A 57,671-nucleotide genomic window follows, 5' to 3' on the forward strand; every position below is an offset into this window, starting at 1 on the left:
TCCAATTAGGAAACAAAGCCCAGATAGTTTCTGAATAAAACAATACATCGACATGTTGTAAGGGACTCCCAATGAACTCATTCTTCAGGCTAAGGAATGACGGAAAGGCGCCACAGCCTCAAAGCCATCACTAACACCGCCTGTACACCCACGTCGTCATCCTCGGGTGTGAGGAACGAATGAACCGGGGATCTCTTGCCGCTTGCTGATTAACTTCAGTTTAATCTATTGCATCAGATAGTTTCTTGAATAAAGCAATACAATGACATGTTGTAAGGGGTTCTCTATGAATTCATACCTCGCTCTAGGGAGTGACGCCATGACCTAAAAGCTTCTCTAGCAACGTTTATAACCCCACGTCGTCATCCTCGGGTATGAGGAACGAATGAACCGGGGATCTCTTTTCCAAACGATAGTGTGACGATATTTACAGCAATTGCTTAGCCACCGCTGCTATTTATCAAGCTATTACTAAAAACTATTGATCGTTCATTTCACTTTATGTTACTTTCCCGCGCAATCTCGGAATGAAAATGTTCAAGAAGAGCAACGATTGCTTCTGGGGGATACGCGTAGTGACCATTCTTGCTGATTGGGACATTACGTAGGGTAGGTATTGGCTAGTCCTTTAGCTGATAGACGGGATACTTATGGCGCAGTTCGTCATGTTAATGGGAAACCCAACATTGAACACACTAATTACAACATTGCTAATCAGCTCTGCATTTCCAAAGGGACCAGCTCCTCATAGCTGCCCGATCCTGCAAAAATGTCCAATTCTTCAAAACAGTAGCATTACTGAACCTTGAGCTCACGCTAACAATTTATCGCTGTCTTAAGACGGCTTAATTTCGTATTCGTCATTTGACTTATGCGAGCGTACAGCTATATCTCATTTCTAGACAATACGTGTACTTCACTATGAACTCTCTCCAAATTTAACGAGAGTTGGTGGGTAATTGCGTCTGATGGAGGTGAGTATGAACACATTCAAGGGGACTTTTATGACTACCGCCTTTGAAGTCGATATCAATACTATCGCAAATTCATTTTCAACTATGGTTCCTATCTTAGAGGGAACGTACGACCTAACACCTGACGCTATTTTGCTAGAGCAAGAACAGCATGAGTCGGATGTTCGCTCTTACCCAAGACGCCTGCCTATTGCTATTAAACGAGCATGTGGCGCTTTAGTTGAAGATACTCGTGGCCAACTCTTTCTCGATTGCTTAGCCGGTGCAGGTACACTTTCTCTGGGTTACAACCACCCTGAGATTAACCAAGCACTTAAAGACCAACTCGATTCTGGTTTGCCATACCAAACACTTGATATCACGACTCAAGCAAAAGAGACGTTTATCAAGCGAGTTAAAGCTTTTCTTCCTCAAGACTTTTCAAATAACTCGGTTCTTCAATTCTGTGGCCCATCTGGCGCTGACGCTGTGGAAGCGGCGATCAAGCTCGCCAAGCAAACCACAGGTCGCAACACCATGTTTGCTTTCCGTGGTGCTTACCATGGTATGACGAACGGCACCATGGGTATGATGGGTAACCTCGGCACTAAAGAGCGTCGTAGCGGCTTGATGTCTGATGTGCACTTCATGCCTTTCCCATACAACCTACGCTGCCCGTTTGGTATTGGTGGTGAAGCGGGTGCTAACGCGAGCATTCGTTACATCGAACGTATGTTGAATGATGACGAGTCTGGCATCATGAAACCGGCGGCGATGATCGTTGAGCCTGTGCAAGGTGAGGGCGGTGTGATTCCTGCTCCAGCATCTTGGTTACAAGGCCTACGTCGCATCTGTGATGAGCACGGCATCCTACTGATTTTTGATGAGATTCAGTGTGGTGTGGGCAAAACTGGCCATCGATTTGCGTTTGAAGAGTCTGGTGTTAATCCAGATATCTTATGTTTATCTAAAGCGATTGGTGGCGGACTGCCTATGTCGCTGCTTGTGTTCGATAAGAGCATTGATACATGGAAAGCGGGTGAGCACACCGGTACATTCCGTGGTAACCAATTAGCAATGGTCTCTGGCGCTAAGGCGTTGGAGATCATCGAACGAGATGGCTTAGTTGAGCACGCGAACATCGCAGGCCAATATTTACGTCACGGGCTTGAGAAGATTCAATCACGCGTTAGCTGTATTGCTGAAGTTCGTGGTAAAGGCCTGATGCTCGGTGCTGAGATCAAACAACCAAATGGTGAGCTTAACAAGTTTGGCGAACCACAATCAGACGGCGAACTAACCCTAGCGATTCAACGAGCAGCGTTAGAGCGTGGCTTGATGGTTGAAAAGGGTGGTCGTGATGGCTCGGTAATTCGTTTCCTTCCGCCAATGATTATCTCTTTTGAGCAGATTGACTTTGCACTCCGCGTAATGGAAGAAGCGATCATCGCAGCTGGTGGTGGCTTACAACAAGACCCAGCTTCAAGCGAACAAGCAAACCAAGAATGGAACAAGCATTTCATCCATACAGGTTTAGGCGGTAGCGACGAATTTGCTAACGTGATGAACCAAACCACTCAAGCGATGAAAGCGGTTTTTGAACAGGTTGAAACCCCTTATTCGGGTTTAGATCCAAAAGTGCTAGAAGCAGCTATCAATGCTGTCGACCTTGATAACAATCAACACGCTTTGGTTGATGTTGTAGATAGTACTGCAGACCTTGTCGCTGCAAACTCCATCTTCGTGCAACACCCAGATTGCATTGCACACCTTCACACTCCTCCTCTTATGGCTTCGGTAGCAGCGGAATCGATTATCGCGGCATTGAATCAATCAATGGATTCATGGGACCAAGCATCGGCTGCGACTTATGTTGAGCAGCGCGTCGTGGATTGGATGTGTGACAAATACCAACTTGGCGCACAAGCTGACGGTGTTTTCACTAGCGGTGGCACGCAAAGTAACCTAATGGGTTTATTGCTTGCGAGAGACTGGGTTGCGGATAAGCACAATGGTCACTCAATCCAAAAGCTTGGCTTACCAGAATACGCGAGCAAGCTGCGTATCTTATGTTCAAAGAAATCTCACTTCACGGTTCAAAAGTCAGCCTCTCTACTAGGGCTAGGCGAAGCGGCAGTGTGCTGTGTTGACACCAATGCAAACGGCACTATCAAGCCTGATTTGTTAGATGCAGAAGTGAAAGCGCTTAAAGCACAAGGGTTGATTCCTTTTGCTGTTGTCGGTACGGCGGGTACAACCGATCACGGTGCTATCGACGACCTTGATGCGATTGCAGACCTCGCAAGCCAACAAGGCCTTTGGTTCCATGTCGACAGTGCATACGGTGGCGCGCTTATCTTGAGTAGCCACAAGGCTCGCTTACAAGGCATCGAAAAAGCGGACTCTGTGAGTGTCGATTTCCACAAATTGTTCTATCAAACAATCAGCTGCGGCGCGGTATTGTTGAAAGACAAAGCGAACTTTAAGTACCTTCTACATCACGCAGATTACCTAAACCGCGAACACGATGAACTGCCAAATCTAGTCGATAAGTCTATTGCGACCACCAAGCGTTTCGATGCATTGAAAGTCTTCATGACGATGCAAAGCGTTGGACCAAAGCAGTTGGGTGATATGTACGACCATCTTCTTGAGCAAACGCTAGAAGTGGCAGACCTGATTCAAAACCAAGCTGACTTAGAGCTACTCGCAGAGCCGTCACTATCAACAGTGCTGTTCCGATCTAAGCCGTCAGCAAACGGCGAGCTAGATTTAGACAAATTGAATCAAACGCTAAGACTGGAAGCGCTGACTCGTGGTGTTGCAGTACTCGGTGAAACGGTCGTGGATGGTAAGAGTGCGCTTAAATTCACTATCTTGAATCCGTGCCTAAAGACATCAGATTTCAAATCTCTAATTAACAAAATTCAAACTCTAGCCACTGAGCTAGCAGAACAACAAGGGTAATTAATACTATGGCTATTCTACAAATTGGTGCAGGCGGCGTTGGTTGGGTTGTTGCACACAAAGCAGCACAAAATAACGAAGTACTGGGTGATATCACAATCGCTTCTCGCACAATCGCGAAGTGTGAAAAAATCATCGAATCTATCAAGGGTAAAAACAACCTTAAAGATTCAACTAAGAAACTAGAAGCACGTTCAGTAGACGCTGATGATGTTGATGCGCTTGTTGCTTTGATTAAAGAAGTTCAGCCGGATCTAGTGATCAACGCTGGTCCTCCTTGGGTAAACATGGCAATCATGGAAGCATGTTACCAATCTAAAGTTTCTTATTTAGATACATCGGTAGCGGTTGACCTATGTTCTGAAGGCCAACAAGTACCACAAGCTTACGATTGGCAGTGGGGCTACCGTGAGAAGTTCGCTGAAGCAGGCATCACAGGTATTCTTGGTGCTGGTTTCGATCCAGGTGTGGTATCAATCTTTGCTGCATACGCGGTTAAGCACTTGTTCGATGAGATTGACTCAATTGATGTAATGGATGTGAATGCTGGTGACCACGGCAAGAAGTTTGCGACAAACTTTGACCCAGAAACCAACATGCTTGAGATCCAAGGCGATTCTTTCTACTGGGAAAATGAAGAGTGGAAACAAGTACCTTGTCACTCTCGTATGCTTGAGTTTGAATTCCCGAACTGTGGTTCTCACAAAGTTTACTCAATGGCGCACGATGAAGTTCGTTCAATGAAAGAGTTCATCCCAGCTAAGCGTATCGAATTTTGGATGGGCTTTGGTGATGCATACTTGAACTACTTCAACTGCATGCGTGATATCGGTCTTCTTAGCCCAGATCCGCTAACACTGCACGATGGTACTGTGGTTCAGCCTCTGCATGTTCTTAAAGCACTACTACCGGATCCAACATCTCTAGCTCCGGGTTACACTGGTTTAACGTGTATCGGTACTTGGGTTCAAGGTAAGAAAGATGGTAAAGAGCGTAGCGTATTCATCTACAATAACGCAGACCACGAAGTGGCTTACGAAGACGTAGAGCACCAAGCGATCTCTTACACAACTGGTGTTCCAGCGATTACCGCTGCACTTCAGTTCTTCCGTGGCGAATGGGCTGATAAAGGCGTGTTCAACATGGAACAGCTAAATCCAGATCCGTTCCTAGCAACTATGCCGGAAATTGGTCTAGATTGGCATGTTCAAGAGCTTGAAGCAGGCCAAGGTCTTCCAGTGATTCATGAGCAGAAAAAATAAGAACTGATTTCTTGTTTTGATTGCTAATTAAAGGGGACATGGATTGTTCCCTTTTCGATGATGATAGCCTTGAAGCTTTGGTATCATTTATTTTGATTTTGTAACTCACTGCGCTCGGACAGGACAAAATCAAAATAAATCACACCAAAATTGTTAATTTACCTTTCCATCTATAGATGCTGCTTGAGTGTTTACAAAAATGACGTTTAAGAAAGAAGAACTAAAAACCCCATATTTCATGATCAACGAAGACAAGTTGATTGCGAACTTAGAAAAAGCCAAGCAACTGAAAGAGATTTCAGGTGTGAAATTGGTACTTGCGCTTAAGTGCTTCTCGACTTGGGGCGTGTTTGACATCATCAAACCGTACCTAGACGGTACTACTAGTTCTGGCCCTTATGAAGTGAAATTAGGTCACGAAACTTTTGGCGGTGAAACTCATGCTTACAGTGTGGGCTACAGTGAAGATGACGTGAGAGAGGTTGCTGACATCTGCGACAAGATGATCTTCAACTCTCAAAGCCAACTTGCTGCTTACCGTCATATTGTTGAAGGTAAAGCTTCACTGGGTTTACGTTTAAATCCGGGCGTGAGCTACGCAGGGCAAGACTTGGCGAATCCAGCACGTCAATTCTCGCGTTTGGGCGTGCAAGCTGACCACATCAAACCAGAAATTTTCGATGAGATTAATGGTGTGATGTTCCACATGAACTGTGAGAACAAAGACGTCGATGCGTTTATCGGCCTGCTTGATTCAATCTCAGAACAGTTTGGTGAGCACTTAGATAAGTTGGACTGGGTGAGCATGGGCGGAGGTGTGTTCTTCACATGGCCTGGCTATGACATCGAAAAACTCGGTCTTGCGCTGAAAGCCTTCTCTGAAAAGCACGGTGTGCAGATGTATCTTGAGCCGGGTGAAGCGATCATCACTAAAACAACCGACCTAGTTGTGACAGTGGTCGATATTGTTGAGAACGTGAAGAAAACAGCGATTGTGGATTCAGCGACTGAGGCGCACCGCCTTGACACGCTTATCTACAATGAGCCCGCATCAGTATTGGAAGCATCAGAAACAGGCAGCCATGACTACGTGATTGGTTCGTGTTCATGTCTTGCGGGCGATCAGTTCTGCGAAGCGAGCTTTGATGAGCCACTTAAGATTGGTCAAAAGCTGCATCTGTTAGACAGCGCGGGTTACACAATGGTGAAATTGAACTGGTTCAATGGCCTTAAAATGCCTTCAATCTACTGTGAACGTAGCAGTGGTGAAGTTCAGAAGCTAAATGAATTCGGCTATGAAGACTTCAAACGCTCATTATCACAATGGTCAGTTAAGTAACTGAATCACAAGTTCAGAGCAATACAAAGAGCAGCTAATGAGCTGCTCTTTTTTGTTCTTTAATTTTGTTTATTTAGCTTTCAATCATCACACGAGTATCTTCACTGAGCGTTTCGAGTTCATTAACTACGTCGTCGATCTGTACTTCGATTGGCAGCTTAACGGCGATTTTTGATGTGAATAGACTTGAGCTAACACCGCCGCCACCAGCGATAAAGACGCGGTGACAATCCATATCGAGAATACTGATTCCTTGTCTATCCAATACATGAGTCACTTCGTTGACGATACCTGCTCGGTCGTTAGAGTCGAGTCTCAAGTGATGGACCGTGTCTTGAACATTGTGTGTATGATCGGAATCGACAAACTGCACGATGAGATCTGGATTGGCGCTGAACGCTTCTTTTACAATCGATTCGTTGATGGCTGGAAGTTGAACCTTTAGTACGCCTGCGACTTGGTCTTCAATAAAGTTCACTTTACTGATGAGCCATTTGCCGTCGTTTTCGTGAGTAACCGCAGCAAGCTGTTTGATTGTTGCTGGTGATGCTTTTCCGATAAAGTTTACGATAAATGTACTGTTCATATCAGCCCCCAAGGTTTCAATTATTCTTTGCTAATTAAATGTTTGATATCACGCGATAAAGTTCTTTAATTTCAGTGTAGAAGGTTACATCGAACAATGTTTGACCTAGGTCAATTTTTGAAACTAAGCTTCGATGCAAAAAAAGAGAATGAAGAGTAGGGCACAAAAAAAGCGGCTAGAGAGCCGCTTTTTAGAAGAGTTGTCACTGTGATTGATGATTCAGCAACTTATATTCAATAACTTATATTGAGTAGTACTAGAGACGAATTAGAACGTTACTTTGAAGTTCATACCAACAAACTGAGAGTCGTATGGTGCGCCAGCATCGTAAGCAAAACGTGCAGCGTCTTGGTTATCCCACCAAGGGTTAGTATTCAGGTTAACTTCTGCATCACCGCCCCATGCGTCACTTACCCAGTAGTGAATGTGTCCAACAGGGTTAAGGAAGAATAGCGACACATCACCCATGGTTTGAGAGCCCATCACTTCGCCACCTGAAGCAATGATATCCTGCTCTGCTTCTAGCATCATTTCACCGACAACCGCACCGAAGAAAGGTGTGATGAAGAGATCTTGCCATGAAGGTACTTCTGCAAACGCTTCTACGCCGTATTCCCAGAAGAACGTCGACATAGTCCAAGAGTATAAGAATGACTCAAACTCGTCGTAACCTGCGTGTCGAGCTGCGGTGTAGTAAACACCACCGAAATATGGGTGCATTACGTAGTTTAGGAAGTGTTCGTCACGGTCCCATGTTGGACCAGCAGAAACGTTATCTTTCCACTTTTTACCTAATGAGCTGATATCACGTTGGTCATCATCCCACTTAGTAATACTTTCAGGGAGCAGAGTCATTAGACCCACTGTCGCGACACTCAAGCCAAGAATGGTGTAGGTTTGACCCATTAGGTAATCCCAATCTTTCTCCTGACTCACCAACATGTGTTTTGGTTGTTGGATTGAGAAGTCGTACTCATCACTCGATTCGCTCAGTGCGTAATTGGTACTAGGCTTGTAGGTGTACAAGTTGTCATTAAAACAGTAATCTTGAGCACATTCATCCGAGTAAGAAAGGTTGATTGGCTGGTCGAAGTCGTATTGGCTTGCAACCGAGTTAACTGACATTAGCATTGAAAATGCGGCAGTAACCTTTGCTAGTAACGGTGATTTGGCCACAAGGGTCTCCATGAGAAAGTTTGGAATTGATCAGGATCACAATTATCTATTAAATGCCTGATTTAGGGAACTAATAATTTATAGCTTTTCCTAAGAAAACCTTAGGTTTAACATTATTAATATTAGTGAAAAGGCGAATTGCTCCAAATTCAACCATAGACCAGTTTGTAAATAATGCAGTGTCTTTTTATGACAACAAGGGATAGAAATATGACGAAAATCGCAATGTTAAGCACAGGTGAAGAAGTTCTTCATGGAGACATTGTAGATACAAACGCAGCTTGGATGTCTGCTGAGTTTTATCAGCATGGTTTTGCGCTTGCTAAGCGCTCAACTGTGGGTGATCAAATGAATGCTCTTGTTGAAGAACTGCTGATGCTGAGCTTTAACTATGATGTGGTTATCGTTAATGGTGGTTTAGGCCCGACAACCGATGATATGAGTGCTGCCGCCGCTGCAGCTGCTTCCGAGCAGAAACTCGTCATGTTCCCTGAATGGCTTGCTCGTATGGAAGAGATGTTCTCTGGACGTGGCATGCCAATGCCAGACAGCAACCTTAAACAAGCTTTGTTACCTGCGAGTTCAGAGATTGTCGATAACCCTGTGGGGACGGCTTGTGGCTTCAAACTGAAAATTAACGATGCGACTTTCTATTTCACGCCGGGTGTACCAAGTGAATTCAAGCGCATGGTGACGTTTGAGATTCTTCCTGACTTGTCGTGTACCTACCCTCAAGTGGTTGCCTCTGAATGCAGTCGACTGTTTACGTTTGGTTTGTCTGAGTCCGGTATCTCTGATGTTTTGGATCAACTAAAGCTGCCAGAAGGTTATGAACTTGGTTATCGCTCTTATCTGCCGTTCATTGAGGTCAAACTGTTTGGTCCTAAGGCAGACTTAGAAACTCGCGTTAAGCTTCTGCAGATGGTTTACAAGCTGCTAGAGAGTAATGTCGTTAGTGTTGATGAGCCGATGATTGACCATATTGGACACATCATGGCGGAAAAAAAGAAGACGTTATCTGTGTCTGAAGTGTCGACCAAAGGTTCACTGTCAGCGTGGCTGCAATTGAATGAGCAGATAGAAGATTGCTTCGGACACTCATGGGTGATGGCTGAGCCAAAAGAGAGCGAACTTGAAAAGAGCGATCCATTAGCCGCGACCTTTGCGCTGGCTGGAGCAACAAGAGATAAGTGCGGAACTGAATTGGCTTTGGTGACTGGTAAGCTGGAAGGCAACACATTCAGCGTTGCATTGTCGACTGAAGCAGGCGAGTGGGGGCAGGTACTTGAGTTTTATCGTCAGTACTCGCGTGAAGACCAACGCAACGTGATTAAGACCGTTGCCGCCGATATGCTGAGAAGGCATTTAGATAACAAACCGATGTTTGGTACTTATTCTTCGGTTAAGCGATTAAAAGACATGTTTATTCCAGCGGCTATCATTAAGTAGCTATGTAAGCTAACGATGTAAGCGAACTCGCTAAGTCTGTATTAAAAACGCTAGAAAAAACGAAATAAAAAGGCCCAACATCTAAATAGGTGTTGGGCCTTTTGTTTATCTAGCCTTCTAGATAACCAAACAAGCAGCGATGTTTACACGCAACTCATGTCTGTAAGAACTCGATTACAAACCGCTTGTCATATGTAGGCTGTAGAACAAACCACGGCCGATTAACTCTGAAGCCAAGAACAATACTAGTGCTAAGCCAAGGTTAACTGGGTTCACTTTTGCTTTGTTCAGCATAGGTAGAATCCAAATCAACAAGCTTGCCATTAGCAGTGCCACTTGAAGAATCACATAGCTACCTAAACCATCGACTAACTCAGACGCTTTTGCCGCTGAAGTTTGGATGTCTCCGATTAGGTTCAGTTTTCCTACTGTCACAAGCAAGCTGATAGCAACAGCGATAACAGCCAACATGGTGATGTTACGGTCAACCGTAAAGCGGCTGTCGTTTGCGAATACAATCACGAACTGAGATAACAGCAAGCCACCCACAACCATCGTCATGATGAAGCTCAGTGGTGTGTAGATGTTGTCCCACGTCGGTACTGTGTTGATCATGTATACGTTGATCATCGCGTACATGAAGATAACACCCAGTACCATCGCGCCAACCATCAGTGCTTTCTGGATAGCAACGCCACCTTTCTTGACTACCGACAGTAACCATTGCAGGCCACCGACAGCGAAGAATGCCGCACCGAAGAACACTTCGTTAGACAACCAAGCCGAACCTAGCTGATTAAAAGCGTTAAACGCGCGCAGTGGAGAGCCAAGGTGCGTTGTCGAGAACATGAAGCCAAGACCCATCAGTACCCATAGGATAAACATTGGAACCTTGTAGCTGTTCAGCTTCTCTTCGTCATGACCAAGTACCAGTGCACGTGCGCCAATCAGTAAGTAACCACCAACCGCAGTTTGCGCCAGCACCGTAAAGAAGATTAAAGACCACTCATGAAAAATCATCTTACACCTCCTTCGGGTTTGCTAGGTGACCGCTGGTATCGCCAGTCGGCTTCGCGTTTTTGTTCAGCTTAATCACGATGTTTGGTAGCGTTTCTGTTGAAGATGGCAGTGGAGCCACATCCGCACCAGAGCCGTACTTCTCGCGAAGTGTATTGATTTCACCAAACTCCAATGCACGAAGTGGGCAAGACTCAACACAGATAGGCTGTTTGCCTTCAGAAACACGTTGGTAACAACCATCGCATTTCGTCATATGACCTTTCTTAGCATTGTATTGTGGTGCGCCGTAAGGACACGCATTGCTACAGTGCTGACAACCAATACATACGCTCTCATCAACCACAACCAAACCGTCTTCATCACGTTTGTGCATTGCGCCCGAAGGACACACTTTCACACACGCTGGGTTAGTACAGTGGTTACAAGCGATAGATAGGTAGTAAGAAAAGACATCTTTCTGAACCCAGGTATCACCATCTTGAGTGAAGCCACCACCGGCATATTCGTATACGCGACGGTAGTTCGTTTTGATGTCTAGATCGTTATAATCTTTACAAGCAAGCTGACAGGTTTTACAACCCGTGCATTTACTTGAATCAATGTAAAAGCCGTATTGTTTCATTCCAACCTACCTTATGCTTTCTTTAGCGCTTTGATTTGAACTAGGTTTGTATGCTGAGGGTTACCCTTAGCAAGTGGGCTCGGGCGCTGAGTCGTCAGCACGTTGATAGAGCCTGCATGGTCGATCTTCTGACCATCTGGTGCGTACCATGCACCTTCGCCTAGTGCGACAACTCGAGGAAGAATCCTAGGTGTCACTTTCGCTGGAATATGTACTTCGCCACGGTCGTTGAAAATACTCACCATGTCGCCGCTATCAATACCACGTTCTTTTGCATCGATTGGGTTGATCCACAACTCTTGCGGTGCTGCTGCTTTGATTTCTGCAACGTTGCCGTAAGTCGAGTGAGTACGAGCCTTGTAGTGGAAACCGGTTAGCTGAAGTGGGTACTTCTCTGCTAGTGGGTCGTTATGACCTTCGAAAGAGTCCGCGTAAATCGGAAGTGGGTGAATCACTTCGTCTTCTTTCAGCTTCCAAGTCTTCGCGATATCAGCCAGTTGCTCTGAGTAGATCTCAATCTTGCCACTTGGTGTAGTCAGTGGGTTCGCTTCAGGATCTTTGCGGAAGTCTTCGTAAGCGATGTAGTGGTGGTCGTAGCTACGTTTGTAGATACCCAGCTCTTTCATCTCTTCGAAGGTTGGCAGTGTTGGATCGTTCTTACGAGTTTCTGCGTAAAGGTGCTCAATCCATTGCTCTTGAGTACGGCCTTCGGTGAACTCTTTTTCTACGCCCATGCGTTTTGCAAGCTGAGTACACATCTCGTAGATAGATTTCGCTTCAAACTGAGGCTCAATCGCTTTCTGCGCGTAGATGAAGTAAGGCATGTTCGCCGCTTTACCGTCCATACACCAGTCGTCTTGCTCAGACGTTGTTAAGTCTGGAAGGATGATATCGGCGTATTTCGCTGAAGAAGTCATATGGTTATCAACCACGACAATCATTTCACACGCACTTTCATCTTGAAGAATCGCGTGAGTCTTGTTGATGTCTGAGTGTTGGTTGATGATGCAGTTACCTGCGTAGTTCCAGATCATTTTGATTGGGTTCTTAAGGCGCTCTGCACCGCGAACACCATCAGTGATGTCGGTCATTTCATGGTGACGGTAAATCGCGTCTGTCCACATGAACATTGAAATAGACGTTTCAACTGGGTTTGGCACAGTAGGGAAGCGCACAAACGGAATGTTGATGTCACTTTCACGAGCACCTGTTGAACCGCCTGATACACCCACAGAACCGGTGAGTAGCGACAGCATTGCGATTGCACGACAAGCTAGCTCACCGTTCGCAGTACGTTGTAACCCCCAACCTTGGTGGATAGCACACGGTTTTGCTGTGCCCATCTCACGACCAAGCTTCACGATAGTATCAACTGGAATACCCGTGATCTTAGAAGCCCACTCTGGTGTTTTCTCTACGCCATCTTCACCTAAACCTAGGATGTAAGATTTGTAGTCGCTGTTTTTAGGCGCTGATGCAGGCAGAGTTTTCTCGTCGTAACCTACGCAGTATTTGTCTAGGAACGGTTGGTCGACAAGGTCTTCCGTGATCATCACGTGTGCAAGGCCGGCAACCAACGCAGCATCGGTAGAAGGACGAATTGGGATCCATTGATCTTCACGACCACCGGCAGTATCGGTGTAGCGAGGGTCGATGATGATCGTTCTTGCGTTCGATTTGTTTTTGCTCTCTACGTAGTGGTGGATCAGACCGCCACCAGACATACGTGTCTCAGCAGGGTTGTTACCAAACTGAATGTTAAGTTTAGTGTTCTCTAAATCAGAGAAAGAGTTGTTGTTTGCCCAACCGCCGTAGGTGTAGCTCAAGCCTTTCGTGATTTGCGCTGTTGAGTAGTCACCGTAATGGTTTAGGTAACCACCACTTAAGTTCATTAGACGAGCAATCAGCGTTTGAGCTGGTGGCCAAGACTTAGTTACTGTACCGCCCAGCGTACCAGTACCGTAGTTTAGGTAGATGGTGTCGTTACCGTAGTCTTTGATAAGGCGTTGCATGGTGCCAGCGACTTCATCATAAGCCTCTTCCCAGCTAATACGCTTAAACTTACCTTCACCACGTTTACCCACACGTTTCATTGGGTACTTTAGGCGATCTGGGTTATAAACACGGCGGCGCATCGAGCGACCACGTAGACACGCACGAACTTGGTGATGACCGTATTCGTCAGTGCCTGTGTTGTCTGTTTCTACGTATTTGATTTCACCGTTTTGTACATGCATACGCAGTGGGCAGCGAGAGCCACAGTTTACTGTACATGCACTCCACACGATTTTCTCATCCACATTCTCAGCAACCGCAGCCGCTACTGGTTTGGATTTGAAAGGTAAAGCGATACCGCCCGCAAGTGCAGCTGCACTACCTACTGCAGAGGAAGCTTTCATGAAGCCTCTTCGAGTAAGATTCATTACCCCAGATTCTTTCTTATTCGTCATTCTAAGATGCCTTTTACTATTGATAGCTAGCACTTTATAGGTAGTTTGTTCTTTATGTATTTATTTCGAATTATTGATTGATTGGCATCAAATAAGTGTGGAATTTAAAGTTTATGAATTGAATGTATAAAATAGATCAAAGAATGAAATGAGTTAATTAATATAATTATCTTTAAACCTATAACGGTATAAATAATAATGATTATCGATACGCATAAATTGTTGGGTTCGCTATTTTATCAAGCGACAAGTAAAGAACAGTTAATCACCATTGTCGAAGCTTTGGTTGAGAGCGAAGTACTCTCTGAAGAATGCTTGCAGGCATTAAGAAGCGAAGACGAAGATGCGCTCGCAGCAGAGTTCAGCCGCCTGTTTGAAGGCGTTGGAGATATGCCAGCTCCGCCTTGGGGTTCTGTGTACCTAGATAAAGACCGCGTTGTGTTTGGTGCTTCTACGGTTGAGTATCGCCAGTTTTTAGAATTGAATCAGATTGAATTAGACACTGGGTTAAGAGAGCCGGAAGATCAATTTGGTTTAATGTTATTCGCTCATGCGTATTTGTTAGAAAATAATATTAATTCAGCTGGTGAATTACTTGAGGGTCACTTATTAACTTGGTCTTCTGTTTATTTAGAAAAACTAAATAAAGCATCAGAGTTATCTTTTTATAAAAAGCTATCGGTTGATGTAATAGATTGGTTTAAGTACTTAATATCTGAATATAATTTAAACGTTGCTACTAAAAAGTTATATATCGACTAATGTCTGAACAAATAAATTCAAATAGACGCGGTTTCTTAACTCGACTTTCTAAACCGGTTAAAGCAGCCGCGAATTATGAAGAGATATCACAGCGCTTGCATGCAAGACCGCCAAGAGCGGTCGATGAGGTGCTGTTTGAGCGTCTTTGCGACGGTTGTGGATTGTGTGAACAATCGTGTCCAAATAGCGTTATTGAGGTGCTAGAGGGCAGTGCGCTGCTGAATTTGGATTACAACAGTTGTTCTATGTGTAACAAATGCACTGAAGTGTGTCCGACCGGCGCACTTCATCCAACGGTCACGCCTTATATCGACCTCAAGCCGAGCTTTGCGGATAGCTGCAATAATTACATGCAAATGGACTGTTCAGCATGCCAAACGGCGTGTTCAGCTGGTGCAATACACATCGAAGTAGGAGAGTTGCCTACAGTGGACAAAGATAAGTGTAACGGCTGTGGAGAGTGCCGAAGCGCTTGTTATATTGGCTCTGTGACTCTTAACCTGACTCAGCAATAAACGTTTGGCTTTGTATGACACAAGCCAACAGGAAGATTTGGTTGAGTGATAGACGAGTCGCTTTAGATACCTAAAGACATAAATAGAAAAGGGTCCGCATTCCTAAAGGAAGCGGACCCTTTTTTGATTCTTATTGACGATATTCGAACAAAGTGACCTAAAGCCAGCTGGCTTATGCGCGTTTTTGCTTGTTTCTATGAATAACGTTACTCAGCGATAGCTCAGTCTTTGCTTTACAGATACAAGGCAATATCTCATTACCTTGCGTGTAAGCCATAGCAAAACCAACGTACTCGACCTCACCAGAATCCAACGTGCAGCGGCAAGCGCCACAGTGACCATCTCGGCAGTTGTATTCTGGCTCTAACCCAGCTTGTTCCATTGTTTCCAACAGAGTGTTTGAAGGGTTAGATTCAATTGAAGTCAGTTTGTTGATTGTGATTGTTGGCATTACAGCTCAAATCCTTCAAAGTCGTCAGCTTTTACTTCGTTGTCGATTTGGCCAACTAGGTAAGAACTGATTTCTGCTTCTTGTGGAGCAACTTGAACGTTATCTGAAGACAACCAAGCGTTGATCCATGGAATTGGGTTCGACGTTGCTGCTGGGTAAGCCGTACCTAGGCCAACAGCCTGCATACGGATGTTGGTAATGTACTCAACGTATTGGCAAAGAATGTCTTTGTTCAGACCAATCATAGAGCCATCTTTGAATAGGTATTCTGCCCACTCTTTCTCTTGCTCAGCCGCTTCTTTGAATAGGTCGAAACACTCTTGCTTACACTCTTCAGCGATCTGCATGAATTCAAAATCATCTTGACCATTGCGTAGCAAGTTGATCATGTGCTGTGTACCAGTAAGGTGAAGGGCTTCATCACGAGCGATTAGCTTGATGATCTTCGCGTTACCTTCCATTAGCTCACGCTCAGCGAATGCGAATGAACATGCAAAACTCACGTAGAAACGAATCGCTTCCAGTGCGTTTACAGACATTAGACATACGTAAAGCTTCTTCTTCAGGTCGTGAAGTGAAATCTTAACGTCTTCGCCGTTGATGTTGTGGTTGCCTTCACCGTAGCGGTGGTAGTCAGCCGTCAGCTTGATTAAATCATCGTAGTAAAACGCGATGTCTTTCGCACGCTTCAGGATCTCTTCGTTTTCAACGATGTCGTCGAATACTACACCTGGATCATTGACGATGTTACGGATGATATGTGTGTAAGAACGAGAGTGAATCGTTTCAGAGAAAGACCAAGTCTCAATCCAAGTTTCAACTTCTGGTAGAGATACCAGTGGAAGTAGGGCAACGTTAGGGCTGCGGCCTTGGATAGAATCTAGAAGCGTTTGGTACTTCAAGTTAGAGATGAAAATGTGCTTTTCATGCTCAGGAAGCTTGTTGTAGTCGATACGGTCGCTAGATACGTCTACTTCTTCTGGACGCCAGAAGAAAGAAAGCTGCTTCTCGATCAACTTTTCGAAGATTTCGAATTTTTGTTGGTCGTAACGTGCAACGTTTACCGACTGACCCAAGAACATTGGTTCTTTTAGTTGGTCATTTTTTTGCTGAGAAAAAGTACTGTAAGCCATAAATGCCTCAAATCCTTTAAAGACCCGTAATAAAACGGGCCCTGTTAATGCTTTAAACCCAGAGAAGATAACTCTTCTCTGGGGTCTTAATGTTTATTGCGGTTTAGATCTTACAACCGCCGCCTTCACAATCTTCTTCCGGCACTTGAACTGCATCGCCTTGGTCGTCTTTAGCACCATCACGAGTGTTATGGTAGTAAAGCGTCTTAACACCGTACTTGTACGCTGTTAGTAGGTCTTGAAGCAGCTTCTTCATTGGTACTTTACCGCTGTCGTAAACACTTGGGTCATAGTTAGTGTTTGCAGAGATAGCTTGGTCAACGAATTTTTGCATGATACCCACTAGGTGTAGGTAACCGTCGTTAGAACCAATGTTCCAAAGTAGCTCGTAGTTCTCTTTAAGATTTAGGAAATCTGGAACCACTTGCTTAAGGATGCCGTCTTTCGATGCTTTCACTGATACGTAACCACGTGGTGGCTCGATACCGTTAGTCGCGTTCGAGATTTGAGACGATGTCTCAGAAGGCATAAGCGCTGTTAGCGTAGAGTTACGCAGACCGTGCTCCATGATCTCTTCGCGTAGCGTGTCCCAATCGTAGTGCAGTGGCTCTTCACATACTAAGTCGATATCTTTCTTGTAAGTATCGATTGGCAGTAGGCCTTTCGCGTAGTTGGTCTCGTGGAAAGATGGGCAACGGCCTTGTTCTTTCGCCAGTTCAACAGACGCTTTTAACAAGTGGTATTGAATTGCTTCAAAAGTACGGTGAGTCAGACTGTTTGCGCTGCCATCAGAGTACTTCACGCCGTTTTTCGCTAGGTAGTATGCGTAGTTGATGACACCCACACCTAGAGTACGACGGTTCATTGTCGACTTGCGTGCTGCTGGAAGTGGGTAGTCTTGGTAATCAAGCAATGCATCAAGTGCACGAACAACCAGTTCAGAAAGCTCAGCAAGGTCGTCTAGCTCGTTGATTGCGCCTAGGTTAAACGCTGAAAGCGTACATAGTGCAATTTCACCTTCGTCATCTTCTACGTTAGAAAGTGGCTTAGTTGGTAGCGCGATTTCTAGACATAGGTTCGACTGACGAACAGGAGCCACTTCAGAATCAAACGGGCTGTGTGTATTACAGTGGTCAACGTTCTGAATGTAGATACGACCAGTAGAAGCTCGCTCTTGCATTAGCAGAGAGAACAGCTCAACGGCTTTAACCGTTTCACGCTTCACTGAAGGATCGTTTTCGTACTTAACATATAGTTCTTCAAAACGGTCTTGGTTTTCGAAGAACGCATCGTAAAGGCCAGGTACGTCAGAAGGTGAGAACAGGCTGATGTTGCCACCTTGAACAAGACGAGAATACATGAGTTTGTTCAGCTGTACGCCGTAGTCCATGTGACGAACACGGTTCTCTTCAACGCCGCGGTTGTTTTTCAGTACTAATAGAGACTGAACTTCACCATGCCATAGTGGGTAGAATACCGTTGCCGCACCGCCACGAACACCACCTTGTGAACAACATTTTACTGCTGTTTGGAAGTATTTGTAGAAAGGGATACAGCCAGTGTGGAACGCTTCACCATTACGGATTTCAGAACCCAGCGCACGGATACGACCTGCGTTGATACCAATACCAGCACGTTGAGATACGTAACGAACAATTGAGCTTGCTGTTGCGTTGATTGAATCAAGGCTGTCACCACATTCGATCAGTACACAAGAGCTGAATTGACGAGTAGGCGTACGTACACCAGACATGATCGGTGTAGGTAGAGAAATCTTAAACGTAGACGATGCGTCGTAAAAACGTTTGATGTAGTCAAGACGAGTCGATTTCGGGTATTTAGCGAATAGACACGCAGCAACTAAAATGTAAAGGAACTGAGCACTCTCGTAGATTTCTTTCGTTACACGGTTTTGCACGAAGTATTTACCTTCGAGCTGCTTAACCGCTGCGTAAGAGAAGTCTAAGTCACGTTTGTGGTCGATGTACTCGTCAAGCTCTTCGAATTCAGCTTTCGTGTAGTCTTCCATAAGGTGGCTATCGTATTTACCCATATCAACCAGTTTTGCAACGTGGTCATACAGTGCAGGCGGCTCGTATTCGCCGTACGCTTTTTTACGTAGGTGGAATACAGACAGACGTGCTGCTAGATATTGGTAATCAGGAGTCTCTTCAGAGATTAAATCCGCTGCTGACTTGATGATAGTTTCATGAATGTCAGTAGTGGTGATGCCATCGTAAAACTGAATGTGAGCTTTCAATTCTACTTGTGATACAGAAACATTGTGCAAGCCTTCAGCTGCCCATGTAATCACGCGATGGATCTTCTCTAGATCGATCGTTTCTTTGCGCCCGTTACGCTTGGTAACAGTAAGTTGTTGGTTCATTCTGCTTAATTTCCCTAACAAAACTGAACAAGGCCGTGTTTTTGTGTATTTCTGTGTAATTTTTGTAAATTACGTTTCGGCTTTGTGATCTTGGTCTACCCATACATTGTAGTTCAAACACAACATATAGGGGTCATTTGTTTGTTGGGTTACAAGATAGTGCTACAACTGATATTTTTCAAGGTAAAGAAATGGGGTTGCTTGTGGATAAGTGGTGGATTGAAAAAAAACTGTAAGTGACCACTAACTGATGAGGTTATATGTGACTTGATTGTATAAAAGTCGGCTTTTAATGATGCTTTATTTTTGCACGCCCATAAAAAAAAATTCCTTGATCTTTGGCCAAAATGGGCGATTGATTTTAGGCGATTAAATTTAAATCGAGGTGGTCAAAATGGAAGCTAGCGCACGAAATTTAGACTGAAAAAAGTCGCAAAGTTATGGTAATTGCAACTCTTTTCATTCGTCTTTTTTACAAAAGGTTTTACGGTAGGGCTACCGATATTTTTTAGCCAAAGTTTTGCGTGTGGACGATGTAGTTTACGTCTACATTTGTGCCTAAACGATAAGTGTCCGTAAGAGGATTGTAGTGCAGCCCTGTAATCCCTAGTTCTTGCAGCGGAGTGTTATCGACCATCTTGATAAGTTCAGCAGGGCGAATGAACTTCTCGTGTTCATGAGTGCCTTCTGGAACGATCCTCAATAGCTTCTCTGCACCAACAATCGCAAACAAGTAAGATTTGAAATTACGGTTTAATGTAGAAAAGAACACGTGGCCGCCCGGTTTCACCAATTTCGAACAGGCAGTGATAACAGATTGTGGGTCAGGAACGTGTTCAAGCATTTCCATGCACGTTACCACATCGTACGTCTGTGGGTTCTGTTCTGCGTGGTCTTCGATAGTGCTCTGGATGTAATCGAGCTTGGTGCCCGTTTCTAATGCGTGAAGGCGCGCGACTTCTAGCGGTTCTTTACCCATGTCTAGGCCTGTCACTATCGCACCTTCAACCGCCATGCTTTCTGCAAGAATACCGCCGCCGCAGCCAACATCGAGGACTTTCTTACCAAATAGGCCTTCAGTCTTCTCTAATACGTAATTTAGTCGCAGTGGGTTGATTTGATGTAGTGGCTTAAATTCGCCTTCTAGATCCCACCAGCGTGACGCCATGTCTTCGAATTTCTTGATTTCTGCTGGGTCTACGTTCTGTGATTTAGTCATAATCGGCATTTCCAAGTTAAATAATGCATCCATGAAATTGCAGGCATTATAACTTGCCTTTTCGCGCTGACCAGAAGATCTACAATTTTGCTAGTTTATTGGATGTAAAGTGACCATGTTTCAGCAAGATATGATGCGGAGGTGCAATTTCTCATCAATTGATTGGCTACAAGGGTCACAAGATGGTAAAAGGAGAGGGAAAGTGATGCCTCCGTAGGTAAATTTGTGTTATATTTTTCGGTCTTATACGTATTCAAAAATACGATCTGACTATAGAGGGAAAATGGCTCTATGAGCGATCTAGCGAAAGAGATCACGCCCGTAAATATTGAAGATGAGCTTAGAGGTTCATACCTAGACTACGCGATGTCCGTCATCGTTGGTCGTGCCCTTCCAGATGTGCGTGATGGCCTAAAACCTGTACACCGCCGCGTTTTGTTCGCGATGAATGTACTAGGTAATGATTGGAACAAACCATATAAAAAGTCTGCTCGTGTAGTAGGTGATGTAATCGGTAAATACCACCCACATGGTGATAGTGCTGTATACGATACTATTGTTCGTATGGCGCAACCGTTCTCACTGCGTTACATGCTAGTTGATGGCCAAGGTAACTTTGGTTCTATCGATGGCGACTCCGCGGCTGCAATGCGTTATACCGAAGTTCGTATGGCGAAAATTGCTCACGAGCTCCTGGCTGACCTTGATAAGGAAACTGTGGATTACGTACCGAACTACGATGGTACAGAACAAATTCCAGCAGTACTTCCTACAAAAATTCCTAACCTATTGGTAAACGGTGCTTCTGGTATCGCAGTAGGTATGGCTACCAACATCCCACCACATAACCTTGGTGAAGTTGTTGATGGCTGTTTAGCATTTATCAATAATGAAGATATCACTATTGATGAGCTAATGGACTATATCCCTGGTCCTGACTTCCCAACAGCAGCACTTATCAGTGGTCGTAAAGGCATCGTAGATGCTTACAAGACTGGCCGCGGTAAGGTTTACATGCGTTCAAAAGCGGATATCGAAGTAGAGAAGAATGGTAAAGAAACCATTATCGTTACTGAGATCCCTTACCAAGTAAACAAAGCTCGTTTGATCGAGAAGATTGCTGAACTGGTTAAAGATAAGAAAGTAGAAGGCATCAGTGCACTGCGTGACGAGTCTGATAAAGACGGTATGCGTATTGTTATTGAATGTAAGCGTGATGCAGTAGGCGAAGTGGTTCTTAACAACCTATACGCTCAAACTCAACTGCAAACGACTTTCGGTATCAACATGGTTGCGTTGAATAACGGTCAACCACAGTTGTTCAACATCAAAGACATGCTTAAGTGCTTCGTAGACCACCGTCGCGAAGTTGTGACTCGTCGTACTATCTTCGAATTGAAGAAAGCACGCGACCGTGCACACATCCTTGAAGCATTGTCTCTAGCACTTGCTAACATTGATGAAATCATTGAACTGATCAAGAGCGCGCCAACACCAGCAGAAGCTAAAGTTGGTTTAGTGTCTCGTGGTTGGGATCTTGGTAACGTTGCTTCAATGCTTGAGCGTGCAGGTACTGACGCAGCTCGTCCTGATTGGTTAGAAGACCAATACGGCATCCGCGATGGTCAATACTTCCTAACGGAAACACAAGCACAAGCAATTCTAGAACTTCGTCTTCACCGCCTAACAGGCCTTGAGCACGAGAAGATTCTAGACGAGTACAAAGCCCTTCTAGAAGAAATCGCTGAGCTAATGCACATTCTTGCAAGCACTGAGCGTTTGATGGAAGTTATCCGTGAAGAACTTGAAGCAGTACGTGAAATCTATGGCGACGAGCGTCGTACAGAAATCACAGCGGCAGTTCATGACATCGACATGGAAGAGCTGATTGCTCAAGAAGACGTTGTAGTAACGCTTTCTAACGCAGGTTACGTTAAGTACCAAATCCTAAGCGACTACGAAGCTCAGCGTCGTGGTGGTAAAGGTAAGAGTGCAACTAAGATGAAAGATGAGGATTACATTGAGCGTCTGCTTGTAGCTAATACTCACGATAACATCCTATGTTTCTCTACTCGTGGTAAGACATACCGTCTGAAAGTTTACCAACTGCCATTAGCAAGTCGTACTGCTCGTGGTAAGCCTATCGTGAACATTCTTCCTCTAGAAGAAGGTGAGCGTATCACGGCTATCCTGCCTGTTTCTGAGTTCTCTAACGAGAAATTCATCTTCATGGCAACCGGCGACGGTACTGTTAAGAAGACATCACTGGATCAGTTCGCAAACGTACGTGCTAACGGCCTAATTGCCGTTAACCTACGTGACGATGATTCACTGATTGGCGTTGACATCACTAACGGTGATAGCGACATCATGCTGTTCTCTAAATCGGGCAAAGTTGTTCGCTTTAACGAGGACAAAGTACGTGCAATGGGCCGTACTGCCTCTGGTGTTCGTGGTATGAAGCTTCCAGAAGACGATCAAGTAGTATCGTTGATTGTTCCTTCTAACGAAGGCGATATCCTAACTGTGACTCAAAACGGTTACGGTAAGCGTACTGAACTAGCTGAATACCCAACGAAAGGCCGTGCAACGCAAGGTGTGGTTTCTATCAAAGTCTCTGAACGTAATGGCCCAGTTGTTGGCGCTGTTCAAGTTGAAGAAGGCGACGAAATGATGATGATCACCGACGCAGGTACGCTAGTACGTACTCGCGTTGCGGAAGTGAGCCAAGTTGGTCGTAACACTCAAGGTGTAACACTGATTCGTACTTCTGACGACGAGAACGTTGTAGGTCTACAACGTATCGACGAAGTAGAAGAAGCTGAGGTTGTTGAAGGCGAAGCTGAAGTAGCAAACGCTGAAGCAGCAGTCGTTTCTGAATCAAGTGAAGAGCAAGCATCAGACGCTTCTGATAGCGAGCAAGACACTGAGTAATCTTTCACTTCTATAAATAGAAGTTGAGACAAAAAGCCGAGCCATTGTGCTCGGTTTTTTATTACCTAGAATTTGGCTGTGACTTGTTTAAAAGCCAATAGCTAAACCTCGATCAATATTGTTTTAGTGAGAAAAAGGTACAGTAAAGCGTCAATGAAAGGAGAATGGAATGGATATCTGGTTACTGATTGCTTTGCTGCTAATGAGCCTATTTCTAGTGGCAATCGTGATCGCATCAAACAGAAAAACCAGTCATCTTAAAGGCAACCTCCTTATTTCATGTGTGGCGATATTAGCCAGCATTCTGGTTTGGTCTCAGATGAAACAAGAAGCCCCTCAACTTACTTCAAGTGACGACAGCAGCTATACAGCAACAGATTTCCAAAATGAACTTCAGCAGAGCCTGGAGCAAGACCCTAATCAATCAGACCTTTGGTTTAAGCTTGGTGGTGTTTATATGCAGAAAGGGGAGTTTGATGCTGCATTTACCTGTTACGACTATGCGATTCGTTTAGACCCACAGGCGCCTTCAGGGCTTTATGCAGCTAAAGCGAGCGCCTTGTATTACCTAAGTTCACAGGCGATGAGTGATGATGTGAAAGTGCTCTTAAATCAATCCATGGAGCTTGATCCCAACGATCGTACGGCATTGATGTTGATAGCGACCGATCACTTCATCAGTATGCGCTACCAACAAGCGATCGATGCTTGGACTCAAATTCTCGATTCTAACCAGAAAGGCATTGATCGTGTCTCTATCATCCATTCGATCAACCAAGCTAAGCAAATGATCCGTTAAACGGGCACTATCTGTAATTTCGAGATTATTTGCTTTCTTGCATCTCAATTAAACCGCCAGCGTTGTGGATCTGTGTAAACCCTTGAGCTTTCAAATACTGGTAAGCTTGTCCTGAGCGGTTACCACTGCGGCAATACAAAACGATAGGTTGAGCTTTGTCTATGCTGGCAAAGTGCGTAGCGACTTCAGAAAGAGGGTAGTTAATCGCATTGTCCAGATGACCTTGCTTGAACTCTCCTGGTGTCCTGACATCAACGACCAGCGCACCTTCCTCAATCATTTCCCACCCTGTTTCTGCTCGTTCTGAGGCGTGAAGTCCTGAACTTGTTAATGCGATGCATAATGCCGAAAGCGAAAGTAAGTGCTTCATTCTTTGTTCCTTGAATTAGCTAAAAGGTAATGTGAAATTGGGACGGTTGAGTGCGCCCAAATCTAAAAAACCAGCCACACCTTTACAGTGTGACTGGTTTTATCTTATTGGTCTATTTGAAGGAACTAGTATTCGTAGTTAGCTTCACGCTTTTCAGCTTGCTCTTCCCACTTAGGAACCACGGTGTCTAAGAAGTGTTGCTTCTCAGCGTTCATCTTATCCATGTCCATTCCAAGCGCTTTTTGAGCTGCTTCTTTTGTCGAGATATCTGGAATCTCGATTGGATCGGTGATGCCTTTCTTCGCCAGTAGACGAACAATCTTAGTTCGAGCATCGGCTGCGCGGTCAACGGCAGTACCTAGCACTTCTAGAGCGATTTCAGGTGCATGCATATGAATGCCGTGAGATGCAATAGCGTAGTCCCAACGCCATTGAGCGTGACGGATATCCAGTAGGATAGGCTCCATCTCTTGCTCTGTCGCACCCGCTTCCCATGCCGCGCCTGCTTCAAAGTGAGCAGCTACGATTTGTTTCTCAGCAGTCAGCTTCATGTTCAGAACTTGCGCTTTGCGGCTTGAAACGATGTTACGCATGGTTTCTTTCGATTGAGTGTGACAGTTTGCACACGTATCTTCGAAGCGGTCGAATGGGTTACCCACTTTATGGTCGGTATAAACAGTGCCATCTTCTTTGGTAACTTTCGGCATATGACAGTCAGCACAAACGACTTTGTTCTTACCATGGATGCCTTCACGCCATGTTTCAAAACCTGGGTGCTGTGCTTTCAGCATTGGTGCTTTCGATACTTTATGCGTCCAATCTTTAAAGTTGATTGCATCATAGTAGCGTTCCATGTCGCCAACGGTTGTACCTTGGTCCCAAGGGAATTTCACACCTTTGGTTGGCCCTGTGAAGTAGTATTCCACGTGGCACTGAGCACACACAGAGGCTTGCTGATCAAAGCGACCTTGCTCTTCGAAGTTCTTCCCAATCGCATCGAACGCACGTTCAACATAAGGACGAGTGATCTTTAGTGCAGGTTCGCCATTTTTAAAGCCTTCACTTTGAGTATCGTGACAGTCGGCACAACCAATTGGATTGACTATCTCGCTGCCAAGACGAGCCCATTTACCTTCAAAGTAGCCGTCTTCACCACGCTCTTCAATAACGCGTGCTACGTCTGGGCTTTTACAGCTCCAGCACGCCATTGGCATTGGGCCTGAATTTTCGTCGGTTGGTCCGCCAGTACGCAGGGTTTGTCTTACATCATCAACCGCATAAAAGTGGCCGCGGGCTTTGTTGTAGTCTTTCGCGAAACCGTAGCCCGCCCATAGAATAACCATGTTTGGATCTTCTTTTAGTGCGTCTTCAATGGCTTCGCTCTCTGACGTTTGTCTCCATGAATGGTATTGATCTGGGTGGTTTTGCTCGAACTGGTCGTTACGAGGATCACCAATTTCTTTTTGTTCAGACGCAGCAAAACTGGTCGCGCTTACTAGTGATGCGCTAACCATTAATAATGCTGTGACGGAATTACGTATCCAATGCTTTTTCACAGTGATATCTCCAATATACTGATTTTTATACCAAGCGTTGTGAGTTTGCTATTCAAATTAAGAACTGGAGAATTGCTGTTTATATTAATTCATAAATAAACACATTTTGTTACGTGTCGGATGTTTGCTTGTTTTAGATCAATTAATGACAGTGACTTCAATCACGTTGAAGTTTATATAGCCCTAAAGGGGTATATGGACATCAAGTTAGACTGGTCTTATTGAGAATTATTATCATATATAACAAATAATTACCCGACATGCCCTCACTATAAATAGGGTGATTGTGTTCACATATTACCCTTTGTATATTTCGCTTTACCTAATTAGGGGTATATTCTAAATATAGAAAGCGTTGTGGCTTATCCAAAATAAGAATTGATATCATTTAAGCGGTAATAATATCGTTTAAGGGTACTTTTGTTTAACCGGAATATTATTTAGTTGAGAGTTAAATAATGCCGGTATAAGGAAAGGATAAAATGGGCAATATTAAATTGGCCATAGTCATAATGCTTAAATCCCTTCTAGCATTCTGCCTCTATGGTTATTCCATTCATGCTGTTGCAGAGCCTGCTGTTACGCCAGTAGGAGAGTCAACAAGACATGAAGTCGAATTAATACGTGACAAAGATTACAAGTGTGTCCAATGCCATAAAGATTCTAAAGAAACGGTATTTGGTTCACATGGTGAGAGTGCGCACGCTTTGCTTGGCCGTGAAGTGAATTGCACAGATTGTCATAGTTCTATTGGCCCCGATCACCGTGATGGTGCACCTGAGGTGGTGAAGTATCGCGCGGCTCAATCACAACCCGGAACCGAAAAGGTTTTCCTCGATCCTAGCTTAATCCTAGATGCCAACAGCCAATGTATAGATTGTCATAAGCCTGATGATCTGCGCGAAGCGAGTTGGACTCATGACGTACACGCACAAAACTTAACGTGTTCAAACTGTCACGATGTGCATGCGAGTGAAGCGAAGGTGCTTGGCTTAGATAAAAAGCAAACCATCAAGCTGTGTGTGGATTGCCATTCAGACTTCAACCAGAAGAAAGAAGGGGAGTAATCTATGAGCTGCTCAAGAAGAAACTTTTTAGCTGGCGCGGGTGCCGTTATTTTCACAACTGGTGTTGCAGGTACTGCAGCGGTTACAAGCCGCAAAACGCTGGCTAATGTTCAGGAAGATGGCACCAAGCGTTACGGAATGGTTCATGACGAAACCGCTTGTATTGGCTGTACTGCTTGTACTGAGGCGTGTCGTGAAGTAAACAAAGTGCCTGAAGGCGTATCGCGCTTAGAAATCATAAAGAGCGAACCTCAAGGTGAATATCCAAATGTTGATTACCGTTTCACTCGTAACTCTTGTCAACATTGTGATAATGCACCTTGTGTGATGGTTTGCCCAACAGGCGCCGCCTATAAAGATGAGAAGACAGGAATTGTTGATGTACATAAAGAGAAGTGTGTCGGCTGTGGTTATTGCCTGCTAGCTTGTCCATATCAAGTGCGCTTCTTCCATCCTAAGAATAAGTCGGCCGACAAATGTAACTTCTGCCGCGATACCAATCTTGCGCAAGGTAAATTACCTGCTTGTGTTGAATCTTGCCCTACCAATGCGCTGATATTTGGCGACTTAAATGACCCTAAGAGCGAGATAAACCAGGTACTTAAATCTGAAGTGGTTTACAGAGATAAGGCTTATCTAGGTACTCAGCCAAAACTCTATAAAGTGCCACACCAAAAAGGGGAGATTTGATTATGAGTGCATGGGATACAGCGTTTCAATCAGGTACCGTGGTTTGGGACTGGATCATTGCTATCTATCTGTTTTTGGCGGGTATGTCAGCGGGTGCAGTGATGATCTCGATTTACCTTAAGAGAAAGGTGATTGAGGACGATCCAGCGAATAATGGTGTATTAAAGGCAACGGCTTTTCTAGCACCATTCGGGATCATCTCAGGTTTATTGATCTTGGTTTTCCACCTGACGAAACCACTATCATTTTGGAAGATCATGATCTTTTATAATCCGACGTCAGTGATGTCGATGGGTGTGATCTTATTCCAAGTGTATATGGTGATCCTATTTGTTTGGATCGGCATTATATTCCGAAATCAGATTGCCGTATTCTTGAGTGATCAAGCATGGTTAAAAGGGCGACTCGATTTTGTCGGTAATTGGATTGGCAAATTAGAAGTGTTTGAGAATGCTCTGGAAATATTCTTAGCTGTTCTTGCTCTGATGCTTGCCGCTTATACCGGATTCTTGCTTTCAGCTTTAAATACTTTCCCACTATTGAATAACCCAGTGCTGCCGATTTTGTTCTTATTCTCGAGCTTATCTTCGGGAGCGGCGGCGTGTATTTTATTTGGTGTGCTGGTCTTTAAAGAATCACCTCATAGCCCGACTATTTCATGGATTCACGGATTCGAACGTCCAGTCGTGATGTTTGAGTTGTTTGTTCTAATTACTTTCTTTACTGGGCTGATCTTCGCTGGTGGTCAAAGTGAACAAGCAGTATGGAATGCAATTGGTAGTGGTTTCTGGGCGAGTTGGTTCTGGTATGGTGTCATCGGTGTCGGTATGGTTTTACCCTTGCTGCTGAATGCCGTTACACCAACTTCAATTCGCCATAGCTCGGTGTATATTTTCTCCGTGACTTCGCTAAGCCTAATGGGCGTATTGATGCTACGAACTTTTGTTCTTTATGCTGGGCAGTTAACGATAGCTTAATTTTGCTCAAGTTTATTAGTGAGCAGATGTTGGATACTAAATATCTGCTTATTAATGAACATGCTTTAAACAAATATGAGATGCGTGTTCAGATCGGCTCTGCTCAAGCGGAGCCTTATTGAGGTGATATGGTCGGTTCTTTGGGGCTGTTTAGTTTGGTGTTGGTTGCTGTACTCAGCAGCACTATTGGTGTGCATTCGCTTTACCAAATGCTAAATAAACGGACGCAAAATCTAGGTTTAATCCGCAGTTTCTCTCTTTCAAGCGCGCTGTTTTCTCTCACTTCTGTCGTATTGCTTGGCTATGCCTTTGTCAGTGATGACTTCTCTATTCTCTATGTCGCTGAACATTCAAATACTCAATTACCCTCATTTTTTAAGCTCGCAGCCGTATGGGCAGGTCATGAAGGTTCCTTGTTATTTTGGGTACTGACGATCAGCGTCTGGTCTGGCGTTATCGCCTTACAAAAACACTATTCAAATGAATACCAAAGCCGTGTGTTGTGGGTAATGAATCTACTGCTCGCGATATTTGCTTGGTTCACCTTATTCGCATCAAACCCATTTGAAATGAACGCGACATTACCGCTAGAAGGGCGTGACCTTAACCCAATGTTGCAAGATGTCGGTCTGATTTTTCACCCGCCATTGCTTTACCTTGGCTATGTCGGCTTTTCTGTGGTGCTGGCATTTGCAGTTGCTGCTTTGCTGGTTGATCCAATAGAATTTGATTGGGTTGTCCATTGCCGAAGTTGGTGTCTTGTTGCGTGGATCTTTTTAACTGCAGGGATCATTCTTGGCTCTTGGTGGGCGTATTACGAATTAGGCTGGGGCGGCTGGTGGTTCTGGGATCCGGTTGAGAATGCCAGCTTGCTGCCATGGCTTACTTCGACAGCTTTACTGCATAGTCTAGGCGTTGCCAAGGGTAAGCAACAGCTTCTTAAGTGGTCTCTTAGCCTTGCTTTCATTACATTTTGCTTGAGTATCTTAGGCACGTTTATTGTTCGTTCTGGCGTACTTACATCGGTACACGCTTTTGCAGTTGACCCAACCAAAGGTATCGCGCTGTTGCTGATACTGGTTTTGGTGTTAGTGAGTTCGTTTTCTCTTCTTATTGTTCGTGGTGAATCTTTCGAGTCGAATCCAATCACTAGCTTTGCGAGTAAAAGTTTTTTGAGTTTAGTGGCGGTACTTATATTTGTACTGGGTACGGCGGTGGTGGTGTTTGGTACCTTCTACCCAATGGTTTTTGAATTACTTGGCCTTGGAAATATCTCTGTGGGCGCACCTTACTTTAATCTTCTTATTGCGCCATTGGCTCTGCTTGCGATGGGAGTGATAGGGTTAGCGCCATTGCTCAGTATCAAACCTCAAGCGTCGAAAGGTGTGATTGGAATTATTGCCTTATTGTCTCTCTGTCTTGGCTTTGTAACTTATGTTTTGCAAGTTGAAGCGATCCAAGTGATGGTGCTAATGACATGGTCACTTGCGTTTTGGGTAGCCCTGACTCATGTTTACGGCTTAGCGGTAACGCGCAACTCTAAGTTTCAACGCAAAGTATGGGTGATGACGTTGGCGCATGTGGGTGTCGCAGTATTAGCGATAGGTGCCGCGATGAACAGTTACCATTCATTTGAGCGAAGTTACAAATTGAGCCCAGGTGAAGAGGTTGAGTTTATGGGCTGGACGCTCTCTCATCGTGATACCGAGCTCTATGTCGCCTCCAACTTTACTGCAGAAAAAGCGATACTCGAATTAGATGCTAGCGAGCAAAGCTTTTCCATCGCGCCAGAAAGAAGACACTACCAAGTTCGTGTTATGAACATGAGTGAGCCTGCAATGAAGTGGTTCTGGCATGGCGATGTTTATATCACCATGGGCGAGAAAGTCGATTCCACCGCTTATGCATTTCGAGTGCAATACAAGGCGTATGCACGCTGGATCTGGTTTGGTGGGTTGTTCTCCATTCTTGGCGCTTTACTCTCATTGACTCATCGTAAAAAGAAAACCGTTAAGGCGTCACAGTATGCATACCAGCGTTCGTAACAAGCTCATCACGTTAATTATCTTGGCATTAATGGTGGTGTTGGGTTTTGCCTTTGCGCTCAATAATAAGCAGCAATCGACGATTGTGTCGGAGCAAAAAAGGGCATTCCCAGAATTCATATCTACTGCGTTAGCGAATAGTGAAGGCATCAGTAGTAAACAGGAAATTACGTTGGCTGATGTCACTCAGCACCCTTATCAACTGGTTAATGTATGGGCTTCGTGGTGCGGTATATGTAAAACTGAGCACGCTTTTTTGCTCAAACTTCATGATAAAGGTATTCCAATTGTTGGGCTCAATTATCGAGATAACTCCGGGGCAGCGATCAATGTGTTATCGAGCGATGGCAATCCGTACTCAACGGTGATCAGTGATCCTCAAGGTAAGCTAGCGTTAGAACTCGGCGTAATCGGTACTCCTGAAACGTATCTGGTCGACGCTGATGGCCAAATCATTAAGAAGTTACTGGGCGTGATCAACGAATCAGTGTGGCAAGAAGAACTTGCGATGTATTTTGATGGTGCGAATGGATGATGAAGCCTTTAATACAAGCACTCGTTGTGCTGTCTACGCTTATGGTTATTAGTTTTCCGACTTTGGCAGAAGATCTGTTTACAGCCAGTAATAAGGATACGAGTATTCAAGTTGAACTGTTTGAGTTTGAAAACCCAGAACAACAGCAGCGCGCTATTACATTGGCAAAAACCCTACGTTGCCCGCAATGCCAGAATCAAAACTTGATTGAGTCGAACTCTCCAATTGCAAAAGACTTACGCCTCGTTGTATTCAATATGGTGAAAGCAGGGAAGAGTAATAATGAGATTACTCAATATATGACGGAAAGGTTCGGTGAATTTGTGCTCTATAAACCAGCAATGAGTGTTTCAAACTTATTACTTTGGCTACTTCCGAGCGTATTATTTCTCTTATTTATATATTTATCAGTAAAAAGTGTTAGAAAGAGCTCATAAAAATTATGTATTACTGTTTACCAATTGACCTGTATTTTGTAACATTAAAGGATTATAAAGGCTAAGCACTGTTATATAAGGATGTATCTGTGGATAACGTAATCTCAAATTTAAAGAAAGAGTTCCATACTCATGTCCGATCTGATAAATGGGCAGAAAAATACAGTGCAAAGTCGAGCATTTCTACGCTTACTCAAGAAGAGTTAACCGAATTAGAGAACGCTTGGGTTCAGCTTGTCATCTGGAAGCAAACTCAAGTAAGTTGATCGTTCTGTAAAAAATCGTAGTCTTAGCCGCAACTGATTAATTTATAACCCCATGTTGGTCATCCCAATGTGGGGTTTTTTCTTATGTGAAAAATAATTGTTATATTATAACAATTTGTACGAGGTCGACCTTGAAAAAAATTGTTAACAGCCTCATAGTGTCTATCATTAGATAGTTAGCTACAAAATATTGCCTAGACATATAATGTAGTGTTGTTAAATACATCGAATTTTCAAGTGAGTATAGCTATGGCGGAAGTGCGTGCCAGAATAGATTTCAAAGTAGGGGTAACAAGCAGTATAGATGCTGAACTTCTGTCTTTTCATGGATTGAAAACAGATAAAGAGCATGTTGCTGTGATATTTAAATCAGCAGACAAGACACAAGACATACCTCTTGTTCGTATGCACTCTGAGTGCCTGACTGGTGATGTTTTCCATTCTTCTCGCTGTGACTGTGGCGAGCAGTTAGACGAAACCATTAGAATTATGGGTGAGACGGGTGGGGTGATCCTTTATCTTCGCCAAGAAGGTCGTGGTATTGGCTTGTACAACAAAATCGATGCGTACCGTCTGCAAAGCGAAGGCATGAACACCTATGAAGCCAACAACCACCTAGGTTTTGGCGATGACCTACGCGATTTTACTGAAGCTGCTGAAATGCTACGCGCCTTAGGTACTACAAAAATCCGCTTAGTCACCAACAACCCTAAGAAGATCAATGAGCTAAAATCTTTTGGTATTGAGATTGAAGAAGTGGTGAATACCTCTGCTCATATCAAATCGGGTAATGAAAGCTACCTGAAGGCAAAAGTCTCACACGGTAAGCATAATCTGGATATCTGATTAGCCTCTTTGTTACGCTTAACATAAAAATGTTTAAAGACCTCACATATGTGAGGTTTTTTTGTATTTATCTTGCAATAAAATTGTAAGTTTGTATTATTTCAATCCGTAGTGCAAATGATAATGGTTTGCACTATTACTACGAATAATAATTTAAAGCTCAACAAGGATGCTTCATGACCATTAAATCTTTAGTGACAAAAGCCGTAACTTCGTCACTCATTTTTGCCTCTGCTTCTTCTTTCGCAGCAGTAACTCAAGATCAAGTTGTAGAACATTACGCAGATATTGCGCATGCAGTGTTTGCAGATTCAGTAATTACAGCAAAAGCGTTGAACTCTTCTATTGATACCTTCTTAGCTTCTCCTTCTGCTGGCAACTTCGAACAAGTAAAACAAGCTTGGCTTGAGTCTCGCGTACCATACCAACAGTCAGAAGTTTTCCGCTTCGGCAACGCTGTTGTTGATGATTGGGAAGGCCAACTGAACGCATGGCCACTTGATGAAGGCCTGATTGATTATGTTTCGACTGATTACCAATATGAACTTGGTAACGAAGGCGCTAGCGCAAACATCGTGGCTAACAAGACTTTCCAAATTGGTCAGACTACCGTTGATGCAACCAACATCACCCCTGAGCTAATCGCAGACTTGAACGAGATCGGTGGTTCTGAAGCGAACGTAGCGTCTGGCTACCACGCAATTGAATTCCTACTTTGGGGCCAAGATTTAAACGGTACAAACAGCGGTGCAGGTGAGCGTGCTTACACTGATTTCGTTGTTGGCGCTGAGTGTACTAACGGCAACTGTGACCGTCGTGGCGCATACCTAAAAGCATCTGCTGAGCTACTTATCCAAGACCTAGAATGGATGGAAAAGCAGTGGGCTGAAGGCGAGAAAGGTAACTACCGTCAAGAACTGCTTTCTGAATCTAGCGAAAACGGCCTACGTAAAATGTTATTCGGCATGGGTTCACTGTCTCTTGGTGAGCTTGCTGGTGAGCGTATGAAGGTGGCTTTAGAAGCTAACTCTACTGAAGATGAGCACGACTGTTTCTCTGATAACACGCACAACTCTCACTACTACAACGAGCAAGGTATCTACAACGTTTATACGGGTCTATACAAGCGTGAAGACGGTACTCTGCTTTCAGGTCCTAGCCTGTTTGACCTAGTAGAGCAAAAAGATGAGCAAGCTGCGAAAGAGATTCAAAAGCAGTTTGACCTAGCACGTGCACAAGTAGGCGAATTAGTAACGTCTGCAGAGAAAAACAACCAGCACTTCGATCAGCTAATCGCTGCTGACAACGCTGCGGGTAATGCACTAGTAAACAAAACAATTGTTGCGCTAGTGTCTCAAACAGCGGCTATTGAGCGTGCTGCGGGTGTGATTGGCATTGATAGCCTAAACCCAGACACAGCGGATCACGAGTTCTAAGAACCCGAGCCGACACAAATGTAAGGGCTCTGATTGAGCCCTTAATTGTTTGATCCTCAAGAAAGCCACACCCACATAAAAACTAAAATCAAAAACACAGCAAGGCAATGTATGAAGTCGTATCTCTCAGCCTCACTATTAACCGCACTGTTTTTCGTATCTCCATTACACGCTCATGAAACCTACTCTGGCGGCAAAACGACCGTGAAGAAAGAAGGAGCGAACGCTTTTTCCCTTCCCGCAGCCAATCTACCAATGAGTAAGCGCTTGGATTTCAGCGTAGGTAATAGCTTCTTTAGAAACCCTTGGGTTCCTGCACCGTCATCAACCGATGCTCGTGATGGGTTAGGACCACTATTTAATACTAACGGCTGTCAAAACTGCCACATCAAAGATGGTCGTGGTCACGCGCCAGAAGAAGGAGATGAGAACGCAGTATCCATGTTGGTTCGTTTAAGCATTCCGGCTGAAACGCCTGAGCAGCGACAAGCCTTTATTCGCGATGGTGGCATTCCAGAACCGACTTACGGTGGACAGCTACAAGATTTCGCGCTTCAAGGTGTGAAACCAGAGGGTAAAGTGAACATCAGTTACACCGATGTTCCTGTTGAATTCAAAGACGGCACGGTTGTTACTCTACGTAAACCAACATTAAAAATCACTGAACTCGCGTTTGGTAAAATGCACCCTAAAACAGAATTTTCGGCTCGTGTTGCGCCACCAATGATCGGCCTAGGTCTGCTTGAAAGTATCCCACAAGAAACGATTCTAGGATTTGCAGAGCAACAATTGGCAGACAAACAGGGTGTGTCGGGTAAAGCTAACTATGTTCTTGATGTTCAAACCAATGAAATGGCGCTAGGTCGTTTTGGTTGGAAAGCTGGGCAGCCAAACTTAATGCAGCAAAATGCGGCGGCATTTAACGGTGACTTAGGCCTGACAAGCAGCTTATTTCCGAATGAAAACTGCACATCAGCGCAATCAACCTGTGATGATTTTCCAAATGGTGGCGAGCCAGAAGTCAGTGACAACATCTTAGATTTTGTTGAGTTCTATTCGCAGCATCTCGCGGTACCTGTTCGTCGTAATGTCGATAACCCAGCGGTTGTTCAAGGTAAAAATCTGTTCAAAGAGATTGGTTGTCAAAGCTGTCACCAAGCTGAAATTCGCACGGCAGAGCGAGAAGGTCTGTCTGCATTATCTAATCAGTTAATTAGCCCATATACCGACATGTTGCTACACGACATGGGTGAAGGCTTAGCGGACAATCGCCCTGAGTATCTTGCCAATGGTCAAGAGTGGCGTACCACACCACTTTGGGGATTAGGTTATACCAAAGAAGTGAACGGTCATACGTTCTTACTTCATGACGGTCGCGCAAGAAACGTTATGGAAGCGGTACTTTGGCATGGTGGTGAAGCAGAAATGGCAAAACAAAACGTACTGTCTTTGAATGCGACTGAGCGTGAAGCACTGCTGGCGTTTTTGAACTCGCTGTAGTCGGACTGAGATTTAGCGGTTTAACTACTCAGCTAACCTAAAGAACACAACCGCTGAACTTGTAGGAATACGAGTTCAGCGGTCGTTTCATATTTAGTGAACTCATATAATTAAAAGAAAAATTAGGAAGTAAGGTAACAGCATGACACATAAATTTTTGTTAATGCCTTTGTCGGTATTAATCATGGCAGGCTGCCAATCATCGGGTGAGCAAACGGCTTCATCTGAGGTTAACGGTGTCTCTTATCAAGCAGACACGACTGCTCATATCAGCCGTAGCGTGTATCAACAAGAGTTTGATTCAGCCGTGCTATTCGCTAAGCAAGCCGGTGAGCTGGAAGTCTTGATGCAGGGTTACTGTGAAACCAACAATATTGAGCTGGATGCGTTGGAAAATCAGTGGCAGCTCACCATGAACAGCTGGATGGCACTGCAAGGACAAGAAAGAGGCCCAACAGCGGCATTGGAACAGAGCTGGAATGTTCAGTTTTGGCCAGACAAAAAGAACACCACAGGTCTAAAAATGCGTCAACTGACTCAGCAAGATAAAGCTTGGTCACAAGATGAAATCGCACAGCAGAGTGTGACTGTTCAAGGGCTTGGCGCCTTGGAGTGGTCTCTGTACGACGAGCAATCTCCATTGCTTCAAGACAAAGCTTCAGGTTGTCTATCTTCACAAGCTATCGCACAAAACCTGGCGATGAAATCGGCCTCTATTGCTGAAGCTTGGCAGGTTAACCCGTGGTTAGCACTGGACGAGATGCGTTGGGAATCGGAGTACATCGCTTTGTTGACCAATCAACTTGATTACAGCATGAAAAAACTGAGTCGTCCGATGGCTAAAATTGGTCATCCACGCCCTTACTTCTCGGAATCATGGCGCGCTCAAACCTCAATGACTCAGCTGAAATCGAACGTAGCGGCGCTAGAGAAATTGTACTTAGCAGATGGTAATGGTCTTGATGGTTTATTGAGAGAAAAGGGCTTAAATGACCTTGCCGATCGTGTAGCTGCCCAGTTCACGCTAACCTTAGATACTTGGCCTACAGACTCTAGCTTGTTTACTCTATTACAGAGCAAAGAGGGCTACCGAGAGGTGCTGACTCAATACAACAAACTAGAACGTTTGAAGTACCTGATTCATGAAGAAGTAGCGATAGAGCTTGGCGTGGTAATAGGATTTAATGCTACCGATGGTGACTGATAATACGCGAAGATCGTTACTCAAGGCTGCACTGGGTTGTGCAGCTGTTCCATTGCTTCCGTTTGGGTGTGCGACTCGAAAGGATGGGGTGAGTGCGTCGAACGATCCCCAACTGATTGGCTGTGCGCTTAATGGTCGTGGTCAATATTCTGCAGTTGTGGCTGACGAATTTGGCATGCCACTGAGCCAGCTACCTATCCCTGAGCGTGGCCATGGCGTCGCAATCTGCCCAACCTCATCACATGCGGTGGTTTTTGCCCGTCGTCCTGGTGACTATTTTATGGTGTTTGACTACAAAAACGGTCAGCAGATCAAAATGGTGGTGAAAGGTAACAACCGCCACTTCTATGGTCATGGCGTTTACTCATTAGACGGCACACTATTGTATGCCACTGAAGGGAAAACCGACACCAGCCAAGGCGTGATTGGCGTTTACGATGTCGCGCAAGGCTATCGTAAGGTCGAAGAGTTCACTGGTTTCGGTATCGGCCCACATGAAGTGATCATCATGCCGGATGGTAATCTCGCGATCGGCGTTGGTGGCGTTCATACTGATGGTAGAACACCGAAAAACCTCGATTCGATGCTGCCGAGCTTGAGTTATGTTTCTCCTGAAGGTGTGTTACTTGATCAGGTTGAATTGTTGGATAAGAAGCTGAGCATTCGACATTTAGCCCATGATGGTGCTGAAACGGTACTTTGTGGCCAGCAATATCGTGGTGAACCAGATGAGTATCCTTCGCTATTGGCGATGCATACTAAAGGCGGCCAGTTTGAATCACTGAACGCAGAGCCTGAGCAATGGGCAAGGTTCAATCACTATATCGCCAGTATTGCGGCGTCAGACGATTGGATTATTGCGACTTCGCCAAGAGGCAATTGCTACGGTATTTGGTCGAAAGAGACCAAAGAATTAGTAGAACTGTCTGCATTATCTGACGCTTCTGGTGCTGTGCTGTTTGATGGTGAGTTTCGATTAAGCTCTGGGGCGGGCAGTGTGGTTAGCCAGCGCAAGCCTTATGAGAAATCAACTCAGCAATCATCGGTCCAGTGGGATAACCATTGGAGTTCAATCTGATTTATAAAGCCTCTTAAAAATAACATGCTTACTCCGATTTCTTTGCCATACTTATGAGATGGTTGGTGATGGAGTTAAGCATGTTCGCAAAATACTTCTGTGGATTATTAGTTCTAGTTTCTGTGCACGCATGGAGCTATACGAGTTCTGACGAGAGCCGATTTGTTCCGGCTGATTCGGAGCTCTCTTTTATGCTGATTTATCCAGAGCTTACCCAGAGTATTTATCAAGACTCGTCTCTGCCTATTCTTTGGGATTCACCTGAACTTGTTAAGGCGTTTGAATTTCAATTGTCGCTTCTCGAACAAGCTCAAATGGCACCACTCTTCGATCGACAACTCAAGCAAATTCGTCACTATCAATCCCATGCTCAATGGCAAGAGTTGGACATATTACTCACCGATACCTTTATCTATTACCTGAGCTACGTTGAAAATGCGCCGCTTGCCGGTAAAGAGTGGTACTTCTCGGGCAAGTTGCATTCCAAATTACCTGCGCCTTCTCCGCATATTCTGATGAGATTAAAAAGCAGCGTTGCCAATGATTACTTATTGGAGATGGTGTTGTCTTACGCGCCGCCTGTTGGGGATTTTGACCAATTCAAAGCGACCTATTCGGTGTTAGAAACCGCCTCTGAACTCAATATTGAACGATATAGACAGAAAGGTTTGAAGCGCTTGGGTGACGAGCTTTCAGACAAGACGGTTCTTGTTGAGCGCATTGCTTTGGTTGGTGTTGATACCTCGATGATCGCGGTCGATTTTCCCGAGTTCGATCGAGATCTGCAAACGGCGATTAAATCTTTTCAGCGCATGCACGGCCTTACAGACGATGGGATCGTCGGGCCAGATACGATCAAATGGATCAACATGAGCTTTGATGATCGATTGACTTCATTGGCTCTGAATGCCGAACGTGTTCGTTTGTGGCCTAGAGACAGAGACTCTCTCATCGTCGTCAATGTCCCTAGTTTTGATATGAAGTATTGGGAAGGTGGCGAAGAGGTCTTTGAGTCCAAAGTCGTCGTGGGCAGAAAGTCGCGAAAAACACCACTTTTAGAGATAAACCTCGATTCGGTCATCCTAAACCCGACTTGGAATGTGCCATGGAAAATCATGGTCAAAGACATCTTGCCTAAGGTGAAAGCGGACGAAAGCTATCTAGATACACACAACTTCCAAGTGATTGACGGTTGGCGCACTATGGAGACGGTCGACACCACTGAGATCGATTGGCAGACCATCAATTTCAATTCTTTCCCATATCGAATGCGTCAGCAGGCCGGCTCGCGCAATGCATTAGGTTTGTATAAGTTCAACACACCTAACAAGCGAGCGATCTATCTCCATGACACCCCAAGTAAAAGCTTGTTTAACGATGACTTCCGCGCCTATAGCTCTGGTTGTATTCGTGTTGAGCATGCCGAGGAACTCGCGGAGTTGTTATTTGCGACTAAGGTAAAGAAAGTGCCGAATCAGGATGATGAACTTGCGCCCAATACTAAGGTTCGTCTCAAGAAGCGAATTCCAGTGCATATCATTTATCAAACCGTGTTGTTTGAAGAAGGAGGCATACAATACCGCGGTGATATCTACCAATATGATAAAGAGGGCGGTTGATTGAAATATGGTCAAGAAAGGTGATCTTGACTGAAAAATGACAACCAAGCTTCTATTGATAAAATTATAATGAGTATCAATAACTAACCGTGCAAAGGTTACAAATACTAACGTTTTGCACGGTTTTTGTACGTTGACGCAGCAAATTCCATTATGTATCGTGCATTTTTCGTTCGATCTAATTGGTTTTTTTGCTGTATGTCTCAAAGTTTATTTTCACGCCGTCAGTTTCTGACTTACGCTGGTGGTACTGCTGTAGTCGCCTCTCTTACTCCTTCTATCGCTTTCGCTTCATACCCGGATCAACCAAGAACGATTAGCATGAACAATCTTCACACTGGTGAACGATTAGAGACTTGTTATTTCGATGGCACTAACTATGTTGGTGACGAGATGGCACGCCTTAGCAAACTGTGCCGTGACTTCCGCCGCAATGAGATTCATCCAATGGATAAGAACCTGTTTGATCAGATCACTCAGATTCAAAATGTACTGGGTATTCAAAAAGAAGTTCAAATCATCTCTGGCTACCGCTCTCCAGCAACCAACGAAGCGTTGCGCTCTAAGTCGAGTGGTGTCGCTAAAAAGAGCTATCACATGCTTGGTAAAGCGATCGATTTTCGTATCGATGGTGTTGATTTAAAGGAACTGAGAGACGTAGCTAAAAGTCTGCAAGCAGGTGGTGTTGGTTATTACGCTCGTAGTAACTTCATCCACATTGATACTGGTCCAGTTCGCAGCTGGTAGAGCTAAGCTGAGTTATTGAGTGATACGGTAGGCACTTGTCAAAGTAGACATCCAATGTCATAGTTTGCCCAAATTTCAGTTTGTTCTAATAATTCGGTTTATTGCTGCTCAGTTTGTTGCTGTTTAGTTTGTTATTGTTGGGTTTGTTGCCAATAACATAGCGATATTCGAGTTGTTCACCAGATTCGCTCTTTAAGGTTTGTATATGTCTCTTAAGTATCAAGTTGTACCTGTTACCTCTTTTTCTCAGAACTGCTCGATTGTGTGGTGTGATGAAACCATGGAAGGCATCGTTGTCGATCCGGGCGGTGATGTTCAACAACTCGCGGCTATCATTGAAGAACTCGGTGTTAAGGTTGTGAACTTGGTACTGACGCACGGTCACTTAGATCATGTTGGCGGTACGGTACCACTTGCTGAGATCTTGAAGGTTGAAATTGTGGGCCCGCATAAGGCAGACAACTTCTGGCTACAAGGTCTAGAGAATCAAAGTCAGATGTTTGGTTTCCCACTGTGTAAAGCTTTTGAACCAAACACTTGGTTAGAAGAGGGCGACAAAGTCACTTTTGGTAATCAAGTGATTGATGTGATTCACACGCCGGGCCACACGCCAGGTCACGTTGTACTGTTCAGTGAGCAAGCTCGTTTAGCGTTTGTGGGTGATGTGTTGTTTAACGGCGCAATTGGCCGTACTGACTTCCCACAAGGTGACTTCAATACGCTTATCGCTTCAATCAAGACTAAGCTTTGGCCACTAGGCAGTGACGTAACATTCGTTCCGGGCCATGGTCCTGAATCGACATTCGGTCGCGAGCGTGCATCAAACCCGTTCGTCGCAGATGAAATGCCTCTGTACTAATTAAATCTTTGATTTTCAAACCGATTATTTGTGTCGATTGATTGAAAATGAAGCTTAGCTTTTGTCCTGAAAGCTAAGCTTTTTTATTGTGTGTGAACTTACTGGTAAACCTTAATCAGAAAGACGTTCAGCGGCAGCCAAGTAGCGTCGAGCCAGCCCCACAAACTCTTCTCCACTCATATTCAAATCATGGGTTGATATGAAAATGTCATAACCGTGGAAGCCCCTTTGATATTTCATTCTGTTGGCAAGCATCGCCTGCAATCCAGAATAGTTTTTAATCACCGCGTTTGGACTGTTTGTCTCATTCGGTGAATCAAGGTTGTCCTGTGATTGGTTATCGTTGAAATTTACGTTGTCGGTATTCTGCGACTCTTTGTATTGGCTTAGTTCGACACAGCCACTTTCAGTACAACGCGCATGGTAATGCGATGAGTCGAGAACCATATCCTCAAAGTTGGACTCTTTGCCTGCTTGTTTGGCTCCTAAGTACAAAAGTGCTCGTTGGCTGAGCAATAATTCACAAGTTATTTTAGGGCAAATCGAATCGAGGTAGGGCGAGTAATCTTTTACTTTAATTCCGACCCAGGGCAGAGGTTGATGCCAACCATCTTGTTCATAAGTGCAAAGACCAATTTTTTGGATGTTACTCCATTTTAAAACCCAACCCCCTTTGTAAAAGTGCTGCTGAAAATGAGTCGGGGTAAGTGTGAACATCACTCGGCTGCGCAGCATCAAATAGTAGCCAGTTCCCAGAAGCGCAATACTGCAAAAAGCACCCACGATCAGTAACTTTGGATTGTCACTGTAGAGCGAAACGATCAAGCAAATGAAGCCTAAAATAATGGCGAGGATACGGTACGAGCGAGTGAATGAAGGCAAAGAGAAATTACTAAGGTGACGAGTGTCCATAGGTAACACCAAGTTTTCATATTTTTGTCTGGATGGATAACCAGTGTATATGACCCTGAATTGATAAGTCGATGTTTAAATAATAGACGCTAGTAGACAATATCGGTATTTTTCGTCGACTTTCGACGCTTCACTCTACAAATAGCTCCTGTTTTTTGGTATAAATCGCGCTTCAAATTTTCACCACTGCGAAAAGAGCAGTGAACTGGAGAAATATTCAATGAGACTTGCTCATAAGCGTAAGGTGCAGGCTAAACTGCAGAAACGCACTAAAGCGGCTGTAGTTAAAGCAGTGGCAACGCCGAAAAAAGCGAAGCCTGTCGCAGAGAAAGTTGTAGCAGAAAAAACTGTAGCAGCAAAACCAGCGGTAGAGAAAGCAGTAGCAGCAACTAAAGAAGTTGCAGTAGCACTGACTCCTAAGCAACAACAAGTTCTAGACATCGTTGTTAGCAATGCTGAAGGCATTAACCCTAAAGGTATCGGCCTAGAAGCTGGTCAAGAAGACGCGAAAGCAGCTTCATGGGCAACAGGCGCATTGAAAAAACTTCTTGAAGAAAACCTAGTAGCGAAAGAGCAGCTAGCAGGTAACAAGGTTATCTACAAAGCTATCTAATCCTGTGGGATTACATTCGCTTCGTTAAGTTTTTAAGCCTCGATTTTCGAGGCTTTTTTGTATCTGGCACATTATGCCAAGTCCGAGCCCAAATCCAAGCCTAAACCTAGGCTCTATAATCTCAATTCCAATTCGATATACGGCTTAACTGATTAGTGTTGTCTCGTGTCAGAGCTTCGAATCAGCAAGCACTAAATTAGGGCGTTAGCTAGGTAGATCAAGAGAGCAAAGCCTTGATTTTTTCCCTAAAATACAGCAATGAATAGAGCTTCATCACGAAATGGCAATCAATTGTTAAGAGTATTTAATTATTAATACTTAGGTATTTATCAATACGCATTGCCTTGGTGAATATCCAAACTCCTTTGAAATCGACACTATTCAATCATCTCCTACGTAGTTCTACTTAATCCTTTGGTCTAATACGTAACTTTGTTAACGCCATGCGTGCGTGCTCTCCCTGATATCTTGTTGCCTCATCACGGTGCACTCTTATGTTGAATCATAAAAAATGCTCATAGAAAGAGTGTTAACCCAACAAAGGACGTGAACATGAGTCTCATTTCTAACTCCCTCACACGAGTTTTTAAAAACGTTGCAGTAACTGCTGCGGCTTGTTTAGCTTTGGTCGCTACTGGTGCTACAGCCGCTGATAAGGTTTACCGTTTAAAACTTGCGGAAACTTGGGGACCAAACTTCCCAGTTTTCGGTGATGCAACCAAAAACATGGCGGCGATGGCTGAGAAGATGTCGAATGGTCGACTGCAAATCAGAATCGATTCAGCAAACAAACACAAAGCACCTCTTGGCGTTTTTGACATGGTTAAGTCTGGTCAATACGACATGGGTCACTCAGGCTCTTACTACTGGAAAGGTAAAGTTCCAAACACTCTTTACTTCACTTCTATGCCTTTCGGTATGACGCCAGCAGAACAATACGCGTGGTTCTATCACGGTGGTGGTATGGAGTTAATGGAGCAGGTTTACTCTCCACATAACTTGATGTCTTTCCCTGGTGGTAACACGGATATCCAGATGGGGGGTTGGTTTCAAAAAGAGATCAACAGCGTTGAAGATCTACAAGGTCTGAAAATGCGAATCCCGGGCTTTGCAGGCGAGATTCTTGCTGAGCTAGGTGCTAAACCGACGAACATTGCCCCAGGTGAACTTTACACGTCTCTAGAGCGTCGCACGATTGATGCACTAGAGTGGGTAGGTCCATCGCTGGATTTACGAATGGGCTTCCACAAAATCGCGCCTTACTACTACACAGGTTGGCACGAGCCGGGTTCAGAGCTTCAATTCCTAGTGAACAAGCGTACATGGAACAAGCTGCCTGAAGACCTACAAGAAATCTTACGTGTTGCAATGCGTACTGCGGCTTACGACATGTACACACAAGCAACGCACGAAAGTGGTAAGAACTGGGTTTCAATGAAGACAGAATACCCAGATGTACAAGTGAAAGATTTCCCACCAGAGGTTATGGCTGCATTGAAAGAAGCAAATGATCGCCTATTAGCTAAGCATGCTGAGAAAGATGAATTAGCAAAAGAGATCCAAGCTTCACAAGCAAGCTACCTAGAACAAGTTCGTTCATGGACGGATATTTCACACAGAGCTTATTTAAATAGCCAAGCGAAATAGTCGACATTTGTTGAACTAAAGATAAATGAACCCAAAGCTTTTCTTACTAGGTAACTGAGAGTGAGTAAGCGGCGGGTTCATTCAAATCATAATAATTAAGCAGGATAAATCCTGTATACGATCCCAAGAACCCTTTCTATGTCGTGAATCTGGTTAGCGCTACTCGTTTTAGCTGCACTAACTCAATACGCGATGTCTTTTCAAATTCCATGGAGTCGGGAATGCGAAGTCTAATTTATATTGAACGCCTGTTTAATCGTATCGGTGATGCACTGGGATGGCTTTCCAGTATGTTGTTTATTTTACTTATCGCTAACGTCGTGTATGACGTTGTCATGAGATATGCCTTCAACGATGTCTCAATCGCCTTTCAAGAGATGGAATGGCACCTTTTCTCAGCCGTATTTCTGTTAGGTGTTCCTTATGCCATCAAAGCGGGTGGGCATGTTCGAGTTGATGTGTTTTACGAGCAGCTGAGTTTTAAAGCTCAAGCCATTATTGATTTGCTTGGCACGGTTGTCTTCCTGCTTCCGTTTTGTTTGTTGGTGGCTTGGTTTGGTATCGATGTTGCTAAAGAGAGTTATGAGTTGGGTGAGACCTCAGGCGATCCCGGTGGTTTGCCTTATCGTTGGATCATCAAAGCTATGATCCCGCTGTCATTCTTCTTAATGGCGCTCAGTGGCGTGGGTTTGATCCTGCATTCACTGAACAAGATTTTTAATCCGCACCTTATCCACGCAAATAATATTCACACAAAGAATTAGTAGAGGCTGACATGATTGGAATAGTAATGTTTTTTGTCGCCTTGTTTGCACTTTTACTTGGCTTCCCAGTAGCGTTTACCTTTGGCGGTATCGCATTAATCTTTGGTGTTTGGGCTGAGGGCATTGAGATGTTTGCCTTCATGCCATATCGAATTCAATCGATCATGGAAAATACGGTGCTGATGGCCGTTCCATTGTTTGTTTTCATGGGGCTTGTTCTACAGAAGACCAAGCTTGCTGAGCAGTTGCTTGAGTCTATGGGCAGATTGTTTGGTGGGGTTCGTGGTGGTATCGCAATTTCGACGGTATTAGTAGGATCATTGCTTGCCGCTTCTACTGGCGTGGTTGGTGCTTCTGTTGTTGCTATGGGACTTATCTCCCTACCTGTAATGCTCAAGTACAATTACGACAAAGGCTTAGCCTGCGGCACTATTTGTGCGTCTGGTACGCTAGGGCAGATCATTCCACCCTCCATCGTATTGATTCTATTGGGTGATGTTCTAGGTGTTCCAGTAGGCGACTTGTTCCAAGCGGCGATTTGGCCGGGCGTGATGCTGGTCGGCGCGTACATCGTTTATATCTTGATATACGCAAAGCTACACCCTGAAGCGGCTCAACCTATTGAACGTGATGACTCCATCAGCCGTAAGCAGGAAGTGTTTAATGCACTGAAAGCGATTCTTCCGCCTCTAGCGTTAATCATTGTTGTACTGGGCTCTATCTTCGCAGGTGTTGCTACGCCAACAGAGTCAGCCGCATTAGGTGGCGCGGGTGCGATGATACTTGCACTGCTTTACGGTCAATTTAGTTGGTCGATGGTGTACGAGGCGTCGAAAGAGACGGTGAAAGTAACGGCGATGGTATTTGCTATCTTGTTGGGTGCAACGGCATTCTCAATGGCGTTTACCTACACTGGTGGCGACTATCTGGTTGAAGAGTGGATGCTACAACTGCCAGGTGAAAAATGGGGCTTCCTGATCATTACCATGCTGGTGATTCTGATTCTGGGTTTCTTCATCGACTTCGTAGAGATCTGTTTCATCATCGTGCCGATCATTGCGCCAGTTGCTGAACTGATGGGCATCAACATGACATGGTTCGCTATCCTTATTGCGATGAACCTACAAACTTCCTTCTTAACGCCGCCATTTGGTTTTAGTTTGTTCTATTTAAAAGGCGTAGCACCGAAAGGCGTGACGACTAAGGACATCTACCGAGGTGTGATGCCGTTCATTCTGATTCAAATCCTCGTACTTGGATCACTTCTCGCTTTCCCATCTTTCTATGGAATGTGAGTGAAGCCAAGAATGTGAATGATATGTTTCGACGGCTATCTATAAATTGCTAAAGTAAAACGGCTTATTGATGTTCAGTAAGCCGTTTTTTGTGAGGGAAAGGAATGCCTCTAAAAGCCAAGCTGATTTTGCTGACGTTGCTCCCGTTGCTGCTGGTAACGGCGAGTATTAGTTGGATCTCGCTGCACCAGACTAAGACGTTAGGCGCTAAAGAAGTCGAGATCTTTAGAGACAGCCTAATCAAGTCGCGTGAAAACGCCCTCAAAGACACGGTTGATCTCGCGTTCGACGCCATAGAACACGTCTATAACGATCCAAATATCCAAGAAGCCCAAGCCAAAAAAAAAGTTCGAACCATATTGTCTAAACTTAGATATGGCTCTGATGGGTACTTCTTCGCATACGATCGCCTCGGGACCAACTTGGTTCATCCAATTCAGCCAGAATTGATAGGCCAAAACCTACTCCAACTGCAAGATGAAGATGGCGATTTTCTGATAGAGGCTCTGTTAAGAGAAGCGCAAACCGGAGGCGGGTTTCACCAGTATTTGTGGCAAAAACCGTCGACGGGTGAGGTGGTGTCTAAGCTGAGCTACGCCGCTTGGTTAGAGCGTTGGGACTGGATGATTGGCACCGGCTTGTATATTGAAGACGTACACCAAGAAGTGGCTTCGATGCAGGCTGCGATAAATAAGAATATTGAAACCACGTTCTTTTCGATTGTGGTGATTTTGAGCGTAACGGTCGCGGTCATCATCGTGCTGACCTTGGCTATTAACATGCATGAACATCGGATTGCTGATAACAACTTAAAGGAGCTGGCGCATAAGACGGTGATGTTCCAAGAAGACGAGAAGAAGCATCTAGCGCGTGAGTTGCATGATGGTATTAACCAATTATTAGTGTCGAGTCGTTGCCATTTGGAACTGCTCGGTAATAAGCTACAAAATGAAGACCTTAAAGCACATTTGAATAAGTCGCAGCATTCACTGATGCGAGCGATCGAAGAAGTGAGGCACATCTCGCATCAACTTCGTCCAAGTTCATTGGATGACATAGGCTTAGAAGCGGCATTGTCTTCATTACTGTTAGATTTTCAGGCGCACTCGGGCATAGAAGTCGAGACCATGTTTGCTACTCAACCTGGTAAGTTAAAATCAGAGGCGGCGACGACCCTATATCGAGTCGTGCAAGAGTCGCTGAATAATATAGAAAAACATGCACAAGCGACCAAAGTAACGGTTATCGCTCAGCAAATTGGTAATGTGTTGCAACTACTGATTCAAGATAACGGTGTCGGTTTCAACACCTATAAAGCGATGGAAAAACGAGGGATCGGGCTGCGTAACATGAGAGAGCGAGTGGAGTTCATCGGTGGTGACTTTGAATTGATGAGTGAGATTGGCCTCGGAACGGAAATTACAGTGTTACTGACACTAGAGGGATTAATGAATGAGTGAAGTTATTCGAGTTGTGATTGCTGATGATCACCAAGTGGTACTGGATGGCTTTATGGCGAGATTGGAACTCGAGCCAGATATTAGCGTGATAGGTACGGCCAGCAATGGACTAGAAGCGGTAGAGGTCGTTAAGTCTCTGCGCCCTGATGTGGTGTTGATGGATATCAGCATGCCTATCATGAATGGCATTGATGCCACCCATCTGATTAAAGAAGAAGACCCAGAAGCCAAGGTCCTGATGCTGACCATGCATAACAACCGTGAATACATCATGAAGGTGATGCAGTCGGGTGCTGTCGGTTACATGTTGAAAGAGATTTCGGCTGAAAAAATGGTACAGGCAATCAAAACGGTCAATCAAGGATCGACCTATTTCTGTGAAAAAGTCACGCAGAATTTGTTTACTCAGCCGATTACTCCCACGCCATCTGTCAAGAATCCATTGAGCAGACGTGAAGAGGCTGTGCTGAAATTAGTCGCAAAAGGGGAGAGCAGTAAAGAGGTCGCAAAGGCGCTGAATATCAGCTATCGAACGGTAGAAACCCATAGGCAAAATATTAAGCATAAGCTCGATATTCACTCTACGGCAGAGCTTGCTAAATATGCGGTCAGCTCCGGGCTTGTGGACTGATCTTACGCTAAATAACGTTAAATGTGTAATTTAATTACTAAATGTGTAATTTACGCCTCCTTTATGGAGGTTTTTTTAGTATTTTTGCGACAGGTTGATATTCTTCTTTTCGAAATTTAAGCGCCGAATGCAATGTTGCAAACTGTGCGCTGCAAATTAGAGGGGAAGCATGGAGCCTGTAAAAGATAGGTATAGTATTGAAAATACCGATTATACAGTAGGACAAGATAACGTTCAGAAATGGGGTTTTGATGTTCATAACCCAGTATTTGGAATCAGTGCAGGGGCGATCATTATCTTCCTGTTGGCACTTCTAGTCGCAGACCCTGAAACCGCAAAAGCGGCGCTTGATGGAATCAAATGGAAAGTCATTGGTAACTTCGATGGTTTCTTCATGTGGGCAGCAAACATCTTCGTAATTTTCTGTTTTGCCCTCATTGTCTCCCCGTATGGCAAGATACGTATTGGTGGCAATGATGCCAAAGCAGAGCACTCAAACCTATCTTGGATGTCGATGTTATTCGCCGCAGGAATGGGTATTGGCTTAATGTTCTGGGGTGTTGCTGAGCCAGTAGCTTATTTCACTGGCTGGTATGAAACACCACTAGGTGTTGAAGCTTACTCTCCTGAAGCGGCGAAGTTGGCTCTTGGTGCAACCATCTACAACTGGGGTCTGCACGGTTGGGCGATTTACGCGGTTGTTGCTCTAGCCCTCGCTTTCTTCACATTCAATAAAGGCTTACCGCTTTCTATTCGCTCAATTTTCTACCCACTATTAGGTGATAGAACTTGGGGCTGGTTTGGTCATATTGTTGATATCGTTGCGGTATTGGCAACACTATTTGGCCTTGCAACATCATTGGGCCTAGGCGCACAACAAGCGACCAGTGGTATTAACCATGTGTTTGGTACCGATGGTGGTATTGGCATGCAGCTAGTTGTTATCGCAGTGGTTACTTTCTTAGCAACAATGTCAGTCATTCGCGGCATTAACGGTGGTGTAAAGGTTCTGAGTAACATCAATATGTTGGTTGCTTTGGGTTTACTTATCTTTGTGACGATCGCTGGTGGTATGGCGGGTCTTAAAGCAATCCCAACCGCGCTAATGGGCTACATTGAAAACTTCATTCCCTTAAGCAATCCTCACGGTCGTGATGACGAAACGTGGATGCAAGGTTGGACGGTATTCTACTGGGCGTGGTGGATGTCTTGGTCACCATTCGTAGGCATGTTCATCGCTCGTATCTCTAAAGGTCGAACGATTCGTGAATTCATCGTTGCTGTATTGTTCATCCCAACGACAGTAATCATCATCTGGATGGCTATTTTCGGTGGCATCGCGATTGATCAAGTGGCGAACAAGGTGGGCGAGATTGGTGTGAATGGTCTGCAAGATATTACACTTTCTCTTTTCCATACTTACGATGCTCTGCCAATGAGCTCTGTGCTTTCAGTGGTATCGATTGGTTTGATTATGGTGTTCTTTATCACCTCTTCTGATTCAGGCTCATTGGTTATCGATAGCATTACCTCTGGCGGTAAAGTGGATGCACCGGTTCCACAACGTGTATTTTGGGCGTTGATGGGCGGCGCGATTGCAGCGGTTCTACTATGGGTTGGTGGTACGGAATCTATTCAAGCACTGCAAGCTGGAACGGTATCGATGGCGCTACCATTTGCCTTCATATTATTGCTTATGTGCCTAAGCTTATTGCTAGGTTTACGAACTGAAAATCAATTGGTTAAGCACCAAAATGCTTTGAGTTAAAAGTATTTTTGATAAAAAGGTCGACAGGGTCGACCTTTTTTTCGTCATAAACTTGAGTAATTACGTGAATATTGTTTGAAATTCCATCGAACCGATTCTAGTTTACTGAAAACAACAAGTTAACCTGCTAAACTTCAGACATCCAAGTATTTGAATTATTGTGACAACAGCTTGTACTACTTGGATCGTAGGTTCGAGTTTGTAATTAAGTCGCAGGTAAGTAAGGAATACGAGGTCAATAGACCCTAATAGAATTCCGTAGAGAGGGATGATGACTAAAGGTATAGATAAATACAGTATCGACAGTACGGATTACACTGTCGGTCAAGATAACGTCCAAAAATGGGGTTTTGATGTTCATAACCCAGTATTTGGTATTAGTGCGGGACTTATCGCTTTGTTCCTGATCGGTGTTCTTATTACAGATACCGCTTCAGCAAAGGCTGCGCTAGATGGCGTTAAAGGCCAGATTATCAATTCGTTTGATTGGCTTTTCATCTGGTCGGGTAATATTTTCGTAATTTTCTGCTTAGGTTTGATTGTTTCTCCGTACGGCAAAATCCGCCTTGGTGGTGTTGATGCGACGGCAGATTACTCATTCTTCTCTTGGCTATCGATGCTGTTTGCCGCAGGTATGGGTATCGGCTTGATGTTCTGGAGTGTGGCAGAGCCAGCGGCTTACTTCACGGGTTGGTTTGAAACTCCGTTAGGTGTTGAACCAAACACACCAGAAGCTGCAAAACTGGCATTGGGCGCAACCATGTATCACTGGGGTCTACACCCTTGGGCGATTTATGGCGTAGTAGCACTGTCACTTGCGTTTTTCTCTTACAACAAGGGATTGCCTCTTTCTATCCGTTCTATCTTTTACCCAATTTTAGGTGATAGAGCTTGGGGCTGGGCAGGTCACATTGTTGATATTCTTGCTGTACTTGCAACGCTATTTGGTCTGGCGACATCGTTAGGTCTTGGTGCACAACAAGCGGCAAGTGGTATTCAGCATGTATTCGGCATTGAAGCGGGCTTAGGTCTGCAAGTTATTGTGATTACAGCGGTGACTTTATTGGCGGTAGTATCAGTACTTCGTGGTATTGATGGTGGCGTTAAAGTTATCAGTAACATCAACATGTTGGTGGCTTTCCTACTGCTTATCTTAGTGGCTCTAATCGGCTACGCGGTGACTTTAGGTTCTATCCCAACGACATTGATGGCATACATTGAAAACATCATTCCGTTGAGTAACCCTCACGGTCGTGAAGATGAAACGTGGATGCACGGTTGGACTGTATTCTACTGGGCTTGGTGGATCTCATGGTCTCCATTCGTAGGTATGTTTATCGCACGTGTTTCTAAAGGTCGTACCGTTCGTGAGTTCATCACAGCAGTACTGATTGTACCGACTACAGTGACTATCATTTGGATGTCAGTATTCGGTGGCATGGCGATTGACCAAATCGTGAATAACGTTGGTATTCTTGGTCAAGACGGCCTAACAGATGTATCACTAGCAATGTTCCAAATGTTTGATGCACTGCCGTTCGGGACTCTGCTTTCAATCATTGCGGTTGTATTGGTTCTAGTCTTCTTCATTACATCGTCTGACTCAGGCTCTCTAGTAATCGACAGCATCACCGCGGGTGGTAAAGTTGATACGCCTGTGCCTCAACGTGTGTTCTGGGCGTTCCTAGAAGGTGCTATTGCTGTTGCTCTATTGTGGGTTGGTGGTACTGAAGCAGTACAAGCTCTACAAGCGGGTGCAATCTCTACAGCATTGCCATTCACCATCATTCTATTACTGATGTGTGTGAGCTTGCTAATGGGTATGCGTACAGAAAAGCGCTAGGCTTTTAAGCTGAAATCTACTGCAATTTATACGCAGTAGAGTGGTAAATAATATGAAGGCAGAAGAGGAAACTCTTCTGCCTTTTTTGTTTCTTCTTTACCGTGTTTTCTTGTCTCTTTTTAACATGTGAAGTGCGATAAAAATACTAATAACCGTAGAGATAATGCCGCCTTAAATTTGGCGACAAGCCAAGGAATTGACATTAGGTAAGCTTATGGTTTGCTTAAAATTATATTCCGATATTAAATTATAAAATTGCTCGAATTTAATACTGATATTGGGTAGTATGCGCGGGATTTCCCACCACTCGTGAAACTTTGACATGAAACTAACACTAAAGCAGAAGTTGATAGGTGCTAGCCTATCTGCTGTTGTCGTTATGGCTACAGCGTTGACTTGGTTATCAGCAAACCAATTATTTGAACAGACTCGTAATGGCGTATACCTACGAGCTGAAAGCGTATCTGAAGCAGCATCTGAAGGTATTAAAAACTGGATTGATATCCGTACTGATATCGCATCAGCATTTAATGACTTTTCACGAGAGGATGATGTTGTTCCTTTCCTTAGACAAGCTCGTGTAGCGGGTGGCTTTGACGATATCTTTTTAGGTACTCCAGAAGGTGGAATGTACCGTTCACATCCTGAACGTAATCGTGCAGATTACGATCCTCGTCAACGTCCTTGGTACCAAGAAGCAAACGCTGCAGGTAAGCAAATCATTACTACGGCTTACCAAGATGCAATCACCAAAGCACTTCTAGTAACGATCGCAGAACCTGTTCGCCACAACGGCCAACTTGTTGGTGTTGTTGGTGCAGACGTACTGATCGACCAGTTGGTTAACGATGTAATCAGCCTTGATGTTGGTGACAACGCTTACGCAATGCTAATTGATGCCTCTGACGGCACATTCCTAGCACACCCAGATTCAGCACTAAGCTTGAAGCCGGTAAGCCAGCTTTCAAACGATATCTCTATGCCTATCATCGAAAACGCAGTGCGTACGGGTAGCATCGAGATCATCAAAGAGCGCGGCGCAGACAAGCTGCTTTACTTCACGAAGGTGCCTAACACTAACTGGATCTTCGCGGTTCAGATGGACAAAGCAACAGAAGAAGCGAACCACTCAACGCTACTTACTCAGCTGATCATCACTGCTGTCATTATTACGCTCATCGTAATCGTACTTGTGTCTTGGTTAGTAAGCTTCCTATTCCGCGACCTAAACCGCGTTTCAGCAGCACTTGAAGAAATTGCTTCAGGTGAGGGCGATCTTACTCAACGCCTTGAGCCTAAGAGCGACGACGAAATTGGTCAGCTTGCAGCAAACTTCAACCGTTTTGTGGGCAACATGCACACCATGGTGATCAAGCTAAGCGAAGTATCTGCTGCGCTGGGCAACCAAGCGCGTCAAACGGCTTCTCAAGCTGAAGAACGTAGTGCTCGTATCCAAATGCAACAAGACGAGATCAACATGGTAGCAACAGCCGTTAACGAAATGGCTGCAGCAACACAAGAGATCGCAGGTAACGCAGACCACACTGCACAGAACTCATCTGAAGCGGTTGGCGCGTGTGAGCACGGTACTGGTCAAGTGACACAGACTCAAAGCTCTATCCAAAACCTGGCTCAAGAAGTTCAAATCGCAACCAACGTGATTCTAGAACTTGAAGAGCACGGCAACAGCATCAACGCTATCTTGTCTAACATTCAAGGTATTGCAGAACAAACAAACCTACTTGCACTTAACGCCGCTATTGAAGCAGCACGTGCCGGTGAGCAAGGTCGTGGTTTCGCAGTAGTAGCGGATGAAGTTCGAGTTCTGAGCCAACGTACACACGGTTCAACGCAAGAAATTCAACAAACGATTGAGTTGCTGCAAGGTACAACAGGCAAAGCGGTTAACATCATGAACGATAGCCGTACTCTTGCTGAAACCAGTGTTGATGACGCGAACTCAGCGGCTGCAAGCCTAACGCAAATCCATGCTGCTGTTGAACGCATCAGCGACATGGCAACACAGATTGCTTCTGCTGCAGAAGAGCAAGCGTCAGTAACGTCTGAGATTACTCGTAACACTGAAGGAATCCGTGACGTATCTAACGAGCTAGCAGACGAAGCGCACCAAGCTGCAGAGCAAGCTGCTCAGTTATCTGAACTGTCTCACGAGCTAGAAAGCGAAATCAGCCGCTTCAAGCTGTAAGCGAAGCCAATATAACAAAGCCCCGACCTAGGTTGGGGCTTTGATGTATCTGTACAATCTAGACTAACGAGTTATTTAAACTCAAATTTGCCCTTCATGATTGCCCAGTGGCCCGGGAATGAACATAGGAAAGAGTAGTCGCCACCGGCTGTCATTTTCTCTGTGCTGAAAGTGATTGAGGTTGACTCGCCACCACCGATAACACGAGTGAAGGCGTAAACGCGGCTGTCGTCAGGTTTTACGTAGTTATTGTCGATACCTGCCGACATACCATCGATGCCCACTGCTTGTAGCGACGCAGTGTCTGTTATAACGACGTTGTGACCCATTGATTGGGCTGGCATAGAACCAGTATGGTTTAGCGTCAGCTTCACTTCTTTACAGCTCGCTGGAACGCTTAATGTGTCAGTTGAAAATTTCATTTGATCACTAGCATCAATCGATACTTCACATTCCGAGCTCGCTTGAGCGGTAAAGCTAGCACCTACAAGCGCTATCGTTGTTGCGATTAATCGTAAAGACATACACTGTTCTCCATTATTTTAGGGGGAGGTTATTCCATGAGATTGATCAATACGTATTATCCTAGAAAGATGATCATAGTAATGTGCTACGACTTGAATTATGCGCAACTCGTTACTTATAAATGGTAAGTTTTTGTAGGAAAGGGCAAAACTAATCAGCGCATGAACAACCGTTTAGGGGGGAATGGTTGCTCGAGACTAGAATCACAGACACAAAAAAGCCCGAGTATAAACTCGGGCTTTGAATGGTTTTCTTTATAACTTATGAGGAGCTAGATTGCCTGACGAAGTTGGAAGTAACGTCCTTCTTCGTTTAATAGCGCTTCATGAGAACCGTGTTCAACAATCTCGCCTTGTTCAATCAGAACGATAGAATCCATCGACTCTAGACCAATCAAACGGTGAGTGATGAAGATAACCGTCTTGCCTTCAAAGTGCTTCTCGAACAGCGTCATGATGCTGTGTTCTGTTTGCTTATCTAAGCCTTCTGTTGGCTCATCGAGAAGCAGGATAGGGGCATCATGAAGAATCGCACGTGCGATGCCAATACGGCGCTTCTCACCACCAGATAGTTGACGACCACCGTCACCTAACCAGCTATCAAGTGCGTTATTCTCAAGCAGCTTTTCTAGACCAACGTCTTTTAGGATATTCGCTAAGTGATCATCGGTCGCTTCTGGTCTTGCAATCAACAAGTTGTCACGCAAAGTACCATTTAGAATGTCGACACGTTGGCTTACTACACTGATTGATTCACGAAGCTGCGATTCGTTCCACTGCGTCAGTTCAATACCCGCGATTGATATGTAGCCCTTTTTAGGATCCCAGTAGCGAGTCAGAAGCTGGATCAGAGTCGATTTACCAGAACCCGTTTGACCAACAATCGCAACCTTGTGCGTGGCAGGGATCGTTAGGTCAACAGCGTTCAGAACACTGCGCTCAGAGTCAGGGTAGTTGAACGTCACGTTTGAGAACGTAATATCAAGCGGCTTGTTGATGTCGAGTTTCTCTTCAGCAAACTGAACTTCAGGCTCTGACAGAATAACTTCATTCAAGCGACGAGCAGAAGACAGAGTTTGACCTAAATGCTGGAACGCGCCTGCGATAGGCATCAGCAGTTCAAAACTTGCCATGGTTGCGAATGCCATTAGCGCGATGAACGGGTCTGGTGCATTACCACCCACACCGTCAGCCGCAAGCCAAAGCATAAGAACCAACGTTAAACCGTTGAACAGCATTAGCGCAGCTGAAGCCATACCGGTTAGGTTAGCATTCACAAACTGATTCGCCATCAGCTTTCGTTGCGTTTCTAGAATCGCATTACGGTAACGCTCTTCAGCACCGAACAGAGTTAGCTCGCTGTAGCCTTCAATCCAATCTAGCGTTGTCACACGAAGATCCGCTTTGTTCTGTGTCAGCTCACCACCGTTACGTTTACCCAATTTGTAGAACAAGATTGGCCAAACCAACAGCATGATCAGAAGGATAGAACCTAAGATTAAACCTAGTGAGCTATCGAACCACATTAAGAACAGAGTCAGGAAGAAAATCCCGAACACACCCACCGTCACAGGGCTTACTAAGCGCAAGTACACGTGATCCATCGCGTCGACATCAGCAACCAAGCGGTTCAGAAGATCAGCATCACGAAGGTTTGAAATACGACCTGGGATCAGCGGAGCCAGCTTCTTGAAGAAGAAGATACGCAGATCAGTTAACAATTTGAATGTTGCATTGTGGCTGACAACACGTTCACCCCAACGACCCGCAGTACGGCTCATTGCCAAACCACGTACACCACCGCCCGGTAGCATGTAGTTGAAGGTTTCACGTGCAATCGTAAGACCTGCAACCGCAGAAGCTGAAATGAACCAGCCTGATAGCGTTAACAAGCCAATAGAAGCCGACAGAGTAGCAAAAGCCAATAGCATGCCTAGCGATAGGCCAAACCAATGCTTTTTATAGAGTTTCAGGTAAGGCAGTAAATCACGCATCTAAATTACCCTTATTATCTTGTTGAGCTAAGTTCGCGTTCAGCATCTCTTCAAACAAACCACCCGCAGTTGAAAGCTGAGAGTAATGACCTTGTTCAACCAGACCACCATCGCGCATAACCAGAATATTATCGACCGATTGAAGCGGGGCAAGTTGATGCGTCACAAGCAGGGCAGTGCGGCTTTCAATATTGCTATTGATGCCTTTCATCACGAGCTGTTCGCTACGAGTATCTAGGCTGGCTGTTGGTTCATCTAACAACCAGAACTGGCCATCTTGAATCATTGCGCGAGCTAAAGCCAAACGCTGAGATTGACCAACAGACAGGCCGCCAGAGCGATCAGAAATCATATAATCCAAGCCGTGTTCGTTTACAAACTCGCTAGCAAATGATTGATCAAGTGCATTCTCGACAACTTGATCAGCGATATCGTGCTTACCTAGAGTGACGTTGTCATGAATGCTGCCGTGCAGTAGCAACGGGTTTTGACCAACCCAGCTAATGGTTTTACGCCAAGAGGCCAAGTCGAGTTCACGCAATTCAATACCATTGATTTTCAAGCTTCCTTCATAAGGCATGAAACCAAGAATAGCGTTGATCAAACTTGTTTTACCTGCACCACTTGGGCCAACTAACGCAGTCGATTGGCGAGTGTTAAGCGCGAACGAGATAGGACCAACCAGTTGAACACCTTCAGGGCTCAATACTTTCAGATCTTGAGCTTCAATATTGATGCCTTGAGCCGGGTCTAACTGAG

At 44.7% G+C, this 57,671-nt stretch carries 47 protein-coding genes (1 of these 47 running past the window's edge); 32 read left to right on the plus strand and 15 right to left on the minus strand.

Translation table 11 applies throughout. The features are described 5' to 3' along the window. Positions 1–980: 980 nt before the first annotated feature. From AB4249_RS21235 to nspC, 3 genes are all read left to right on the plus strand, one after another. On the plus strand, positions 981–3,920 hold the full coding sequence (locus AB4249_RS21235; RefSeq protein ID WP_170791836.1) for a pyridoxal phosphate-dependent class III aminotransferase: 2,940 nt from the start codon (positions 981–983) through the stop codon (positions 3,918–3,920). Between the two features lie 8 nt (positions 3,921–3,928). Beyond that, positions 3,929–5,182 carry a carboxynorspermidine synthase gene (locus AB4249_RS21240; RefSeq protein WP_372104683.1) on the plus strand — a complete coding sequence of 418 codons (1,254 nt, stop codon included), beginning with the start codon at positions 3,929–3,931 and terminating at the stop codon, positions 5,180–5,182. Between the two features lie 199 nt (positions 5,183–5,381). Further along, positions 5,382–6,521 (plus strand): carboxynorspermidine decarboxylase, encoded by a 1,140-nt coding sequence (gene nspC, locus AB4249_RS21245; RefSeq protein WP_017063550.1) that lies wholly within the window; start codon positions 5,382–5,384, stop codon positions 6,519–6,521. 73 nt (positions 6,522–6,594) lie between these two features. Here nspC and AB4249_RS21250 read toward each other — a convergent pair whose 3' ends face one another. Together AB4249_RS21250 and AB4249_RS21255 are read right to left on the minus strand one after the other, a co-directional pair. Next, the gene (locus AB4249_RS21250) at positions 6,595–7,107 is read right to left on the minus strand and encodes a glycine cleavage system protein R (protein WP_017061000.1); all 513 of its coding nucleotides are present in this window, start codon (positions 7,105–7,107) and stop codon (positions 6,595–6,597) included. Between the two features lie 267 nt (positions 7,108–7,374). After that, positions 7,375–8,283: a DUF3943 domain-containing protein gene (locus tag AB4249_RS21255; RefSeq protein WP_017069173.1), complete on the minus strand. Its 909-nt coding sequence runs from the start codon at positions 8,281–8,283 to the stop codon at positions 7,375–7,377. A 210-nt stretch (positions 8,284–8,493) separates the two neighbouring features. Between AB4249_RS21255 and AB4249_RS21260 the strand changes: the two genes are divergently transcribed. Then, positions 8,494–9,732: a CinA family nicotinamide mononucleotide deamidase-related protein gene (locus AB4249_RS21260; protein ID WP_017069172.1), complete on the plus strand. Its 1,239-nt coding sequence runs from the start codon at positions 8,494–8,496 to the stop codon at positions 9,730–9,732. Positions 9,733–9,906: 174 nt separating this feature from the next. Here the strand turns inward: AB4249_RS21260 and AB4249_RS21265 are convergent, their stop codons facing one another. From AB4249_RS21265 to AB4249_RS21275, 3 genes are read right to left on the minus strand one after another with little or no spacing between them, the layout of a single operon-like run. After that, entirely contained in the window at positions 9,907–10,752 is an 846-nt protein-coding gene (locus AB4249_RS21265) for a DmsC/YnfH family molybdoenzyme membrane anchor subunit (protein ID WP_017060997.1), read from the minus strand. A gap of 1 nt (position 10,753) precedes the next feature. Continuing rightward, a complete protein-coding gene (locus tag AB4249_RS21270) occupies positions 10,754–11,374 on the minus strand; it encodes a DMSO/selenate family reductase complex B subunit (protein WP_004733360.1) in 621 nt (206 codons plus the stop codon). 11 nt (positions 11,375–11,385) lie between these two features. Then, positions 11,386–13,824 carry a DmsA/YnfE/YnfF family dimethyl sulfoxide reductase gene (locus AB4249_RS21275; protein ID WP_017063553.1) on the minus strand — a complete coding sequence of 813 codons (2,439 nt, stop codon included), beginning with the start codon at positions 13,822–13,824 and terminating at the stop codon, positions 11,386–11,388. Between the two features lie 198 nt (positions 13,825–14,022). Here AB4249_RS21275 and AB4249_RS21280 point away from each other — a divergent pair, with 198 nt between their 5' ends. Both AB4249_RS21280 and napF read left to right on the plus strand, forming a co-directional pair. Next, positions 14,023–14,586, plus strand: a complete 564-nt coding sequence (locus AB4249_RS21280; RefSeq protein WP_372104686.1) for a molecular chaperone TorD family protein — start codon at positions 14,023–14,025, stop codon at positions 14,584–14,586. Continuing rightward, the gene (gene napF, locus AB4249_RS21285) at positions 14,586–15,101 is read left to right on the plus strand and encodes a ferredoxin-type protein NapF (protein ID WP_372104689.1); all 516 of its coding nucleotides are present in this window, start codon (positions 14,586–14,588) and stop codon (positions 15,099–15,101) included. The genes AB4249_RS21280 and napF overlap by 1 nt, the downstream gene beginning before the upstream one ends. A gap of 172 nt (positions 15,102–15,273) precedes the next feature. On the opposite strand, the gene yfaE is transcribed toward napF, so the two are convergent. The 4 genes from yfaE to ubiG all read right to left on the minus strand — a co-directional run bounded on the left by yfaE (position 15,274) and on the right by ubiG (position 20,323). Further along, entirely contained in the window at positions 15,274–15,552 is a 279-nt protein-coding gene (gene yfaE / locus AB4249_RS21290; RefSeq protein WP_372104691.1) for a class I ribonucleotide reductase maintenance protein YfaE, read from the minus strand. Then, the gene (nrdB, locus tag AB4249_RS21295; protein ID WP_372104694.1) at positions 15,552–16,685 is read right to left on the minus strand and encodes a class Ia ribonucleoside-diphosphate reductase subunit beta; all 1,134 of its coding nucleotides are present in this window, start codon (positions 16,683–16,685) and stop codon (positions 15,552–15,554) included. The genes yfaE and nrdB overlap by 1 nt, the downstream gene beginning before the upstream one ends. Positions 16,686–16,788: 103 nt before the next feature. Continuing rightward, positions 16,789–19,071, minus strand: a complete 2,283-nt coding sequence (gene nrdA, locus AB4249_RS21300; RefSeq protein WP_102333640.1) for a class 1a ribonucleoside-diphosphate reductase subunit alpha — start codon at positions 19,069–19,071, stop codon at positions 16,789–16,791. Positions 19,072–19,579: 508 nt separating this feature from the next. Further along, complete coding sequence (ubiG, locus tag AB4249_RS21305; RefSeq protein WP_017060991.1) at positions 19,580–20,323, minus strand: bifunctional 2-polyprenyl-6-hydroxyphenol methylase/3-demethylubiquinol 3-O-methyltransferase UbiG; 744 nt, start codon at positions 20,321–20,323, stop codon at positions 19,580–19,582. A 258-nt stretch (positions 20,324–20,581) separates the two neighbouring features. On the opposite strand from ubiG, the gene gyrA reads away from it, so the two are divergent. Both gyrA and AB4249_RS21315 read left to right on the plus strand, forming a co-directional pair. Then, positions 20,582–23,224, plus strand: a complete 2,643-nt coding sequence (gene gyrA / locus AB4249_RS21310) for a DNA topoisomerase (ATP-hydrolyzing) subunit A (RefSeq protein WP_017072500.1) — start codon at positions 20,582–20,584, stop codon at positions 23,222–23,224. A 169-nt stretch (positions 23,225–23,393) separates the two neighbouring features. After that, positions 23,394–24,023, plus strand: a complete 630-nt coding sequence (locus AB4249_RS21315; protein ID WP_017066842.1) for a tetratricopeptide repeat protein — start codon at positions 23,394–23,396, stop codon at positions 24,021–24,023. Positions 24,024–24,048: 25 nt separating this feature from the next. Here the strand turns inward: AB4249_RS21315 and AB4249_RS21320 are convergent, their stop codons facing one another. Beyond that, a complete protein-coding gene (locus AB4249_RS21320; RefSeq protein ID WP_017063559.1) occupies positions 24,049–24,393 on the minus strand; it encodes a rhodanese-like domain-containing protein in 345 nt (114 codons plus the stop codon). Between the two features lie 125 nt (positions 24,394–24,518). Further along, positions 24,519–25,949, minus strand: coding sequence for an ammonia-forming nitrite reductase cytochrome c552 subunit (nrfA, locus tag AB4249_RS21325; protein WP_372104697.1), 1,431 nt, complete (start codon positions 25,947–25,949; stop codon positions 24,519–24,521). 482 nt (positions 25,950–26,431) lie between these two features. Between nrfA and nrfB the strand changes: the two genes are divergently transcribed. From nrfB to AB4249_RS21400, 15 genes are all read left to right on the plus strand, one after another. Continuing rightward, a complete protein-coding gene (gene nrfB / locus AB4249_RS21330) occupies positions 26,432–27,016 on the plus strand; it encodes a cytochrome c nitrite reductase pentaheme subunit (RefSeq protein ID WP_008222036.1) in 585 nt (194 codons plus the stop codon). A 3-nt stretch (positions 27,017–27,019) separates the two neighbouring features. Beyond that, positions 27,020–27,706, plus strand: a complete 687-nt coding sequence (gene nrfC, locus AB4249_RS21335) for a cytochrome c nitrite reductase Fe-S protein (RefSeq protein ID WP_017060985.1) — start codon at positions 27,020–27,022, stop codon at positions 27,704–27,706. 2 nt (positions 27,707–27,708) lie between these two features. Beyond that, positions 27,709–28,683: a cytochrome c nitrite reductase subunit NrfD gene (nrfD, locus tag AB4249_RS21340; protein WP_372104700.1), complete on the plus strand. Its 975-nt coding sequence runs from the start codon at positions 27,709–27,711 to the stop codon at positions 28,681–28,683. A gap of 128 nt (positions 28,684–28,811) precedes the next feature. After that, the gene (locus tag AB4249_RS21345; protein ID WP_372104703.1) at positions 28,812–30,728 is read left to right on the plus strand and encodes a heme lyase CcmF/NrfE family subunit; all 1,917 of its coding nucleotides are present in this window, start codon (positions 28,812–28,814) and stop codon (positions 30,726–30,728) included. Continuing rightward, the gene (locus AB4249_RS21350) at positions 30,709–31,263 is read left to right on the plus strand and encodes a DsbE family thiol:disulfide interchange protein (protein ID WP_004733376.1); all 555 of its coding nucleotides are present in this window, start codon (positions 30,709–30,711) and stop codon (positions 31,261–31,263) included. The genes AB4249_RS21345 and AB4249_RS21350 overlap by 20 nt, the downstream gene beginning before the upstream one ends. Continuing rightward, positions 31,260–31,700 carry a heme lyase NrfEFG subunit NrfF gene (gene nrfF, locus AB4249_RS21355; RefSeq protein ID WP_004733377.1) on the plus strand — a complete coding sequence of 147 codons (441 nt, stop codon included), beginning with the start codon at positions 31,260–31,262 and terminating at the stop codon, positions 31,698–31,700. The genes AB4249_RS21350 and nrfF overlap by 4 nt, the downstream gene beginning before the upstream one ends. An 89-nt stretch (positions 31,701–31,789) precedes the next feature. After that, complete coding sequence (locus AB4249_RS21360) at positions 31,790–31,966, plus strand: hypothetical protein (protein ID WP_017063565.1); 177 nt, start codon at positions 31,790–31,792, stop codon at positions 31,964–31,966. A gap of 249 nt (positions 31,967–32,215) precedes the next feature. Beyond that, entirely contained in the window at positions 32,216–32,812 is a 597-nt protein-coding gene (ribA, locus tag AB4249_RS21365) for a GTP cyclohydrolase II (RefSeq protein ID WP_009848836.1), read from the plus strand. Positions 32,813–32,988: 176 nt separating this feature from the next. Next, a complete protein-coding gene (locus AB4249_RS21370) occupies positions 32,989–34,248 on the plus strand; it encodes an imelysin family protein (protein WP_017063566.1) in 1,260 nt (419 codons plus the stop codon). A 111-nt stretch (positions 34,249–34,359) separates the two neighbouring features. Further along, positions 34,360–35,748 (plus strand): di-heme oxidoredictase family protein, encoded by a 1,389-nt coding sequence (locus AB4249_RS21375; protein ID WP_372104706.1) that lies wholly within the window; start codon positions 34,360–34,362, stop codon positions 35,746–35,748. A 142-nt stretch (positions 35,749–35,890) separates the two neighbouring features. Continuing rightward, entirely contained in the window at positions 35,891–36,952 is a 1,062-nt protein-coding gene (locus AB4249_RS21380) for an imelysin family protein (RefSeq protein WP_136973606.1), read from the plus strand. Continuing rightward, positions 36,942–38,030 carry a DUF1513 domain-containing protein gene (locus AB4249_RS21385; RefSeq protein ID WP_372104709.1) on the plus strand — a complete coding sequence of 363 codons (1,089 nt, stop codon included), beginning with the start codon at positions 36,942–36,944 and terminating at the stop codon, positions 38,028–38,030. The genes AB4249_RS21380 and AB4249_RS21385 overlap by 11 nt, the downstream gene beginning before the upstream one ends. Before the next feature lie 80 nt (positions 38,031–38,110). Beyond that, on the plus strand, positions 38,111–39,649 hold the full coding sequence (locus AB4249_RS21390; protein WP_372104711.1) for a murein L,D-transpeptidase: 1,539 nt from the start codon (positions 38,111–38,113) through the stop codon (positions 39,647–39,649). A 198-nt stretch (positions 39,650–39,847) separates the two neighbouring features. Then, complete coding sequence (locus AB4249_RS21395; RefSeq protein WP_017060953.1) at positions 39,848–40,396, plus strand: YcbK family protein; 549 nt, start codon at positions 39,848–39,850, stop codon at positions 40,394–40,396. A 205-nt stretch (positions 40,397–40,601) separates the two neighbouring features. Beyond that, on the plus strand, positions 40,602–41,255 hold the full coding sequence (locus tag AB4249_RS21400) for an MBL fold metallo-hydrolase (protein WP_017060954.1): 654 nt from the start codon (positions 40,602–40,604) through the stop codon (positions 41,253–41,255). Between the two features lie 111 nt (positions 41,256–41,366). Here AB4249_RS21400 and AB4249_RS21405 read toward each other — a convergent pair whose 3' ends face one another. Then, entirely contained in the window at positions 41,367–42,167 is an 801-nt protein-coding gene (locus AB4249_RS21405) for a DUF2982 domain-containing protein (RefSeq protein ID WP_017060955.1), read from the minus strand. Positions 42,168–42,387: 220 nt separating this feature from the next. On the opposite strand from AB4249_RS21405, the gene AB4249_RS21410 reads away from it, so the two are divergent. The 9 genes from AB4249_RS21410 to AB4249_RS21450 all read left to right on the plus strand — a co-directional run bounded on the left by AB4249_RS21410 (position 42,388) and on the right by AB4249_RS21450 (position 54,394). Continuing rightward, the gene (locus tag AB4249_RS21410; protein WP_017060956.1) at positions 42,388–42,780 is read left to right on the plus strand and encodes a hypothetical protein; all 393 of its coding nucleotides are present in this window, start codon (positions 42,388–42,390) and stop codon (positions 42,778–42,780) included. A gap of 552 nt (positions 42,781–43,332) precedes the next feature. Beyond that, entirely contained in the window at positions 43,333–44,427 is a 1,095-nt protein-coding gene (locus AB4249_RS21415) for a TRAP transporter substrate-binding protein (RefSeq protein WP_086049632.1), read from the plus strand. Positions 44,428–44,648: 221 nt separating this feature from the next. Next, on the plus strand, positions 44,649–45,191 hold the full coding sequence (locus AB4249_RS21420) for a TRAP transporter small permease subunit (protein ID WP_010438170.1): 543 nt from the start codon (positions 44,649–44,651) through the stop codon (positions 45,189–45,191). An 11-nt stretch (positions 45,192–45,202) separates the two neighbouring features. Further along, a complete protein-coding gene (locus AB4249_RS21425) occupies positions 45,203–46,486 on the plus strand; it encodes a TRAP transporter large permease subunit (protein ID WP_029235146.1) in 1,284 nt (427 codons plus the stop codon). Positions 46,487–46,590: 104 nt separating this feature from the next. Next, entirely contained in the window at positions 46,591–47,946 is a 1,356-nt protein-coding gene (locus tag AB4249_RS21430; protein ID WP_017063573.1) for a cache domain-containing protein, read from the plus strand. Continuing rightward, complete coding sequence (locus AB4249_RS21435; RefSeq protein ID WP_017060961.1) at positions 47,939–48,577, plus strand: response regulator transcription factor; 639 nt, start codon at positions 47,939–47,941, stop codon at positions 48,575–48,577. Before AB4249_RS21430 ends, AB4249_RS21435 begins: the two co-directional genes overlap by 8 nt. Before the next feature lie 169 nt (positions 48,578–48,746). Next, on the plus strand, positions 48,747–50,345 hold the full coding sequence (locus tag AB4249_RS21440; RefSeq protein ID WP_372104714.1) for a BCCT family transporter: 1,599 nt from the start codon (positions 48,747–48,749) through the stop codon (positions 50,343–50,345). A 271-nt stretch (positions 50,346–50,616) separates the two neighbouring features. Beyond that, a complete protein-coding gene (locus AB4249_RS21445) occupies positions 50,617–52,188 on the plus strand; it encodes a BCCT family transporter (RefSeq protein WP_017060963.1) in 1,572 nt (523 codons plus the stop codon). Positions 52,189–52,510: 322 nt separating this feature from the next. After that, positions 52,511–54,394, plus strand: a complete 1,884-nt coding sequence (locus AB4249_RS21450; RefSeq protein WP_017066828.1) for a methyl-accepting chemotaxis protein — start codon at positions 52,511–52,513, stop codon at positions 54,392–54,394. A 71-nt stretch (positions 54,395–54,465) separates the two neighbouring features. Here the strand turns inward: AB4249_RS21450 and azu are convergent, their stop codons facing one another. From azu to cydD, 3 genes are all read right to left on the minus strand, one after another. Beyond that, a complete protein-coding gene (azu, locus tag AB4249_RS21455; RefSeq protein WP_017063577.1) occupies positions 54,466–54,918 on the minus strand; it encodes an azurin in 453 nt (150 codons plus the stop codon). Between the two features lie 272 nt (positions 54,919–55,190). After that, positions 55,191–56,912 (minus strand): heme ABC transporter ATP-binding protein/permease CydC, encoded by a 1,722-nt coding sequence (gene cydC / locus AB4249_RS21460; protein WP_102428056.1) that lies wholly within the window; start codon positions 56,910–56,912, stop codon positions 55,191–55,193. Further along, positions 56,905–57,671, minus strand: partial view of a heme ABC transporter permease/ATP-binding protein CydD gene (cydD, locus tag AB4249_RS21465; protein ID WP_372104718.1) — the 3' portion only. 1,018 nt of this gene lie beyond the right edge of the window; the window shows 767 of its 1,785 coding nt (coding positions 1,019–1,785); the start codon falls outside the window, past its right edge; its stop codon occupies positions 56,905–56,907. The genes cydC and cydD overlap by 8 nt, the downstream gene beginning before the upstream one ends.

The sequence above is a fragment of the Vibrio sp. 10N.261.55.F4 genome (assembly GCF_041470465.1).
Lineage (GTDB): Bacteria > Pseudomonadota > Gammaproteobacteria > Enterobacterales > Vibrionaceae > Vibrio > Vibrio crassostreae_C.

What these genes read in the sequence shown, in the direction of transcription:
- AB4249_RS21235 (WP_170791836.1), top strand. Translation starts at nt 981, where the DNA reads ATGAACACATTCAAGGGGACTTTTATGACTACCGCCTTTGAAGTCGAT.
- cydC (WP_102428056.1), bottom strand. Translation starts at nt 56,912, where the DNA reads ATGCGTGATTTACTGCCTTACCTGAAACTCTATAAAAAGCATTGGTTT.
- AB4249_RS21350 (WP_004733376.1), top strand. Translation starts at nt 30,709, where the DNA reads ATGCATACCAGCGTTCGTAACAAGCTCATCACGTTAATTATCTTGGCA.
- AB4249_RS21385 (WP_372104709.1), top strand. Translation starts at nt 36,942, where the DNA reads ATGGTGACTGATAATACGCGAAGATCGTTACTCAAGGCTGCACTGGGT.
- AB4249_RS21405 (WP_017060955.1), bottom strand. Translation starts at nt 42,167, where the DNA reads ATGGACACTCGTCACCTTAGTAATTTCTCTTTGCCTTCATTCACTCGC.
- AB4249_RS21445 (WP_017060963.1), top strand. Translation starts at nt 50,617, where the DNA reads ATGACTAAAGGTATAGATAAATACAGTATCGACAGTACGGATTACACT.
- AB4249_RS21380 (WP_136973606.1), top strand. Translation starts at nt 35,891, where the DNA reads ATGACACATAAATTTTTGTTAATGCCTTTGTCGGTATTAATCATGGCA.
- AB4249_RS21270 (WP_004733360.1), bottom strand. Translation starts at nt 11,374, where the DNA reads ATGAAACAATACGGCTTTTACATTGATTCAAGTAAATGCACGGGTTGT.
- nrfF (WP_004733377.1), top strand. Translation starts at nt 31,260, where the DNA reads ATGATGAAGCCTTTAATACAAGCACTCGTTGTGCTGTCTACGCTTATG.
- nrdA (WP_102333640.1), bottom strand. Translation starts at nt 19,071, where the DNA reads ATGAACCAACAACTTACTGTTACCAAGCGTAACGGGCGCAAAGAAACG.
- AB4249_RS21375 (WP_372104706.1), top strand. Translation starts at nt 34,360, where the DNA reads ATGAAGTCGTATCTCTCAGCCTCACTATTAACCGCACTGTTTTTCGTA.
- nrdB (WP_372104694.1), bottom strand. Translation starts at nt 16,685, where the DNA reads ATGGCTTACAGTACTTTTTCTCAGCAAAAAAATGACCAACTAAAAGAA.
- AB4249_RS21390 (WP_372104711.1), top strand. Translation starts at nt 38,111, where the DNA reads ATGTTCGCAAAATACTTCTGTGGATTATTAGTTCTAGTTTCTGTGCAC.
- AB4249_RS21425 (WP_029235146.1), top strand. Translation starts at nt 45,203, where the DNA reads ATGATTGGAATAGTAATGTTTTTTGTCGCCTTGTTTGCACTTTTACTT.
- AB4249_RS21265 (WP_017060997.1), bottom strand. Translation starts at nt 10,752, where the DNA reads ATGATTTTTCATGAGTGGTCTTTAATCTTCTTTACGGTGCTGGCGCAA.
- nrfB (WP_008222036.1), top strand. Translation starts at nt 26,432, where the DNA reads ATGGGCAATATTAAATTGGCCATAGTCATAATGCTTAAATCCCTTCTA.
- yfaE (WP_372104691.1), bottom strand. Translation starts at nt 15,552, where the DNA reads ATGCCAACAATCACAATCAACAAACTGACTTCAATTGAATCTAACCCT.
- AB4249_RS21450 (WP_017066828.1), top strand. Translation starts at nt 52,511, where the DNA reads ATGAAACTAACACTAAAGCAGAAGTTGATAGGTGCTAGCCTATCTGCT.
- AB4249_RS21400 (WP_017060954.1), top strand. Translation starts at nt 40,602, where the DNA reads ATGTCTCTTAAGTATCAAGTTGTACCTGTTACCTCTTTTTCTCAGAAC.
- nrfC (WP_017060985.1), top strand. Translation starts at nt 27,020, where the DNA reads ATGAGCTGCTCAAGAAGAAACTTTTTAGCTGGCGCGGGTGCCGTTATT.
- AB4249_RS21430 (WP_017063573.1), top strand. Translation starts at nt 46,591, where the DNA reads ATGCCTCTAAAAGCCAAGCTGATTTTGCTGACGTTGCTCCCGTTGCTG.
- AB4249_RS21240 (WP_372104683.1), top strand. Translation starts at nt 3,929, where the DNA reads ATGGCTATTCTACAAATTGGTGCAGGCGGCGTTGGTTGGGTTGTTGCA.
- nrfD (WP_372104700.1), top strand. Translation starts at nt 27,709, where the DNA reads ATGAGTGCATGGGATACAGCGTTTCAATCAGGTACCGTGGTTTGGGAC.
- AB4249_RS21320 (WP_017063559.1), bottom strand. Translation starts at nt 24,393, where the DNA reads ATGAAGCACTTACTTTCGCTTTCGGCATTATGCATCGCATTAACAAGT.
- AB4249_RS21345 (WP_372104703.1), top strand. Translation starts at nt 28,812, where the DNA reads ATGGTCGGTTCTTTGGGGCTGTTTAGTTTGGTGTTGGTTGCTGTACTC.
- gyrA (WP_017072500.1), top strand. Translation starts at nt 20,582, where the DNA reads ATGAGCGATCTAGCGAAAGAGATCACGCCCGTAAATATTGAAGATGAG.
- AB4249_RS21250 (WP_017061000.1), bottom strand. Translation starts at nt 7,107, where the DNA reads ATGAACAGTACATTTATCGTAAACTTTATCGGAAAAGCATCACCAGCA.
- AB4249_RS21370 (WP_017063566.1), top strand. Translation starts at nt 32,989, where the DNA reads ATGACCATTAAATCTTTAGTGACAAAAGCCGTAACTTCGTCACTCATT.
- azu (WP_017063577.1), bottom strand. Translation starts at nt 54,918, where the DNA reads ATGTCTTTACGATTAATCGCAACAACGATAGCGCTTGTAGGTGCTAGC.
- napF (WP_372104689.1), top strand. Translation starts at nt 14,586, where the DNA reads ATGTCTGAACAAATAAATTCAAATAGACGCGGTTTCTTAACTCGACTT.
- nspC (WP_017063550.1), top strand. Translation starts at nt 5,382, where the DNA reads ATGACGTTTAAGAAAGAAGAACTAAAAACCCCATATTTCATGATCAAC.
- AB4249_RS21260 (WP_017069172.1), top strand. Translation starts at nt 8,494, where the DNA reads ATGACGAAAATCGCAATGTTAAGCACAGGTGAAGAAGTTCTTCATGGA.
- AB4249_RS21415 (WP_086049632.1), top strand. Translation starts at nt 43,333, where the DNA reads ATGAGTCTCATTTCTAACTCCCTCACACGAGTTTTTAAAAACGTTGCA.
- AB4249_RS21410 (WP_017060956.1), top strand. Translation starts at nt 42,388, where the DNA reads ATGAGACTTGCTCATAAGCGTAAGGTGCAGGCTAAACTGCAGAAACGC.
- AB4249_RS21435 (WP_017060961.1), top strand. Translation starts at nt 47,939, where the DNA reads ATGAGTGAAGTTATTCGAGTTGTGATTGCTGATGATCACCAAGTGGTA.
- AB4249_RS21420 (WP_010438170.1), top strand. Translation starts at nt 44,649, where the DNA reads ATGCGAAGTCTAATTTATATTGAACGCCTGTTTAATCGTATCGGTGAT.
- AB4249_RS21275 (WP_017063553.1), bottom strand. Translation starts at nt 13,824, where the DNA reads ATGACGAATAAGAAAGAATCTGGGGTAATGAATCTTACTCGAAGAGGC.
- AB4249_RS21280 (WP_372104686.1), top strand. Translation starts at nt 14,023, where the DNA reads ATGATTATCGATACGCATAAATTGTTGGGTTCGCTATTTTATCAAGCG.
- AB4249_RS21315 (WP_017066842.1), top strand. Translation starts at nt 23,394, where the DNA reads ATGGATATCTGGTTACTGATTGCTTTGCTGCTAATGAGCCTATTTCTA.
- AB4249_RS21440 (WP_372104714.1), top strand. Translation starts at nt 48,747, where the DNA reads ATGGAGCCTGTAAAAGATAGGTATAGTATTGAAAATACCGATTATACA.
- ubiG (WP_017060991.1), bottom strand. Translation starts at nt 20,323, where the DNA reads ATGGATGCATTATTTAACTTGGAAATGCCGATTATGACTAAATCACAG.
- AB4249_RS21395 (WP_017060953.1), top strand. Translation starts at nt 39,848, where the DNA reads ATGTCTCAAAGTTTATTTTCACGCCGTCAGTTTCTGACTTACGCTGGT.
- ribA (WP_009848836.1), top strand. Translation starts at nt 32,216, where the DNA reads ATGGCGGAAGTGCGTGCCAGAATAGATTTCAAAGTAGGGGTAACAAGC.